This window comes from Nonomuraea sp. NPDC048892 (assembly GCF_040649735.1).
GTDB classification, from domain to species: Bacteria; Actinomycetota; Actinomycetes; order Streptosporangiales; family Streptosporangiaceae; genus Nonomuraea; species Nonomuraea maheshkhaliensis.
The window spans coordinates 1-55,979 of record NZ_JBEZFZ010000037.1 but is presented as its reverse complement, the minus strand read 5'-3'; the positions used below and the strand labels follow the sequence as shown (position 1 = coordinate 55,979).

The following is a 55,979-nucleotide window of genomic DNA, read 5'->3' as shown; positions in this document are numbered from 1 at the left end:
CGGCGGCGATCTCCTGGGTGGCCTTCCTCTTCCTCAACCTTTTCGGCGAGGTGCTGGGGCCGATCCTCGACATTGACTACTGGATCGCCAAGTACGCCGTGCCCTATCCGAACCTGCCCATGGTCATCTCCGGTGAGCCCTTCACCGCCACCACCGTCCTGATCATGATCGGCATCGCCGCCGTCCTCGTCACGGCCGGCCTCGCCGCTATCAGGCGCTGGGCGCTCACCTAAGCCTCAGCGGCGGATGGCCGCCGATTCGAAAGGACAGGACGTCATGACCAGGGGAACCAAGCTCTTCGCCGGGTCGTTCAGATGGGCGAGTGCTCGATTCCTGCAAGGCGGGAGATCGCTGTGGCCTTTGTGCGGCTGTCCGATGCCGGTGGGGCGAGCGCGCCCTCCGTCAGCACGATCCTCGCCACACCGCGAACGCAGCCCGGTGGTGTGCTGTCCGGCGAAGTGCGTCTGAGGGGCGGTGACGCCGGCGTCACGATCGACCGGATCTGCCTCGGCCTGGTCACCTCGCCATACGCGGCGCACGAAGCCGGCAGTCACCACACAATCGAGGAATTCTCGCAGGCTCAGGTCTCGGGCCATGCCGTTCTCCGGCCAGGTGAGGAAAAGGTGATCGCCTTTCAGGCCGCGATCCCATGGTGGACTCCCCTCAGCGAGATCGGCGGCCGGCATCTGCCGGGCATGGCGCTGGGCGTAAGAACCGAAGTCGCGATCGCCACGATCGTGGGCAGCAGCGATCTCGACCTGGTCACCGTCAAGCCGGCGCCTTCGCAGTCACGGGTACTGCAGGCATTCGCGCGACTCGGCTTTCCCTTCAAGTCCGCTGTCCTGCAGTCGAGCTCAGGAAAGGACCCACTACACGGACCACAGCTCCTCCAGAAGATCAAATTTCATCCCCCGAGCCATCACGCCGGAGTGGTGCACGAGGTCGGCGTGACGTTCGTGCCAAGTTCGTGCGACTTGGTGGTGGAGTTGCAGGGGGAGCACTCCAGATGCCAACGCCCTCATACCGAACGTTTCCAGATGACTCATGAGGAAGCGCTGCATACCGACTGGCCCAGTGAGATCGACCGCTGGCTCGTGACTCGCCCGGGGCGGGGCGGCCGGTAGACGCATCGCTTGGCGCCATGGCGCGTCACGGCTGTGGCGTCTGCCGGCGGACGTCGAGCCGGCCGTGCCGCATCCGGCCTGTCAGACGGATGTGCAACCTCTCCGCCATTCCCCCGTCGGTGTCCCCGCTGATCGCCAATGTGCTGTGCCGTACCGAAAGCTCGTTGGCGTCCACCACCATGCCGGGCGCGAGCACCAGTTCTACGTTGCCGCCGCTCACCCGCAGCTCGATGACCAGCTCGGGCGCGCTGTGCGCGGCGCTGGTCAGGTCCAGCAGCACCTCGCACCACGCGGTGCGCAGCGCCAGCCGGTGCGGCAGCGTCCAGCGGCCGGCGCGGCGCACCGTACCGTGCCGCTCCTTGATGGTGAGCAGTTCGGCAGGTGGCTCGGCAGACGGCAGCATGAGTGCGCCACCGTTCCCCGGCACCGGGATCAAGTCGGTGACGAGCGGCGCCAGGGCGTCGAGGGTGCGGGCGGTCAGCGCCGCGTCCAACCGCTCGTCGAACTCGACCGGGTCGAGCCGGCCGTCGGCGACGGCGGCGCGCAGCAGCTCGGTGACCCGGTCGCGGTCCGCGTCGGACGCGCGCAGCGCCCGCGGGGAAGTCTTCTCCAGACCCCACACGGGGAACTCTTGCGTCATCAGGTTCTCCTTCCGCCGGCCCGGAGCGACACCTCGGGCCAGCCATGCCCGATCTCGACCGGGTGCCGGGCCGCCGTCAGCCGAGGCAGGCGCGGACGGCCGTGGCCAGGTTTGCCGCGCGCGGGTCGTCGGGCCGGTAGTTCCAGAGGTTCGTGACGTAGGCGAAGCCGACTCCGGCGTCGGGGTCGGCGAAGCCGATCGAGCCGCCGGAGCCCGGGTGCCCGAACGACGCAGGCCCGGTCATCGGCATCGGCTGGCAGGCCCGCCAGAAGCCGAGCGACATCCAGAAGGAGCGGTCGGCCGGGACGTTCAGGCCGGGCGGCAGCCCGTGCATCGGTGTCGTGTCGGTCTGCACGTCCGTCATCCGCTCGACGGTCGATGGGTTGAGCAGTCGTACCCCGTCGACGTCGCTGACGGTGGCGGCGTACATGCGCGCCACCGACCGGGCGTCGGCGAGCATGTTCGCGGCCGGGAACTCGGCGGCGCGCCAGGCACGCGTGAGGTGATAGTCGGGAGTGGTCAGGGCGCCGCCGAGCTCGCCGGCGCGGGCCTGGACCGAGCCCGGCGCCCACACGGCGTTCACCCAGGCGGTGACCGTGTCCGCGTCGAGGCCGGTGGTCGCGATCAGCCCGGCCAGCAACTCCTCGTAGCTGAACGGGGCTGCCTCGTGCAGCCGGGCCACCCGCTTCTCCTGCTTCTCCGGCAGCCCGATCCAGGCGCTCAGCCCGAGCGGGGCGGCCACCTCCTCGGCGAAGAAGGTGCCAAGCGACTTGCCGGTGATCCGGCGAACGACCTCGCCGACCAGGAACCCGTAGGTGACGCTGTGGTAGACGTGCTCGGCGCCCGGCTGCCACAGCGGCTCCTGCGCCTCGAGCGCGCGGATGACCGGGTGCCAGGCGCACGCCTGCTCGAACGTCAGCGGCCCGTCCACGATCGGCAGGCCGGCCTGGTGCGACAGTAACCAGCGCACCGGGATCTGCTGCTTGCCGGCGGCGGCGAACTCCGGCCAGTAGCGCGCCACCGGGGCGTCCAGGTCCAGCAGGCCGCGCTGGACCAGCAGGTGGGCGCAGATGGCGGTGGCGCCCTTCGTGGTGGAGGCGACCTGGACGACGGTGTTCTTGCGCCATGGCCGCCGCGCCTCGCGATCGGCCAGGCCGCCCCACAGGTTGACGACGGGGCGGCCGCCGACGTAGACGCTGCACGCCGCGCCGACCTCGCCAGGATTCTGGAAGTTCTTGCGGAACGCGTCGGCGACCTTTCCCCAGCCGTGCTCGACGCCGCGCTCGCCGTCGTCCACGGAGGCGCCGGCGGGGCCGGTGAGGGCAGCGTGCGTGCCGACGAGCGCGCCGGCGCCCAGCACGCCCTTCAGCACGGTCCGGCGCCCGATGTTCCCCTGCTCGGGTGTTCCGTTAGGCATGATGTCATTCCTCTCGATTGGTCCGAGATTTCGGGATCACCTGGTGTGACGGTGCAAGCGCCGGCTTCGCGGCTCTGGTGACTGAGCCGTCCACGTCCGGTTCGTGGTTACGCGTCCCAGGTGACCGGCAGGCTCTTGACGCCGTAGATGTCGGCGATCTCCGGGCGCAGGGCGACCTGTTCGGCCGGTACGGCCAGGCGGAGGGTCGGGAAGCGGTTGAGCAGGGCCGGGAAGGCCACGCGCATCTCGACGCGGGCGAGCTGCTGGCCCAGGCACTGGTGGATGCCGTGGCTGAAGGCCAGGTGGCCGCCGTCCTGCCGGTGGATGTCGAGGGTGTGGGGGTCGGTGAAGCGGGCGGGGTCGCGGTTGGCGGCGTTCAGGGCCAGGACGACCGTCGAGCCGGCGGTGATGGTGTGGCCGCCCAGCTCGACATCCTCCAGCGCGACCCGGAAGAACTGCTTGGCGACCGTCAGGTAACGCAGCAGTTCTTCCACCGCCTGGTCGGTGAGCGACGGGTCGGCGCGCAGCGCGGCCGGCTGGTCGGGGTTCTGCAGCAGGGCGAAGGTGCCCAGAGCGAGCATGTTGGCGGTGGTGTCGAAGCCGGCCGACAGCAGGATCAGGGCCATGCCCTGCAGCTCCTCGTCGGTGAGGTCGCTGTCGAGCAGGTCGCTGAGCACGTCGTCGGTGGGGTTGGCGCGCTTGGCGGCGACCAGCTCGGCGAGGTACTGCTGGACTGCGACGTAGGCGGTGCCCACCTCCTCGTCGCTGGCCTCGCCGCCGAGGAACTTGTCGATGTTGTCCTGGAAGAAACCCCGGTCCTCGTACGGCACGCCGAGCAGCTCGCAGATCACGATGGCCGGGATCGGCTTGGCGAACGCCGTCACCAGGTCCACGGTCGGCCCGGCCTTCTCCATGGCGTCCAGGTGCTCGGCGGTGATCTGCTCGACCCGCTCGGTGAGCAGCCGCATCCGGCGGACGGTGAACTTGCCGACCAGCGGCTTGCGATAGCGGCCGTGTTGTGGCTCGTCCATCAGCAGGAACTCACCGGGCGGCGCCGGGGGCACCTCGATGTCGCTGTAGTCGATGACCGGGTGGTGGCGCATCAGCTCCCGGCGGGAGCTGAAGCGGGGGTCGGCCAGGATCGAGCGGGTCAGGTCGTAGCCGGTGACCACCCAGCCCTGGTGGCCGTCGGGGAAGGTGAAACGGCTGATCGGGCTCTGCTCCCGGGCGTCGACCAGCTCCTTGGGCGGGTCGAAGGGGCAGCCGGAGGAGCGGCTGGTGGGCATCGAGGGGAGGGTGTGGGTCATGGCCTGTCCCTTTCAAGAGATCTTGCGGCGGTAGGTGTTCATGGCGAAGGCGTAGGCGACGACGAGGATGCCGACGCACCAGGCCAGCGCGACCCAGATGTCGTTGCCGACAGGCTGCTCGGCGAACAGGGCGCGGATGGCGTTGACGATGGAGGTCACCGGCTGGTTGTCGGCGAAGACGCGCAGCGGAGTGGGCATGGTGTCGGTGGGCACGAAGGCGGAGCTGAGGAAGGGCAGGAAGATGAGCGGGTAGGAGAACGCGCTCGCCCCCTCCATGGTCTTGGCCGACAGGCCGGGGATGACGGCGATCCAGGTCAGCGCCAGGGTGAACAGGACCAGGATGCCGGCCACCGACAGCCACCCCAGCACTCCGGCCCCTGAGCGGAAGCCCATGAGCAGAGCCACCAGCATGACGACCACGAGCGAGACCAGGTTGGCGACCAGCGAGGTCAGCACATGCGCCCACAACACCGACGAGCGCGCGGTCGGCATCGACTGGAAACGCTCGAAGATGCCGCCCTGCATGTCCATGAACAGGCGGTAGGCGGTGTAGGCGATGCCGGAGGCGACCGTGATGAGCAGGATGCCGGGCAGCATGTAGTTCACGTACGACGTGCCTGAGCCGGTGCTGATCGCGCCGCCGAACACGTAGACGAACATCAGCATCATGGCGATCGGCATGATCGCGGTCGTGATGATGGTGTCGGGGCTGCGCGTGATGTGGCGCAGGGACCGTCCCAGCAGGACGGCGGTGTCACCGAAGAAATGCTTGCTCATTGTCGTGTCCTCTTAGGATTTCGTGCCGACGAGGGAGAGGAAGACGTCCTCAAGGGTGGGCTGCTTCTCGACGTACTCGACCTTGGCGGGCGGGAGCAGCTGCTTGAGCTCGTCCAGCGTGCCGTTGACGAGGATCCGGCCCTCGTGCAGGATCGCGATCCGGTCGGCGAGCTGTTCGGCCTCGTCCAGGTACTGGGTGGTGAGCAGCACGGTGGTGCCGCCCGCGGCCAGCTCCCTGACGGCCTGCCAGACCTCGATGCGGGCCTGGGGGTCGAGCCCGGTGGTGGGCTCGTCGAGGAAGATGACGGGCGGGTCGCCGATCAGGCTCATCGCGATGTCGAGGCGGCGGCGCATGCCGCCGGAGTAGGTGGCCACCTTGCGGGCGCCGGCGTCGGTGAGCGAGAAGCGGGCGAGCAGGTCGTCGGCGACCTGGCCGGGGTTCCTGAGGTGGCGCAGGCGGGCGACCAGCACGAGGTTCTCGCGCCCGCTGAGGATCTCGTCCACGGCGGCGAACTGGCCGGTGAGGCTGATGGACTCGCGGACGTCGGCCGCCTGCCTGGCCACGTCGAAGCCGTTGACGCGGGCGGTGCCGGCGTCGGGCTTGAGCAGCGTGCAAAGGATCTTCACTGCCGTGGTCTTGCCGGCTCCGTTGGAGCCGAGCAGGGCGAAGATGCTGCCGCTCGCGACCTCGAAGTTCACGCCGCGCAGCACGTGCAGGTCCTTGTAGGACTTCTCCAGGCCGTGCACCTGGATCGCCGGAGCTTGCCGGATCGTCATCACTGTTTCCTGTCTTCCTGTGCGGCGCGCTCGATGGCGCTGGTGAAGCGGTTGCGCTCGCGGGTCCGGTACTGTCCGAGGGGGTAGTTGGCCATGAACGCCTCGACGAACTCCACGGGGTCGTTGCCGAAGATGTCGCGGATCGGGGTGCCGTCCGCCGCGCTCCGCTCGAACAGTTCGATGAGGTCTTCGTACATCGTCATCGCGCCGGCGCCGTCGGCCGGCCCGAAGTGCATCAGGTACCGCTCCAGCGCTTCGACCGCCGTGCGGTAGTTGTCGGGGAGCCCCTTGACGCGGGCCTTGTACTGCCGCCAGCGCTTCTTCTCCTCCAGGGGCCCGGTGACGAGCTCCAGGTACTGCAGGTACCGGCTCTTGGATTCGTCAGCCATGTCTACTTGTCTCCTTTGCGAAGTCGTTGGAGCCGTTCGGCCAGGAAGACCCAGGTCTTCCAGAACTCGTCGAGGTCCTTGCGTCCCTGGGCACTGAGGGAGTACACCTTGCGCGGCGGCCCCTTCTCCGACGGCACCTTCCGCACGTCGACCAGGCCACGCCGCTCGATGCGGACCAGGAGGGCGTAGACGGTGCCCTCGGCGATGTCGGCGAAGCCCTGCGCCCGCAGCCACGCCGTGATCTCGTAGCCGTGGGCGGGCCGGCCGGACAGGATCGCGAGAACGACGCCCTCCAGCGTTCCCTTGAGCATCTCCGTCAGCTGCCTGCTCATCGCCGTCCTCCTTCTGCCGCTATCCGGTGTCGCTGAGTACCGGTACAAAGTAACACCTACTACTGGTACCTAGCAACACCGAATAGTTTCACCGCCCTCTCGCCCGTGACGCGGTCCCGTGCGCCGCAGGCTGCCCCTTCAAGAGCGTCAAGATCCCGACGGGGTGTCGCCTGGTTCGCGTAGGGGTTGTGGCTCTTCGCCCCCGACTCGGACGGGACTGGCGCAGGTCGCGGGTGCCAAGGCGGCCTATGACGTCAGCACCGGCAACCAGGCGATCACCGGCCGTTTCGTGCCCGAGCAGGACGCTGGCGGCTCATACTCGTTCCCCTGGGAGTAGTTCATGAACGATTTCGAGCAGGCGCTCGGCATCGACCCGAACGCCTCGCGGCCGACGCCGACCGCTTCTTCACGCGGCTCACCGGCCTGCCCGACACCACCGTGACCGTACACGCCGAGTCCAAGGACGGCTGGGTGAGCGTGGAGTACGACTCAGTCGCAGGCGTACGCGACCTGCGGCTGAAGCCGTGGGCCATGCGCATGGACGCGGATCGGCTCGCCGAGACCATTCTCACGCTGATCCGTCAGGCGAAGGAGCAGGCCGAAGCCGACGAACGTAGAAGGGTTGACGAGCAGCTGGACGCCGGCAACCTGCTCGTCGGCGACCGGCAGTTCATCGGTGATCGCCTCCGCCAGCCCACCGGCCCGCTCCAGGAGAATCTGGAGCGGGCGAACACGACGATCGACCGGCTGCGCGCCCTGCTGCGTCCCTGACACAACGGACTGGACCGCCGCGTGTTCGCGCTGATCGTATGAGCGGCGCCGCGTCACCCGCCGACGTGGATGCCCGGGCGACGGGCCGGATCGGACTCGCATCGATGGATGATCTTCCGCACCACGGGCGGGGTGTCGCCCCGGCCCAGCAGCAGGTAATGCAGCAGGTGAGTCAGCGGGCTGCCTTCCGACCACTCGAAGTAGCAGTGCGGCCGCACGCCGGTCGCGTCGCGCAGCGCCAGCAGAATGGCGGCGATGGCATTGGGCGCGGCGGGGCCCTCGGCTCGCAGCACCCGATGGCCGTCCACCTCGATCCCCCGTACGCGCAGCACATCGCTGAAGTCGGACGGGTCGATCACGTCGATCTCCAGGAACAGCACTTCGGCCGGGCCCGGTACGGGAGTCATGCCGCGCTGCTCGGCCTCCTTGGCCGCGTATTCGGCGGCGTCGCCACCTTGGCGGCAGTTGGCGATGAGGTAGAGCGCGCCGTCGTATTCCAGGGAGTCGGTGACGAACCGGCGGGCCGCGGGGGCGAACTCGATGTGATCGGTCCGCCGTTCGGTGGTCCGCGATACGCGGGAAACCAGGGAGATGGCGATGATCCCGACGATGAAGAACGCCGAGATGGTGATGCCGTCAGGCTTCTCCCTGATGTTCTCGACCAGCGCGTACAGCAGCACAAGAGTGAGCACGGTGAAGCCCACCGCAGCGCGGCGCTGCCTCTTCCGGATCGCGGAGACGGTGACGGCGGTCGCGCCGGAGACCATCATGGCGAGGATTCCGGTGGCGTACGCGCCGGCCTGGGCGTCGACGTCGGCGTTGAAGACGATGGCCAGGACCACGCAGACCAACGTGTAGACCAGCACCACCGGCCGCACGGCGTGCCCTCACTCCGGCGCCATGCCGTAGCCGGGCAGGTAGCGCGGCACGATGTTGATCAGCCCGGCCATGGCGGAGGCCGCTGGACCGGGACGGCCGGCTCGCCTCTGACCGGCCCCACGACGATCACCAGCAGGATCGCGCCCACGTAGATCACGGTCGGGACGATGAACGCGCGGGCGCTGTGCGCGATCCCGCGCAGGTTCACCACGGTCACCAGGCCAGCACCATCAGGCACAGCCACACCGTGTACGGCAGCAGCCCGGGAAGGCCGACGTCAGCGCGGCCACCCGGCGGCGACCGAGACGACCACGTTCAGCACGTAGTCGATCACCAGGGATGCCCCGCCACCAGGCCGGCCCGCCGTCCGAGGTGGGTCCTGGCCTCCCCGTACGCGCCGCCGCCGTCGGGGAAGGCGGCGATGACCTGCCGATAGGAGAAGGTGAGCACGGCCAGCAGGGGCCGCGATCGTGAACGTGACCGGGATGGTGAACCCGAGCCCCGCGCCACCCGCCAGGGCGAGCACCAGCACGATCGCCTCGGGCCGGTACGCGACTGATGCCATCGCGTCCAGCGCCAGTGCGGCCAGCCCGTCTACGACGAAAATGTACGTCGGTTCAGCCGACCGAGTGGCCGTGGGCGGCGGCGAGTTCGCGTACGACCTGGGCGACGGCGGGAGAGTCGTTGCGAAGGATCTTACTGTGGTTGCTCGCGACCTTCGCGCTCACCTTGATGTTCGGGTTATGGGCGAGCACCGGATCGAGCACCTTCCGCCCCTGTTCCATCTCCCCTTCCTGGCTCCCGAGGCTGCCACCCGTGGCCAGGACGAACCGCACCGGGCAGATCAGCCGTTCGAGGACCGGCACGCTGGCGGCGGCGATCTCGTTGAGTTCGAGGTTGACCTCAGCGTGCTCGTCGGCGCTCATCCGCGCGGCCAGGCCCACCCTGGCGGCGATTGGGATGAACAACCGCATGCGCCGGAACAGCTTGCGGTTTAGCTCCGCGCCGACCCCGCCGGTCGGACCGACCGGGAAGGCGTCGACCTTGACCAGGCCGGCGAGGCGGTCCGGGTTCCGGTCCGCCCAGTGCCATCCCAGGACCCCGCCGTAGGACCAGGCCACCACGATGGGCCGGTCCACGCCCCTCGCCTTGAGGACCGCGTCGAGGTCACGGAGGCAGGCCTCGAACGAGTAGTCCGCCGGTAGCCGTCAGTGCCGAGATCAGCGATGACGCGCCGCCAGTGTGACTGGTCGGCGTAAGCGCCGTTGAGCTAGACGACCGGGGTGCCGGAGCCGCCGGTGTCGGTCACGGCCAGCGCCATGTCATCGACGGGCATCATACCGGTCCACTTCGCAGGGTCATGGGTCCTCATCTGTGTCTTCGTGTCTTGTGAGTTCGTCTTGTGGTGCGACATGCGTACGCTCGACAGCGAACTCGCCGATTCGGGGTATGCGCCCAAGTTCATCGATGCCCTCGCGAGCGCTCGCCGCGCGGACGGGAGACTGGCCACTGCCGGCGAAGACGTCCACCGGGACGCGGCGGTGACGGGGCTGAAATGGAGGGTTCATGAGGCCCCAGAACGGGCTGGAGGCGCCGATCGCGACGGCCGGGACCTCGTCGGCTCCGCGGTGCATCAGTCGGCTACCGCACGGACCGATTCAAATCATCGAGGCGCCGGTGTTCTGGTCGGCCAACATGTGCAGTCGCCGATCAAGAAGGAGAGAGTGTCACTTCTCGGCAGTGCCGGGCTCCCCGCTGATGGACTCCTGGTAGACCTCAGCGAAGGTGCGCGAGTCCTTGATCAGCTCGTCGGCGAAGGCAGCGACGTCATCGCCGATGAGCTCCAGGACTCCCGTGCCGGCTGCGACACCCTCCTCAAAGAACTCGAGGAGGCCCGTGAGCAGGGACCCGTCGGCCAGGCCGATCGGGCCGACCTTGAAGTAGTACCTCTGGATCTCCTTGTAGACGATCTCGTAGTCGGGCGGAAGCGCCTTGACCCGGGCCATGTGCGCCCGCCACTGCTTCTTGCCTTCGATGATGTCTTGGATGCCCATGTCAGCCTCCCAGCCGGCCCAGTTTCCTCGCGACGTTCCTGTTCAACTGCCGGCGCCACCGATCACGGAAGGTGCGGGCGCCTTCCGCGCCGGCCAGCGCCGCGCAGAACCCCGCGATGTCGTCACCCAGCACGTCCTCGATGCTCTGCCCGTCGGCCGCCGTCTCCTCCAGCAGCCCCAGAGCGCCGTCGAGGATCGGCATCAGGTTGCGGCCCGTGAAGTCCCCGTAGAGGAATAGGTGGCCGACAATCTGCCCCCACGCCGCCCGGTAGTCGTCCGGCAGCGTCGCCGCCCGGGCCTCGAACGCCTTCCATTCCCTGTTGAGATCGTTGCCAGTCACGGTGTCCCAGAACTTCATCTCCCTCCCTCCCTGAGCTTGTCGAGCCGTGACGTGATGTAGTTCCACTTCGCCCAGAACGTCGCGAGCTCCGCGCGCCCCGCGTCATTGAGCGCGTAGAACTTGCGCGGCGGACCCTGCTCGGACGGTCGTCTCGTCACCTGGACGAGGCTCTTCTTCTCCAGGCGCAGCAAGATGGTGTAGACCGTCCCCTCGACGACGTCGGCGAAGCCGAGCTCGTTCAGCCGGCGCGTGATGGCGTACCCGTAGGTCTCCTCGCTGCCAATGATTTCGAGCACGCAGCCTTCGAGCGTGCCCTTCAGCATCTCCGTCAGGTCGTCCATCACAGGTCCTTCTCGGTCCACCCGGTACTCTGTACCCCCGAGTTCCACTACACAGTATCACAGAATAGCGAAGCGCGTCCCACATCAATGATCTGGATCTGGGCGTCTGGGGCGGTTGAATCGCTGCTCGCCCGGCGCTACCACTTCACCCACCAGGAAGGTTGGCGGGCGAACACCGCGCCAGGCAAGGCGTCGGGCGGTTCCCACACGAGGGCGTCATGCGAAATAGCCGCTGACGGCAGGCAGGGCCAACGCGACGATGACCAGAAGCGAGCCAACCGTCGCCAGGACGAGGCGCGCGGCGATCACCCCCCGGAACCAGGAAGGGTACGCCCCCGCAGCGGCATCGACGAATGCTTCGACGTCCAGGCCGCGCAGGCCGGGGTCATCCGACTTGTGGAAGGCCGCCTTGATGTATCGCGTCGTGAACACCTCACCGGGCATGATCACGCACCCGAGTACGAAGATGACCGCCTGGAAGATCCAGGACAAGATCCGGCCGGTGCCACTTCCGCTCAGGTTGAGCAAGGCGAGCGCCGCCAGGCACACCCCGATGGACATCGCGAGGACGACGCTGGCCCGGCTCGCTCCGAAGTCGATCCGGTGCCGGGCCAATAGGGCGGCCGGTAGCCCCTGTCTGGCAATGTCCGCCTCGGCCGCCCTTTGTGCGTCAGGACCGAGGCGGCGACCGACGACGGGGATGACGAAGAAGGTGCCCGCGAGCAGGAGCTGCAGGATGGCCGCGGACAGGACGGCGATCGGCATCACGGTGATCTCCTCACAACTTGCACACTGTTCAAGTGGGAGCGTACGACCGCACTTGAACAGTGTGCAAGTCCTCGGCTCGAACACCGTGCAAGAGCGCCCTATCCTGGGCAGGTGCCCCGCGAGACGTTGACCCAGGACCAGATCGTCCGAACGGCCGTCGAGCTGCTGGACAACGAGGGCATCGAGGGCCTGAGCATGCGGCAGCTCGGCGCCCGCCTGAACTCGGCGGCGACGGCCGTCTACTGGCACGTCAAGAGCAAGGACAATCTCCTGGTGCTCGCCGCCGACGCGGTCTGGGCGGAGATCGAGCTACCGGACCTGGAGGAGGTCACCTGGCAGGCGGCGGCCACGGCCATGGCCAAGGGACTGTTCGCGATGATTCTCCGGCACCCGTGGCTCGTCCCCGCCATGAGCACCCACCTCCTGTACGGCCCCGGCAAAGCCCGCCACGACGACCACCTGCTCGCGGTCTACCAGGCGGCCGGCTTCACCGGACGGGACGCCGAGCAGGCCATGAAGACCGTCTTCACCTTCGTCCTGGGTAACGCCCTCGGCGTGGCCTCCGAAGCGGCATGGAGAGCGCGCCTGCGCCGCACCGGCGGCGACGAGCAGGAACAGATCCGCACCATGGTGGCGCAGGCGACCGAGATCGCGATGCGGTTCCCGCGACTCCGCGCCCACAGCGCGGCGCAGGAGGACGACGCCCCCTCACCGGCCTCCGACCAGGAGCTCGAGTTCGGTCTACGCACGATCCTGACCGGCCTCCAGGCCGAGCTCGGCGCTCGGCCGTCGTGAACCGGGCGAACAGTCCCTGCCACGTCACCCGACGATGACCCGCTCCTCGGCTACCTGGTAGCGGCGAGTGCGGTCCTTCAACGCCAGGGCCGAGCCCAAGGTGAGCGGTCCCGTCCTGCCGATGAACATGAGCAGCACCAGCAGGATCTGGCCGGCCGGTGTGGTGTCGGCGGTGATGCCGGTCGAGAGGCCGACCGTGCCGTCGGACCAGACGACGAAGGCCGGCATGCCGGGCGTGGTGACCTTGATGCCGCCCGCCGTGCCGCGGCTGCCGCCGCCGATGAACATCAGCAGGTCGGTGGCCAACCAACTCGTGGAATACGTGCCGGCGACGTCGATGCTGTTGAAGCCCGCCGTCCGCGGCATGACGGCGGGGAAGAACGCGGCCAGCAGCTTGCCCGGGTCGTCAAGCCGGCCGAGTGTCTTCGGGTTGTGCCATTCGGTGATCAGAAAGACCATGATGCCGATGACCAGCAGGGCCGCGGTGACTGCGACGGTGATTCTGGTCAGCACCGACCAGCGGCTGGGCCGGCGCCAGGTACGCAGCAGCTCCAACACGACGGGGAAACCGAGCCCGCCCGCGATCACCGCGGCGGCGATGGTCAGGCAGATCCACGGGTCGGTGACGAAGCGCATCAGGTTGTCGGGCCACAGCGCGAAACCCGCGTTGTTGAAGGCCGAGATCGCATGGAACACGCCCAGATACAAGGCGCGGCCGGACGGCTCGTCGTAGCCGAGCAGGAAACGGCCGGTCATGATCACCGCCGCGATCGACTCACAGGTCAGGTTGAAGACGACCGGTGCGACTCGGTGTCCACGGCCGCCAGGCCGGTGACGCACACGGCGGACGTCGCGGTGAACAACGCCGTGAGCCAGCCCGCCGCTCCCCCGGCTCGGTGGAGATCGGCAGGGCGAGCAGAGCGGTGCCGAGCAGGACGGCCGCTCCGAAACCGGTGACGATGACGTTGCGCATCAATGGCTCCTACGGGGGATTTCTTCTCATCCGCACCCCGACGACGGGCTCTCCCCCGCCATCCCCAGGGAAGCCAGACGCAAATTTCCCGCATCACTACACGGAACATATGGTCCCGCCTCCGCACCGGGGCAGACCTGCGTCAAGGCACGGCAAGCCAGCATGCGGGGCCGAGCGTAGAGGGGGCATCAATATCCGGGCATCGGCCGTATGAATACCGTCAAAAACAACCAAAACCCCTCAATCTCACGGTTCGCTGATTTCCTGGCCGTCCAGTAGGTACGGCAGAACACCCTGTCCAGATTGAGCAGTGGGGATGACCGACGTCATCTTCGTCGCCCTGACGATCACGGTCTTCGTGGTGCTGGGGTCGGTCGTGAAGGCGGTGGAGCGGCTTTGAGCGCCGTCAACGCCGTGGGTCTCGTCGTGGTCGTCGGCCTGGTGATCTTCGTGGTCGCGGCCCTGTTGTTCCCGGAGCGTTTCTGATGTCATCAACCATGGCGGGGATCCTGTTCATCGGGTCTCTCCTTCTCGCCCTGGCCCTCTGCTACAAGCCGCTGGGCGACTACATGTTCCGCGTCTACACCGGAACCAGGCACAACGCCGTGGAGCGGCTCACCTACCGGCTGCTCGGCGTCAACGCCGACAGCGAGCAGCGGTGGGGCTTCTACGCGCGCGGCGTGCTGGCGTTCTCAGTGCTGTCGATCCTGTTCCTGTACGGGTTGCAGCGGCTGCAGGACCACCTGTTCCTGTCCCTCGGGATGGAGGCGGTGGAGCCGTCGCTGGCCTGGAACACCGCGGTCAGCTTCGTCACCAACACCAACTGGCAGGCCTACTCCGGCGAGGCCACGATGGGCCACGTGGTGCAGACCGCGGGCCTGGCGGTGCAGAACTTCGTCTCCGCCGCGGTCGGCATGGCGGTGGCCATCGCCCTGGTGCGCGGCTTCGCCCGCAGCAAGACCGACACGCTCGGCAACTTCTGGGTGGACCTGGTCCGCGGCACGATCCGCATCCTGCTGCCGATCGCGTTCGTGGCCGCGCTGCTGCTGGTGGCCGGCGGCGCGATCCAGACGTTCGCCGACCACAGCACGTGGACGACGCTGACCGGCGGCGAGCAGACCTTCACCCCGGCCGCGGCGGCCTCCCAGGAGGCGATCAAGGACCTGGGCACGAACGGCGGCGGCATCTTCAACGTCAACTCGGCCCACCCTTTCGAGAACCCCACGTCGTGGACGAACTGGCTGACGATCTTTCTGCTGACGGTGATCGCGTCCTGCCTGCCGCGCACGTTCGGCCGGATGGTCGGTGACAACCGGCAGGGCTACGCGATCGTCAGCGTGATGGCGATCATCAGCTTCGGCGTCACCCGGTGGGCCGAGCTGAGCGCGAGCGGCACCGTGCCGCAGGCGATCGGCCAGGCTCTCGAAGGGCGCGAGACCCGCTTCGGCGTCTCGAACTCCGGCATGTTCGCCACCGCCACCACGCTCACCAGCACGGGCTCGGTGAACTCCTTCCATGACTCCTACACGGCTGTCGGCGGCGGCATGCTGATCTTCAACATGCTGCTCGGCGAGGTCGCTCCCGGCGGCGTCGGCGCGGGCCTGTACGGCATGCTCATCCTGGCCGTCATCACGGTGTTCGTCGCCGGCCTGATGGTCGGCCGCACCCCCGAATACCTCGGCAAGAAGATCGGCCCGCTGACCAGCGAGGTGCTCCGAGCCCGAGGGTGACGAACCGTGGGCCGGGCTCGTCCTGGCAGTCTGAACCAAGTATGGCTCGTCAGCGGCTGGGCGGTCGGTGGTGTGGTGCGGGACCTCACGGACGGGACGTGGCATCGCGACCCTAGCTCCAGTGCTCTGATCGCCGCGATCGCCTCCGACGTGGAGTTCCTGCTGCTGGACGAACCGACATCCGGACTCCGCCCTCATCGTCGTGCTGACCGCCAACGCCGTCCTGGCCGTGCTCATCACCGTCGTCTGCGCCGCGCCGCTTTCATCAGCGTGGGCGATCGGGCTGGGCGGGCACAGCGCCATCGCTGCAGCGGCATTCGGGTTGTTGCGGCGGGCCGGAACGGTCGTGGCATGGATCGCCCTGGCGCTGGCCATCGCCGTGGAAGTCGGCTGGGAGATCGGCCTGGTCGACGACACGTTCTTCTTGATCTCCCCGTTCGCGCACGTCCATTGCTCGCCCGATTTCAGGCGCAGCACCACGACGCCGGCTCTTACACCCCGCTGACGGTCATTCGGGTTCCACGCGCACGGTGCCCGCTGCGCCGTCGATCGTGATCAACTGCCCGGTCTTGATCTCATGTGTGGCGTCGCGGACGCAGATGACGGCGGGGATCCCGTACTCGCGGGCCACCGTAGGGCCGTGCGCCACCGGGGAACCGGTTTCGGTCACCAGGCCGGCCGCGGTCATGAACAGCGGGGTCCACCCAGGATCGGTGGTGGGTGCGACCAGGATCTCCCCCGGCTCGATGCGCGCGCCGGCCGGGTCACGGATCACCCGCGCCCTGCCGGTCGCCTGCCCGGCGGCTCCGGACATGCCGGTCAGCACGCCGTCCTGGGCCGGCTCGGCGGGGGCGAGTGCCTCCAGGTCGGTCCCGTCGGACAGAAGCGCGCCGGGTACGGTGCGCCGGCGCAGTTCCCGTCTATACTCGGCGCGCCGCATCGCGGCAAGTCCCCGGTGGTCCGCGTCGTGAGCGGCGGCTCGTGCCTCCTCCAGCGTCAGGAACATGATGTCGTCGGCGCGCTCCAGCCGGCCGCGGTCGGCCAGGTCCGCGCCGGCCAGGAGGAGTTGGCGTCGGCACGCCTGGATCACGGGCAGCCAGGCGAATTTCGCGATCTCCCGCAGGCCGGTGAGCTGTCGCGAGCGGCGCATGAAGAACGCCGCCAGCCGGCCGCGGATGGGGCGCCTGCGTCGCGCCCGCCGCGACAACGTCTCTACCATCCGCTCCGCCCGGGCCGCCGCCGCCTTGAACCGCACGTCGGGCGCCTGCTCGGGGTCTTCGACGCGCAGATAGTTGGCGATGGTGGCGAACAGCGGCGCGGGGTCGTCGGCCCAGCGGGGCACGCCGACGTCGATCTCGGCCGCCGCACGCATGCCGTACGCGGCCAGAAAGCCGCCCATCCCGATGTCGGGAAGCTCGCCGGCGAAGTACATGGCGGCGAGATCCTCCGGTGGGGTGCCGAGGAACAGGTCGCGGTGCTCGCGTGCCCGCACCGCCAGGCCCCACAGCTTGAGGTCCATCTGCGTGGTCACGTTGTACGGCATGCCGCCGAGGACCGTGTCGAGTTCCTCGTCCGTGGCGACGCCTTTGAGCAGCGCGGCCGGGAGCGTCCCGACGATCATGCCTGCCGTCAGCGGCCACACGATCCCGTGCATGTCGATGCTCATGACCGCCTTGTGGGAGTCCTCGACGACCCAGCGCAGCCGTTCGGCGGCCGTCGCGGACTCGTCGGGCGGGACGATCATCCGCTTGATCTCCGCGACGCCGCGGTGGGCGCGGGCTCGCGCGAGAGCCGGGTTGGACAGACTCGACACCACTCCGGCCAGCCCGGCGGGCACCATCCGCACCATGCCCTTGACCACGCTGCCGAGATGCAAGGGCAGGCCGGGCCGCGGCGCGAACCGCGGGTCGTCGAGCATGCGCAGCACAGCGCCCTGCACCCTCGGTCCGTAGACCTCCAGGGAGGTCCCGAGACGTTCGCGCATGGCTTTGCTGCGCAGGAAGTCGGTCACGTCGAAGTAGAGCCGGCCACCGATCGGCACCATTCGGGGCAGCGGGTCACGCCGATCGACCTTGGCGCCCGCGGCCTGGAACCACACGCTTCCGCCGGTCTTGAGCAGCGACACGCCCATCGGGGTGCACGGGCGAAGCATGCCTTGAATATGGCCGAACTCCAGGTAGAGCCGCGTGTCTCCGGTGTCGGGCGGCAGCGGGAAGAGCGTGGTGATCGGCCGCGACTGCAGCAGCCACAGCGTGCCTTCGGCGTCGATCGCCCACTCGATGTCCTGCGGCGAGCCGAGATGCTCCTGCAGCCGCTGCCCGGCCGCACGCAACCGGCCGAGTTGCTCCGCGTTCAAGCACCCGCCGTCATCCGGTACGGCCGGTATCCGCTGATCGAGCACGTAGTGGTCGGGCACGACGGTGCCCTCGACAATGGCGGTGCCCAGGCCAGGAGCCGCGTCGACGACCATCTCGGAGCGGCAGCCGGTGATCGGGTTGGCGGTGAACAGCACCCCGGCCGTGACCGGGTCGATCATCCGCTGCACCACCACGGCCATGGCCGTCTCGCCGATGCCCGCGGCGGCGCGGTAGGCGACGGCCCGCTCGGTGAACAACGAGTCCCAGCAGCGGCGTATCGCGTCGATCAGGTCGCTGGGGCCTTCGACGTTGAGAAAGGTGTCCTGCTGGCCGGCGAAGCTGGCCTCCGGCAGGTCCTCGGCGGTGGCGCTGGAGCGCACCGCCACCCGGCCCTCGCCGAGCCGCTCGTACGCCTCGACCAGCTCCTCCTCGGGCAGTTGGCCCGCCCGGTAGGCGTCGGCGGTCAGGCAGAAGCCGTCCGGGACGCGCTCCCCCGCTCTGATCATCTTCCCGAGCCCGGCGGCCTTACCGCCTACAAGGTCGAGCATGGAGCCATCTATGTCGGACAACCGGATCAGTTCCATCGCGCCTTCTCCCCCGCAGCTGACATCGTTCACGAACCATGCCGACCAGGCTTCCCGGCGCTCCATTGCGGACGCTAGCACCGCCGAGGTTCGCGCACCAGAGCAGCGCCGCCCTCCACGGCCACAGCCCGCGTTCAGGCGGCGATCCGTGACGGACGGCCCAACGGGTTCACGGTGTGACCCATGCCACACGGCGTTCCTGTCAGCAATCGTGGCGCTGTTCCGCTCAACTCACGAGCAAGTGACGCGAGAGGAGCAACACATGAAGCACCACATCGTGATCCTCGGTGCCGGTTACGCCGGGGTCTACGTGGCCGGGAACCTGGCCCGCCGGCTGTCCGCGGCGGACGTGCGGATCACCGTGGTCAACGCCGTGCCGGACTTCGTCGAGCGGCTGCGGCTGCACCAAGTGGCAGCCGGCCGGACAGTTGCGGCCCAGAGGCTCGACGACGTCTTCGCGGGCACGGGGATCCGGCTGCGCGTGGCCCGGGTGAGCGCCGTCGACCCCGAACGCCAGGTCGTCGCCGTGGCCGACGCCGAGGGCGGCGGCGAGGGCGGCGGCGAGGGCGGCGGCGAGCTCGGCTACGACACGCTGGTCTACGCGCTCGGCAGCCACGGTGACGTCGGGAGTGTCCCCGGCGTGGCCGAGTACGCCTTCGACGTGGCCGCCCGGCCCTCGGCGCTGCGGCTGCGCGAGCGCCTGGACAGCCTGGGCAGGCGGGGCGGCGGGAGCGTGGTGGTCGTCGGCGACGGGCTGACCGGCATCGAGTCCGCCACCGAGATCGCCGAAGGCCGACCCGGCCTGCCGGTGACGCTCATCGCCCGCGGCGAGCTGGGCGCCCGGCTCTCCGCGGGAGCCCGCGGCCACCTGCGCCGGGCCTGCGACCGGCTCGGCGTCACCGTCCTGGAGCACACCAGTGTCGAGGCCGTCGAGGCGACGCGCGTGCGGTGCGCCGAGGGCATCGCGCCGGCCTCCGACGCGACCGTGTGGACGGCCGGGTTCGCGGTCAGCCCCATCGCCGCCGCCGCTGGGCTGGAGGTCACCGAGCACGGCCGGATCGTCGTCGATCGCACCATGCGGTCGATCTCGCACCCGAACGTCTACGCCGCCGGCGACAGCGCCTACGCCATCGGCGACCACGGCCTGCCACTGCCGATGTCCTGCGCCTCGGCCGGCTTCACCGGCGGGCAGGCGATCCACGCCATCGTGGGACGGCTGACCGGCGGCAAGGTCGCGAAGACCAAGCTGGTCTACTCCTACAACCACGTCAGCCTGGGAAGGCGGGACGGGATCCTGCAAATGGTCGACGACGAAGGGCATGCGAAGCCGGCATACCTGGGCGGCCGGAAGGCCGCGCGGATCAAGGCGGGCATTCTCACGATGTCGCTGTGGGCCAACTCGCACCCGACCTTCGGCGTGCCGAAGCGCAGGCGCCGCCTGGCCGCTGTGCCGGATGTGCGCACCGGGAGCGTAATGGCGTAGCGGCCTAGGGTGGTCCGCGTGGACAGTACCGCCACTGATCGGTTCGACGCCGATCGGTTCGAGGCCGGCCGGGACCGGCTGGCCTCGCTGGCGTACCGGCTGCTGGGCTCCGCCGCCGACGCCGAGGACGTCGTGCAGGACGCCTTCCTGCACTGGCAGGCCGCCGACCGGCAGCGGATCAGGGTGCCGGAGGCCTGGCTGACCAAGGTGGTCACCAACCTGTGCCTCGACCTGCTCCGCTCGGCGCGGGCGCGCCGCGAACGCTCCGCCGGTGCCTGGCTGCCCGAACCGCTTCTCGACGGCGACCCGATGCTCGGCCCGGCCGACACTTTCGAGCAGCGCGAATCGGTCTCCCTGGCCGTGCTGACCCTCATGGAGCGCCTGTCACCCTTCGAGCGGGCCGTCTACCTCCTGCGGGAAGCGTTCGCCTACAGCCACGCCGAGATCGCCGAGATGCTCGGCATCACCGAATCCGCCAGCCAGCAGCACCTTCACCGGGCCAGGCGCCGCGTCACCGCGGCGCGCCGCCGGGGTGGCGAGGTCGACCCGGAATCCGCCCGCAGGATCGTCGAGGAGTTCCTCGCCGCCGCTTTCTCCGGCCACACCGAACGGCTGGTGGCGCTGCTCACCGACGGCGCCGGCCTGACCGGGACGCTGCTGCGGTACGACACTCCGGAGCGGATCGCCGCCGTCGCACGGGCCGGGTTCAAACCCACACCCGCCAAGCGGCGGTTGGCCGGCGGTACGTCCGCCGTCCACTACGCGCGCGTCAACGGCGCCCCAGCCCTCGTCTTCGTGGTCGGCGACCGCGTCGTCGGCGCCGCGACGTTCGACATCGCCGGCGGCCGGATCGCAACCGTGCGAGGCATCGCCGCGCCCGCCCGGCTGACCCGCCTCGCCGAGACCTGGCAGCAGCACGAACCAGAAGGATCACCGCTCATCGCCCGATGGTGAACCGGCGCCGACCGCGCCTCTGTAACGCTCAGGTAGCGGGAGACAGCCCTGACCTCACCTGAACCGCAGGTCGAGCAGATCCCCGCGTCCCATTTGAAAACAAATCTACTATCTGTTTTTATGGACACAACGGAAGGGGGTACGCGGACATGCGTGCCATCATCATCGGAGCGGGAATCGCCGGACTCGCCGCGGCGCTGCGCCTGCACCAGGCGGGCTGGGACAGCCTGGTGGTCGAGCGGGCCCCGGCGCGGCGCGGTGGCGGTTACGGGGTGACGTTCGGCGGCATCGGTCATGACGGGGCCGAGCGGATGGGCGTCCTGCCGGAGCTGAGGCGGCGCGCCTTCGTGACGCGCGAGCTGGTTTACCGCAAGCCCAGCGGCGAGCGCCGCTTCGCGCTCAGCGGCGAGACGATCGCGGCCACCATGGGCAAGAAGTCGTTCAACATCCTGCGCGGTGACATCGAGGCGGTGCTGTACGAGGCCGTCGCCGATCACGTGACCATCCGGTTCGGCACCACGATCACGGCCGTCGAGCAGGACGCGGACACGGTGCGAGTCTCGCTCAGCGATGGCGGCACCGAACGTGCCGACCTGCTCGTCGGCGCCGACGGGCTGCACTCGGCGACGCGGGCCCTGGTGTTCGGCCCGGAGGAGGACCACCGGCTCGACCTGGGGCACCGGGTGGCGGTCTACATGCTGAAGGAGCGACCCGAGGGTCTGCCTGCCGAGACGACCGGCTCGATCAGCGCGGGCGGCCGTACGTTCGCGAGGATGAGCGTCGGCGACGGCCGTACGGCCGCCTTCTTCGGCTACCGCACCGATGGCGGCCGGGCGGGAGCGTCGCTGGAGGAGCTGCGCACCATCTACGGCGACATGGGATGGCTCGTCCCCCAGGCGCTGGAAGGGCTTGAGACGGCCGAATCGGTCTACTTCGACAGCATCAGCCAGATGGTGGTGGATCGGTGGAGCAAGGGCAGGGTCGTGCTGCTCGGTGACGCGGCCTGGTGCGTGACACTGTTCGCCGGCTATGGCTCCTCGCTGGCTGTCGGCGGTGCCGACCGGCTGGGCGCGGCCCTGGCGCGGCACGGCGACGACGTCCTGTCCGCGCTGGCGGAGTGGGAGGCGGAGCTGAGGCCGGAGGCGGAGAAGAAGCAGCGGCTCGGCCGCCGGGTGAAGGGCATCTACGCCCCACGCAACCCGCTGGTGCTGGAGCTGACCCAGCTTCCGCTGCGGCTGTCGTCGTGGGGGCCGGTGCGCCGGCTGGTCGAGCGCAAGTTCCAGCTGGCGGGCTGAACGGAGATGGCGATGCGCGTACTGGTCATGGGCGGCACCCACCATGTGGGCCGCTCGCTGGTAGAGGTGGCGCTGCGGCGCGGCGACACCGTCACCACACTCAACCGCGGGCTGTCGCGCCCGCCGGCGCCGGGCGTCGAAGCGCTGGTCGCCGATCGCACCGCCCCCGATACGGTATGGCGGGCGCTCGGCGAGCGTTCCTGGGACGCGGTGATCGACACCTGGGCGTGGGCGCCGAACGCGGTCCGGGACAGCGCCCGGCTGCTGGCCGACCGTGCACGACACTACGGTTACGTCTCCAGCCGCGGCGGGTACGCCTGGCCCTGGCCGGCCGGAGCCGACGAGAGCGCACCGCTCGTGGCGGGCGATCCCGGCAGTCAGGACGGCAGCGACTACGCCGCGGCCAAGCGCGGTGGCGAGCTGGCCGTGCTGGAGGCGTTCGGCGAGCGTGCCCTGCTGGCCAGGGCGGGCATGATCCTCGGCCCGTACGAGGACGTCGGCCGCATCCCTGGTGGCTGCGGCGGCTCGAACGCGGCGGTCCCGTGCTCGCCCCCGGACCGGCCGGCGCGGCCCTGCAGTACATCGACGCCATCGACCTGGCGGCCTGGATGCTGGCGGCGGCAGAACGTGGCATCGGCGGGACGTTCAACGTCGCCGGGCCGGCCGGGCACACCACGATCGGCGACCTGCTCACCACGGCCTCGCAGGTGATCGGCTCTGACGCCGAGCTGGTGTGGGCGCCCGCGGAGCTGCTGGAACGGGAGGGCTTCCCGCTCGGCATGGAGTTCGGGCTGCGCTACCCCGGCAACCCCTGCCCGACGGGCATCCACGACGCCGACGTCTCCGCCGCCCTGGCGGCGGGGCTCATCCTCCGGCCGCTGCGCGAGACCCTGGCCGACACATGGGCCTGGCTGCGGCGCGAAGGCGATCCCGCCCCTCGCTCTGACGCTCCGTCCCCGGCCCAGTGGTTCGACCCGGCTCAGGAGCAGCACATCCTGGAGCTGGTCCGTCCTCGCCGCACATCGTGAAAACATCTGATCGACGTGTTTCCACCTTCGGAAGGTGAACCTCATGCCTCCCGCCTTCTCGGCCGCGGAAAAGGCGCACATCACGCGGCTGCTCCTGGACAACGGCCTGCGCCTGTTCACCACGCAAGGGCTGCGCAAGACTTCCCTGGAGGACCTGGTCGCCGGGACCGGCATCGCCAAAAGCACCTTCTACGTCTTCTTCGACTCCAAGGAGGCGCTCTATCTGGAGCTGATGCTCGCCCAGATGGCCGAGGTCAAGAGCAGGGTCATCGACGGAGCATTGCGCAAGGAGGCCGGCACTCGCGCCGGGCTGCGCGCCTTCCTGCACGCCACGCTGGCCGAGCTGGACGGCAACCCCCTCTACGGCAGACTGATGACCCACCCCGAGGAGATGGCGGCGGTGGCCAGGAAACTGGACCTCGAACGCGTCACCTCCGCCCCGGACAACCCGGTCACCGCCCTGGCGGCCTACCTGACCGAGCACAGCGACGACCTCGCCGGCGACGACCCGGAGGTGATCGTCGGCGTGTTGCAGGCCGTCCTCATGATGCCGCTGTACCGGGACCGGCTGGCCAGCCCCGAGCTGTACCCGAAGATCCTCGACCGGCTCGTCGACCTCGTCGCCACCGGCCTCACCCAGGCGAAGCAGTGACGAGGCCGTCGCCCACCTCTGACGGTGATGATGGAGGTGAGCGTCTCCCGGCAGGGTTTGACCCAGCCTCCGACTGACTTCGGGTCCTTGAAGGGGATCTGTCGGCTCTGTCAGGAGACGCTCATGCACGCGTCACGGGCGCGCCGCACAGGTGCCCGGCGACACGTACGCCATGCGGACTCTGCGCCCAGGGGTTCCCAAGGCACTCGAAACCGCCTCGTCGTACCCCTCCCGAACCACTGCCGGTGCCACGTGCCCGATCCCCGACGTACAGCTATCAGCCAAGCTGCTACGCAAGCGGGTGATCGATCCGTGCACGCGCTCGGCACGGGCCGGCTTGTTCCGCTCGTGCGCCGCACTGCGCTACGGTATGGCCCGGAGTGCCGGGAAGTCTGGTCGGCGACGTCTATGGCCGCGCGACCGAACGGAACCTCCGCAATGGATGACGGCGTTGTCAGCATGTCCGGCAAGCCGCAGCGCCGGGCGATCTCATGACGCGGCGCCGCCCGGCTGTGCCGGGGCGTGGCCGGCATCCGACCGTGGTCATCGCGGCCGGGTTCGGCTCGGCGGTGCTGCTCGGGACACTCCTGCTCGGCACCCCGCTGGCCACCGCGGAAGGGGACAGCTCCCACTGGCTCACCGCGTTGTTCACCGCCACCTCCGCCGTCTGCGTGACCGGCCTGGTCGTGGTCGACACCGGGACGCACTGGTCGGTGTTCGGTGAAGTAGTGATCGTCCTGCTCATCCAAGCCGGCGGGCTGGGCATCATGACGCTCGCCACGCTGATCATGGTCATCGTCGCCCACCGCATCGGCCTGCGGGCCAGGCTGTCCGCCCAGTTAGAGACCAAGTCGGTGGTCGCCGCCGATCTGCGGCACGTGCTGCGCAAGGTCGTGACGTTCAGCCTGATCTGCGAGGCGGCCATCGCCGTCGTTCTCGCCGTACGGTTCATCACCGGGTACGGCGAGCCGCTGGGCCGAGCCGTCTATCTCGGCATCTTCCATGGGGTATCGGCGTTCAACAATGCCGGCTTCGCGCTCTGGCCGGACAACCTGATGCGCTTCGTCACCGACCCGTGGATCTGCCTGACCATCGCCCTGGCGGTCATCGTCGGCGGCCTCGGCTATCCGGTCGTCTTCGAGCTGTTGCGCACCTGGCGACACCCGTGGCGCTGGTCTGTACTGACCCGCGTCACCGTCGGACTGAGCGCCCTGCTCCTCGGCGTCGGCACCCTCGCGTTCCTGATGACCGAGTGGCGCAATCCGGGCACGATGGGCCCGCTGGACGACTCCGGCAAACTGCTGGCCGCCTTCTTCGCCGCCGTCATGCCGCGCTCCGGCGGCTTCAACACCCTCGACATCAGCCAGATGTACCCCTCCTCCTGGCTGGTCACCGACGTGCTGATGTTCATCGGCGGGGGCAGCGCCGGAACCGCGGGCGGCATCAAGGTCACCACATTCGGCTTCCTGCTCTTCATCATCTGGTCCGAACTGCGCGGCGAGCATCAGGTCAACATCGGCCACCGGCGGCTGCCCTCCGCGACTCAACGCCAGGCACTGTCCATCGGCCTGCTGGGCGTCATCCTGGTCGCCCTCTCCACCTGGCTGCTGCTCATCATGACTCCACACGGCCTCGACCAGGTGCTGTTCGAGGTCATCTCCGCCTTCGCCACCAACGGCCTGTCCACCGGCATCACCGCTCACACCTCCCTGGCCGGGCACGTGCTGCTCAGTGTGCTGATGTACATCGGCCGCATCGGCCCGCTCACGCTGGGGTCGGCACTCGCGCTGAAACAGCGCACCCGCCGTTACGAACTGCCAGAGGAAAAGGTGATACTCGGCTGACAGCCGGGCAGCGACCGGCCGATCATCCTGCTGCCCGTGACCGGGGCCACAGAGGGAGGCCTGCAGACCGACAAACAGGGATATTCGCGTACATAAGTGAAAGGCGGGTAGATTAGGGGGTGGTGTGCCGGGAAGCCTGGTCGGCTGTTCTGTCGCCGACCCTTCCTGGAGTCCCCCTTGACCCAAGCACCGCCACGTGGCTTTCGCCTGTTCAGCCCCGGTTCCTGGAGAGAAGCCCGACGTGTCGTCGACATCCTGCGCACCGAAACCGTCGGGGGCGCGCTGCTGCTCGCGGGCGCGGTGCTCGGCATGCTCTGGGCGAACTCGCCTTGGGCCGAATCCTACGAAGGGCTGCGCGCCGTCAAGATCGGCCCCGCCGCCCTGCACCTGGATCTAAGCCTGGCCACCTGGGCCGCGGACGGGCTGCTGGCCGTCTTCTTCTTCGTGGCCGGCCTGGAGCTCAAGCGCGAGTTCGTCGCCGGAGACCTGCGCGATCCCCGGCGCGCCGCCATCCCGATCGCGGCCGCGGTCGCCGGAGTGCTCGTGCCTGCCGCCGTCTACCTGCTCATCACGAGCGGCGCCGGCGCGGAGGCCGCCAAGGGGTGGGCGGTGCCCACCGCCACCGACATCGCGTTCGCGCTGGCGGTGCTCGCGGTCATCGGCCGCCACCTGCCGGCCGCGTTGCGCACGTTCCTGCTCACTCTGGCCGTCGTCGACGACGTGCTCGCCATCGTGATCATCGCTCTCTTCTACACCGAGCATCTAGCGCCGCTCCCCCTGCTGGCCGCGTCGGCTCCGCTGGCCGTCTTCGCCTTCCTCGTACGGCGCGGGGTTCGTTCCTGGTGGCTCCTGCTGCCGCTGGCCGCGCTGGCATGGGGTCTGGTTCACGCGTCCGGCGTGCACGCCACCGTCGCCGGAGTCCTGCTCGCCTTCACCGTTCCCGTCGTGGGCAGGCGACCGGGTCCGGGCCTGGCCGAGCATTTCGAGCACCGGTTCCGGCCTCTGTCGGCGGGCGTGGCCGTGCCGGTGTTCGCGTTCCTGTCGGCGGGCGTGCCGCTCGGCGGGCTCGACGGCCTGGCCGAGGCGCTGACCGACCCCGTGGCCCTCGCCGTCGTGGCCGGCCTCGTCATCGGCAAGCCCGTGGGGGTCATGGCGGCCACCTGGCTGATGGCCCGCTTCACCCGGGCCGACCTCGACGAGAACCTGGCCTGGGTGGACGTGCTCGGGCTGTCGGTCCTGGCCGGCATCGGTTTCACCGTCTCCCTGCTGATCGGCGAGCTGGCCTTCGGCATCGGCAGCGAACGCGACGGCCTGACCAAGATCGCGGTGCTGACCGGCTCCCTCGCCGCGGCCCTCCTCGCCGCCGCGATCCTCCGCCTGCGCAACAACGCGTACCGCCGCATCGAGCAAGCCTCCTTCGCGGAAGAATGACCGGGACGGCCGGTGACGGACGACGCCTTCTCTTCTGGTGGAGAGCCGACGACGCCGTACGGACCGGCGAGGTGCACGGCTTCCTCGGCCCGAACGGCTCGGGCAAGACCACCACTCTGCGCATCCTCCTCGGTCTGCTGCGCGCCGACTCCGGTCACGCCGAACTGCTCGGCGGCCATCCGTGGCGGGACGCTGTCGAGTTGCGCCGGCGGCTGGCGTACGTGCCAGGCGACGTCGTCCTGTGGCCCGCGCTGTCCGGCGGGGAGGCCATCGACCTGCTCGGCCGGTTGCGCGGCGGGCTCGACCCACGGCGCAAGGCGGCGCTGCTGGACCGCTTCGACCTCGATCCCAGCGGGAAGGGCCGCGCCTGCTCGAAGGGCAGCCGGCAGAAGGTGCCCCTGATCGCCGCGCTCGCATCGGACGTCGAACTGCTGCTGCTCGACGAGCCCACCTCGGGCCTGGATCCGCTGATGGAGGCCGCGTTCCGTGAGGTCGTCGGCGAGGAACGCGCCCGCGGCCGCACCGTGCTGCTGTCCAGCCATGTCCTGTCGGAGGTGGAGGCGCTCTGCGACCAGGTCACGATCATCCGCGAGGGGCGGACGGTACAGACCGGCACCCTGGCCGAGCTGCGTCAGCTCACCCGTATCACCATCAGCGCCGAACTGGAGCGCACCCCCGACGGCCTGGCCGGCGTGCACGACCTGATCGCCGACGGCCCGCGCGTACGTTTTCAGGCGGATGGCGAGCACCTGCAGGCGGTGCTCGCCATGCTCACAGCCGCGGGCGTGCGCACGCCGACCTGCCAGCCGGCCACTTTGGAGGAGCTGTTCCTGCGGCACAACCAGGTCGCGGCCTGACCGGCACGCCGACGTTGTTGCGGCTGATGCTGCACCGCGACCGGGTCGCGCTGCCCGGCTGGATCGTCGTGATCGTCGGCGTCATCGTGGCCAGCGCCGCGGCCAGCGCCGAGTTGTATCCGCAGGAGGGTCAGCGCATCGCCCTAGGGGTCACGATCGGCGCGGCGCCCGCGCTGCAAGCGCTCACCGGGCCGGTCTTCGACGCGACCTCGGTAAGGCGGGCTGACCGCGTGGCGGGCCACCACCATGACAGCGGTCCTGGCCGCCTTGATGAGCATGCTGACGGTGATCCGGCACACGCGGGCCGAGGAGGAGGCCGGCCGGGCCGAACTGGTCGGCGCGTGCGCGGTCGGCCGCCATGCCGTCGCGGTCTCGGCGGTGCTCCTGGCCGCGGGCGCGAACCTGCTCATCGTCTTGCTGATCACCGGGGGCCTGGCCGGTCAGGGACTCCCCCTGGCGGGTGCGCTCGCCTTCGACCTGGCGGTGGGCGGCACGGTGATGGACCGGGCTCAGGCGCCGGCCACCACGTCGCGAGCCAACTTCGTCCACGCACGCGGCTCGGAGGTGCTCGACCGGCTGGATGCGCTCAGTGGCCTGCCCGAGGAATCAGTACGGGCCATGACCATCACCAACTACGCCGGCGACCGCCCGATGATGCGCATTCGCTTCGGCGATCCCGGCCTGCACACCGCCGCTCCCCCGATGGTGATCTCCCAGGCCCGCGTCGAGGCGCGGTTGCGCGACCGGCTGGCCGAGCTGAGCGGGCGGCCGGAATGGGGCTCCGCCCTGGTGGGCGCCGGCCAGGACGCCGACGGCGTCACCGCCGCGCTGGGCGACGGCCGCACCGTGCGAGCGCGCCGGCTGGTCGGCTGCGACGGGACCGGCAGCACCGTACGCAAGCTCGCCGGCATCGGCTTCCCCGGCGTCAAGGTCAGCGAGCGTTTCCTGATCGTGGACGCCCGCCTCGACACCACCCTCGACCGCTCCGGCACGAGCGGCTGGGTGCACCCGGAGGGCATGCTGGGCGCCATGCCGATGCCCGGCGGCCAGTGGCGGCTGCTCGCCTACGACCCCGCCTTCCGCCAGGACAAACCCACCGAGGAGCAGATCGTCGAGCGGATGCGCCACATCCTGCCCGAACGTACCCACGGCCTCGGCGGCCGGCTGCTGGACGCGTCCTGGGCGTCGTTGTTCAGCGTGCACCGCCGCCTGGCCGACACCTACCGTCAGGGCCGGATCCTCCTGGCCGGTGACTTCGCGCACGCGCACGCCCCCTTCGGCGGGCAAGGCATGCTGACCGGCATCGGCGGCCTGGCAGGCGAGCGGCTCCTGCACACCTACGAGGCCGAGCGCCGCCCGCTGGCCACCCAGATTCTGCGTGGCAGCACCGCCGCCACCAGGATGAACATCGCCGCAGGGCCCGTCGGCCGGTTCCTGCGCGACCGCGTCATGGTGCCGGCGTTCGACCTGCCCGTGCTGCAGCGCTGGACCACGTACACCACCTCACAGCTCTGGGTGAGCTACCGGCGCGGTCCACTCGGCGGGCGCGGCTCCCGGCCGCGCTCCGGCGACCGGATCGCCGATGTGGCCTGCGTGCGCGCCGACGGCATCCGTACCCGGCTGCACGCCGAACTGCGCGGACGCTGGGCCGTCCTCGGCGAAGCGTCCCTGTTCGAGGCGGCCCGGCGGCGGCTCGGCGAGCACGTCGTCCACCTCCGCCCGGTGGGTCCGCTGCCCGCTATGCTCGACGCCCGGACGCCCACTTGGCCTGCAAGGGCGACCCCACCCGTTGGCTGGACGGAGCACTCGCTCGACGGACCGCCGAGGACGCGGACGCCCCCGCGACCTCGAGACCGACATCGCCATCCTGCGCGCCGCCCTTGACCTGTTCATCGAACGCGGCGTCGAAGGCACCAGCATGGAGCAGATCGCCAAACGGGCCGACGTCGGCAAGCTCACCGTCTACCGCCGCTGGAGCATCAAGGAGGAGCTGATCGCTCAGGCGGTCGAGCAGACGGTCAGCGCCGACCTGGTCCCCTCCCCCGACGACATCCAGGCACTCGACCCGCAGCAGATCATCGAAGGCGTCATCCAGGCGGCGGCGGAGATGACCGCGAGCCCGGCAGTCGGGATCAAGGGGGTGGCCGACGGCGTGGCCGCGGCCGCGCTGCCGAGCGGGCATGTCGCAGTGTCGGCTCGTGGTCAGGCGAGGTGAGCCCGAACGGGGAATCTCGCGGGGCCGCCTGGCCCTCACCTCACCGATCGAGCCCGAAGGAACGCCTCATGCATCCCACCCTGAACACCATCGACATCGTGGTGTCCGACCTGGACGCCTCGATCGCCTTCTACGCCTGCCTGGGCGTGGAGTTCAAGCTCGACGAGCACTCGCCCGAGCACGCCGGCTGTGATCTGCCGAACGGGCTGCACGCCATGCTGGACACCGAGGGCTTCCGCACGCCGTTCCTGCCCGGCTGGAGCGCGCCGACCGGCGGGCCGCGTACCCTGCCGTGCTTCGAGTTCCACACCCCGTCCGGGGTGGACGCCACGTACGCCGAGCTCGTCGCGGCGGGCCACCGGGGGATCGCCGAGCCGTTCGACGCGTTCTTCGCCGACCAGGCCGACAAGATCACCCACCATACGCATCTGGCGCCGGTGCACACCGCCACCACAGTGCGCCTGGGCCACTGCCGCCCTCTTCGTCACCACGGGGATCCTGCTGGTCGCCGGGCTCGTCCTGATTCTGGTGGGAGTACGCCTCGCCACCGCGCCCGGTGACCATCCGAGACAACCCGAGCCGGTCCCGTGACCGTGCTCGACCCGGCGGCTCCAGCGGCCGAATACCACCTCGCCACGTGGGGAGGAGTCCCTTCGGTAGGTACGTCGGGACATTCGCCTCTGCCGTCCCGACGTACCGGGCGGTGCGATGAAAGCACGTGAACCATCGTGAAGGGGGAAATGATCATGGAAGCCAAGGAATGGACCGTACAGATCAACCTGGCCGAGGTCGGCGACGACACGCACGCCCGCGCGGTGCTGACCACCAGGGACGGGCAGGATCGCCTGACCGGCATCGGTCACGCCCGCCGCAACCCGACGGACCCGGCGGTGCCGGAGATCGGCGACGAGCTGGCGGCCTCACGCGCGCTGGCCGACCTCGCCGACAAGCTGGCGGTCGTCACACAACGCGACATCGCCGAGATCGCCGAGATCGCCGGCTCACCGGTCGCGAGCCGTTCGTGGTGAAACCGCGAGGCAGCTCAGGAACGATGGGCCCATCGGCACGCCTGCCAGGGCCGAAAGGCCCTGGGAGGCGACACCGGAACAGGCGATCATGACAGTACGACACCCGCTGCGGCGGGGACGGCGGGCGGCCCGGAGCTCTGCCTCCGGGAAAGGCCCCGAACCGGACAACAGGAATGCCCACGGAGTGGCTGCCAAGCCGCCGAGTCCCCATCCCGATGATGGCAGCGTCCTCATGGCGGCGGCCCTGTTGGACGGCGGGTCACCCGCGCCGGACTCCCCGCCAGGCGGGTGCCGCCATGTCCCGTCAGGCCATGGGCTGGGCGACGTGCGACTGCGGCCGCGCGTCGGCGCCCGCCCGGCCGAGTCATAGCCGGCACCTATCAGACGATAGAAACAAACGCTTTGACCTGCGCAAACTCGTCGGCGGAGAGTGTGATCACCACCCCGAGACGACGAGGAGCGGAAACCATGGCCAAGGTGCTGTGCGTGCTGTACGACGACCCGATCGAGGGATACCCCACCTCCTACGCCCGCGACGGCCTGCCCGAGCTGACCGGCTATCCGGGCGGCCAGACGCTGCCCAGCCCCAAGGGCATCGACTTCACCCCCGGCACCCTGCTCGGCAGCGTCTCGGGCGAGCTGGGGCTGCGCCGCTTCCTCGAAGAGCGCGGGCACACCCTGGTGGTCACCTCCGACAAGGACGGCGACGACTCGGCCTTCGACCGCGAACTGGCCGACGCCGACGTGGTGATCTCGCAGCCGTTCTGGCCCGCGTACCTTACCGCCGAGCGCATCGCCCGCGCCCCCAGGCTGAAGCTGGCCGTCACCGCCGGCATCGGCTCCGACCACGTGGACCTGGACGCCGCCATCGCCCGCGGCATCACGGTCGCCGAGGTCACCTACTGCAACAGCATCAGCGTCGCCGAGCACGTCGTGATGATGATCCTGTCCCTGGTCCGCAACTACCTGCCGTCCCATCGGACGGTGCTGGACGGCGGCTGGAACATCGCCGACTGCGTCGCCCGCTCCTACGACGTGGAGGGCATGCACATCGGCACCGTCGCGGCCGGCCGCATCGGCACGGCGGTGCTGCGCCGGCTCAAGCCGTTCGGCGTGCACCTGCACTACACCGACCGGCACCGGCTGCCGGCCGAGGTCGAGGAGGAGCTCGGGCTCACCTTCCACCCCGACGCCGGCGCCATGGTCCCGCACTGCGACGTGGTGACCGTCAACGCGCCGCTGCACCCGGAGACGGAGGGCCTGTTCGGCGACGAGCTGATCGCGTCGATGAGGCGCGGCGCGTACCTGATCAACACCGCCCGCGCGAAGATCGCCGATCGGGACGCGATCGTCCGCGCGCTGGAGAGCGGGCAGCTCGCCGGGTACGCCGGCGACGTCTGGTACCCGCAGCCCGCCCCCGCCGACCACCCGTGGCGGACGATGCCGCACCACGGCATGACCCCGCACATCTCCGGCTCCTCGCTGTCGGCGCAGGCCCGCTACGCCGCCGGCACCCGCGAGATCCTGGAGGCGTGGCTGGACGGCACGGCGATCCGCGAGGAGTACCTGATCGTCGAGGGCGGCGCACTGGCCGGCACCGGCGCCCACTCCTACTCCACGCGGACCTGACCCGTCCCGTCCCTTCGGCCCCGGCCCTCGCCTCCGGGACCGAAGGGATCGGTCGAGCACGTCCGGGTCGACTTGAGCACGTCCGCGAGCAGGGGCCGGCGAAGACGCGCTCCCTCTCGTGGATGCCATGCCATTACCCTCGATCAGGCTGCTAATACAACGGAAAACAGGCATTCAATCTTGCAAGTGCGCCAGGTAAGGTGAGGGCTTGTGGCCACGTTTCGGATCAGTGGGACCGCGGCGCTGCTCGGGGTCGGCGGCCACGAGCGCGTGGCCAGTTACCTGTAAGGAGCCCCTTTGGTGTTCAGGCGTATGTCCCGATGGGCGACCGCCCTGCCCGTCGCGCTGGCGCTCGCGGGCCTGTCCGGTTGCGGCTCCGGCGAACCGGCCGCGTCCACGACGTCCGGATCCGCCTCCGCCCCCGCTCCCGCGGCGGCGAAGGAGGTGACGGTGTTCGCGGCGGCCTCGCTGACCGGAACGTTCACCGAGCTCGGTATGGCGTACGAGGCCGCGCATCCGGGCACGACGGTGAAGTTCAACTTCGGCTCCAGCGCGACTCTGGCGCAGCAGATCGTCCAGGGCGCCCCGGCCGACGTGTTCGCCGCCGCCAGCCCGGCCACCATGAAGACCGTCACGGACGCGTCCCTGGCGAGCGCGCCGACCACGTTCGTGCAGAACAAGCTGCAGATCGCCGTGCCCGCCGACAACCCGGCCAAGGTGGACGAGCTGAAGGACCTCACCGACCCCAAGGTGAAGGTGGCGCTCTGCGCCGAGCAGGTGCCGTGCGGCGCGGCGGCCGTCAAGGCCCTCGACGCGGCCAAGCTGCAGGTCAAGCCGGTCACCCTGGAGCAGGACGTCAAGGCCACGCTGACCAAGGTGGAGCTGGGCGAGGTGGACGCGGCGCTGGTCTACAAGACCGACGTCATCGCCTCCGCCGGGAAGGTGCGGGGCATCGAGTTCCCCGAGGCCGGCCAGGCGATCAACGACTACCCGATCGCCATCCTGGCCAAGGCTCCGGCCGGTGACGCGGCCAAGCGGTTCGTGGACCTCGTGCTGTCGCAGCAGGGCAAGGACGTACTGACCAAGGCCGGCTTCGAAGCCCCCTGACGAGCTCACCCGAGAGCGAAAGGCGAACGGGAACCGAGGGGTGGGCGCGGGCGGCACGTGCCAGGCGGGAACCTGCACACCTCCGCCCGCGCTCACCCTGGCGCCGATGCCACCAGGCCCCAGCACGGCACTGTCACCGCCAGCGCACACCCGGCCCATCATCGCGAATCGTCACCGGAGTACTCGGCAGCCCGTCCATGGGTTCCACCGCCGGATTCCGTTCTAGGTCTGGGCGAACATCCGGGGGCGAGCGTGCAGGACCACGACGTTCGGGCCGGGTTCGTCCAGTGCGTCCGTGAGCTGCCCGGCCAGAGTGGCGGGGGTGGCGGTCCGGGCGGGGATGCCGAACGAGGCGGCCAGGGCGGTGAAGTCCGGCCTGACCAGTTCGGTGCCCGTAGGGGCGCCGAACGCGTCCGTCATGTACTCGCGCAGGATCCCGTAACCCCCGTCGTCGACGATCAGCCAGGTGACGTCCAGGTCGTGCTGGCGCATGGTGGCGAGTTCGGCCAGGCCGTACATCGCCCCGCCGTCGCCGGAGATCGCGAGCGCGCGCCGGCCCGAGGCGGCCGCGCCGAGTGCGGCGGGCAGCGCGTAGCCGAGGCCGCCCGCGCCCTGCGCCGACCACATGGGTCCGGGGAAGGCCGACCATGCCCAGTAGGTCAGTATCGTCATGTCCCAGAACGACAGCACGCCGGTGGGGATGGCCTCCAGGAGCGCGAACTCCTGCTCGTGGCCGCTGAGCCGATCACGCACCCGCCGCAGTACGCCGGCCACGGCCGCTTCCGCGCGCCCGTCGGCTTCCCTCGGCCGCACCGCCGAGGCGAGCGCGCCCAGCGTCACCTTGGCGTCGGCGTGCACGGCGAGCGAACCGCTCGTGTTGGCCTCCAGCTTTCCCACATCGGCCTCGATGTGGATGACGCGGCCCCTCGGGCGCATCGTGTGGTAGTTGCTGGACAGCTCCCCCAGCCCCGTGCCCGCGACCAGCAGCACGTCCGCCTGCTCCAGGAAGTCCGTGACGTACCGGTCCTCCAGCCACGACCGCAGCGACAGCGGGTGCTCGTGGGGGAAGACGCCCTTCGCGGCGAACGTGGTGGCCACCGGCGAGCGCAGCTTCTCGGCCAGGGCGAGGAGCTCCGGCCCCGCCCCGGACAGGGACGCCCCGCCGCCTGCCAGGATGACGGGGTTCGAGGCGGAGTCGAGCGCCTGCGCGGCCTGCCGTACCAGCTCGGCGCGGGGAAGGGGCGTGCGCGGACGCACGCTCAGGTCGGCCGGAGGCGGGACGTCCGTGGGCGCGAGCAGGACGTCCTGCGGGATCTCCACCCACGCGGGCCCCTGCGGCACACTGAGCGCCGCCTCCCATGCCTGGGCCAGGGCGGAGGGAATCTGCGCGGCCGCCCGCACGACCTGGACCGAGGTGGCCACGCCGCGGAAGGAGGCCGCCTGGTCGGGGAGCTCGTGGAGGTAGCCCTTCCTGCGGCCGCCCAGCCCGTCGGACGGGATCTGACTGGAGATCCCGACGACGGGCGCGCAGGCCAGGCGCGACTCCATCAGGGCGGGCAGGGTCGCCAGCGCGCCGGGTCCCGTGGAGACCATGAACGGGGTCACCGTCCCGGTGGCCCGCGCGTGTCCGTCGGCGGCGAAGGCGACGCCCAGTTCGGTACGGCAGCCGACATAGCGCAGCGGCGAGCGGCGCAACGCGTCGAACAGGGCGAGCGCGTGCTGGCCCGGCTCGCCGAACACCGTCCTGGCGCCGAGCGCGGCCAGCGTCTCGGCGACCAGGTCGCCCCCGGTCCTCACGCCCGCCTCCCCAACGCGACCCGGTCGCCCGCCGCCCTCATACCCGGCTCCGCAGCGCGAACAGGCTGATCAGGTCGTACGCGACGTGCGCGGCGGCGACGGCGGTGATCTCGGCGTGGTCGTAGGCGGGTGACACCTCCACCACGTCGGCGCCGACAAGGTTGCAGCCCGCCAGCCCGCGCAGGATCTCCAGCAGCTCGCGGCTGGTCAGGCCGCCCGCCTCCGGAGTGCCCGTGCCCGGGGCGTGGGCGGGGTCGAGCGCGTCGATGTCGACGGAGATGTAGAGCGGGCGCTCGCCGATCCGCTGCCGCAGGGCCTCGGCGATCTCGTCGGGGCCGCGGCGCATGACGTCGGCCGAGGTGACGATGCCGAAGCCGAGCCTGCGGTCCTCCTTCAGGTCGGCCTTGCCGTACAGAGGGCCCCTGATGCCGACGTGGCTGAGCGCCTCGGTGTCGAGGATGCCCTCCTCCACCGCGCGGCGGAAGGGCGTGCCATGGGTGTACTCGGCGCCGAAGTAGGTGTCCCAGGTGTCCAGGTGGGCGTCGAAGTGCAGCAGCGCCAGCGGCCCGTGCGCGCGGTGCGCCGCACGCAGCAGCGGCAGCGCGATGGTGTGGTCGCCCCCGATGGTGACGAGCCCGGCGTCGAACTCCCCGGCCGCCTGCTCGATCGTCTCGATGGCCGCGCCGATGTCGAACGGGTTGCAGACGATGTCCCCGGCGTCGGCGACCTGCAGATCGGCGAACGGCGAGACGTCCAGGGCCGGGTTGTAGGGCCGGATCAGCTTGCTGCCCTGACGCACCGCGGCCGGGCCGAAGCGGGCGCCGGGACGGTAGGAGACCCCGCTGTCGAACGGCACGCCCACGATCGCGACGTCGGCCCGCTCCACCTGATCGATACGGGGCAGTCTGGCGTAGGTGTCGGGCCCTGCGAAGCGTGGCACCTGCGAGGCGTCGACGGGTCCCTGAGACATGAATCTCCCTCGTAAACAGCATATTTCGGCGTAAAAGGCGCTATTGACACCCATGGCAACGCAGACCACTATGTCGGAAAACCTCGTTTACCGGAAGGCAACCGCGTTGTCCGATCAGCTCTGGGGTGGACGCTTCCGCTCGCCGGCCGACCCGTCCCTGCTCGCCCTCTCCCGGGCGCCCAACAGCTACTTCCGCATGTCCCCGTACGACCTGGCGGGCTCGCGCTCCCACGTCCGCGAGCTGCTCAGAGCCGAGATCCTCGACGAGGAAGAGGCGGAGCGGCTGCTGGCGGCGATCGACACGCTGGACGAGGACGTCCGCGCCGGGCGCGTCGGCCCGAACGACTCCGACGAGGACGTGCACACGTTCCTGGAACGGGTGCTGGTCGAGCGGCTGGGCGAGATCGGCGGCAAGCTGCGCGCCGGCCGCTCGCGCAACGACCAGACGGCCAACGACCTGCGGCTCTACCTGCGCGATCACGCCAGGAAGCTGGTGCTGGCCCTGGCCGAGCTGCAGGACGCGCTGGTGACACAGGCCCGCGCGCACGTCCGTACGGCGGCACCCGGCTTCACCCATCTGCAGCCCGCCCAGCCGATCGTGTTCGGGCACCAGTTGCTGGCCCACGCGCAGGCGTTCGCCCGCGACGCCGACCGGCTGCGGGACTGGGACCGGCGCACCGCCCTGTCCCCGCTGGGCTCGGCCGCGCTGGCGGGGTCGGCGATAGCCGTCCATCCGGAGTTGTCGGCGGCGGAGCTGGGCTATGACGGGCCGTGCGAGAACTCCATCGACGCCGTCGCCGCGCGCGACCACGTGGCCGAGTTCCTCTTCGCCGCCTCGATGCTCGCCGTGAACCTGTCGCGGCTGGCCGAGGAGGTCTGCCTGTGGGCGGCCCGCCAGTTCGGCTGGGTGGAGCTGCACGACTCCTTCGCCACCGGCAGCTCCATCATGCCGCAGAAGAAGAACCCCGACATCGCCGAGCTGACCAGGGGCAAGGCGGGCCGCCTGCTCGGCAACCTCAACGGCCTGATGGCGACGCTGAAGGCGATGCCGCTGGCCTACAACCGGGACCTGGCCGAAGACAAGGCCGCCGTCTTCGACACGGTGGACACGCTGGCGATCGTGCTGCCGGCCATGGCCGGGCTGGTGCGCACGCTGTCGGTGAACGTCGATGAGCTGCGCAGGCAGGCCACCGTGGGCTTCACGCTGGCCACCGAGGTGGCGGACTGGCTCTCGCGGCGCGGCGTGCCGTTCAGCCAGGCCCACGAGATCACCGGCGCGCTCGTGCGTACGTGCGAGGACAAGGGCCTGGACCTGCACGAGCTGTCGGACGCGGACCTGGCCGCGGTGGACGCGCGGCTGACACCGGAGGTGCGCCCGCACCTCACGGTCGAAGCGGCGCTCGCCGCGCGCGCCGGCCACGGCGCCACCGCGCCGGAACGGGTCCTTGAGCAGATCGACCGCCTCGCCGCGCTGCTGGAGCGGCAGCGCGCCTGGGCGCGCGACTACGCGGGCCCCACGACGTGATCTCGATTCCGGACTCCCCGGGCCTCGGCCCGCGGGCCCGCGAGCTGCGGCGCCGGCGCCGGCTCAGCCTGACCGAGGTGGCCGAACGGGCCGGGCTCACCAAGGGCTTCCTGTCCAGGTTCGAGCGCGGCCAGGTGTCCATCTCGGTCGCCTCCCTGCTGCGCCTGTGCTCGGCGCTCGACCTGGACGTGGCCGACTTGTTCGACGGATCGAGCGGGCGGCTGGTCAGGGCCGGGAACCGGGGCAGGCTCGAGTTCGGCGGCACCGGCATGACCGAGTACCAGCTCACGCCGAAAGACGAGAGCAGGCTGCTGGTCCTGCTCAGTGAGATCGAGCCGGGCGGCGGGTCGGGCCACGAGCCGTACGCGCTTCCCGTCGACATCGAGTTCGTGCACGTTCTCAAGGGGCTGTTCACGATCGACGCCTCGGGCGAGCGGGTCGAGATGCGCGAGGGCGACTCGTTCCTGTTCCCCGGCGACACCCCCCACACCTTCACCAACCCCGGCGATGAGGTCACCCGAGTCCTGTGGGTGCTGGCGCCCGCGCTGACCTCTCGCTCATGAGGAGATCCCCATGTCCCTAGATGTCGCCCACCTGCCCCGGGTGGCGCGCAAACACTACGGCCGGTACGTGGCCGCGATCGTCGTGGTGGCCGTTCTCGTGGCGATCGTCGTCTCCTTCGCCGGCGGGCAGATCGAGTGGAGCGTGGTCGGGCAGTATCTGACCGCGCAGGCCATCCTGACCGGCGTGGTCAACACCATCGTCATGGCCGTGCTCGCCATGATCGTCGGTTTGGCCCTGGGTGTGCTGTTCGCGGTGATGCGGATGTCGCAGAACCCGGTCACCCGCGGCGTCTCCTATCTCTACACCTGGATCTTCCGCGGCACGCCGCAACTGCTGCAGCTCTTCCTCTGGTTCAACCTGGCGCTCGTCTTCCCCTACTTCGTCATCCCCGGCATCGTCGAGGCGCGCACGGTCGACCTGATGACCCCGTTCGTCGCCGCGCTGCTCGGGCTGGGCATCTGCCAGGGCGCCTACACCTCGGAGGTGGTGCGCGGCGGCATCCTCTCGGTCGACCACGGGCAGACCGAGGCCGCGCAGGCGATCGGGATGACGCGCTTCCAGACGCTGCGCAGGATCGTGCTGCCGCAGGCGATGCGGGTCATCCTGCCGCCGATCGGCAACGAGTTCATCAGCATGGTGAAGCTCACGTCCCTGGCCAGCGCGATCCAGTACCAGGAGGTGCTGCACAGCGCCCAGAACATCTACTACGCCAACAACCGCGTCATGGAGCTGCTGTTCGTGGCGACGTTCTGGTACCTGATCGTGGTCAGCCTCCTCAGCCTGGGCCAGCTGGTCGTCGAGCGCCGTTTCTCCCGGGGAGTGAAGCGATGATCAAGGCGGTCGACGTTCACAAGCGCTTCGGCGCCAACCACGTGCTCAAGGGCATCTCGCTGGAGGTGGCCGCGGGCGAGGTGCTGTGCGTCATCGGGCCGTCCGGCTCGGGCAAGAGCACGTTCCTGCGCTGCATCAACCAGCTGGAGACGATCGACGAGGGCGCCGTCTGGATCGACGGCGAGCTGCTCGGGTACGTGGAGCGCGACGGGAAGCTGCACCAGCTCAGCGACGCCCAGATCGCCCGGCAGCGGCGCCCCATCGGGATGGTGTTCCAGCGCTTCAACCTGTTCCCGCACATGACCGCGCTGGAGAACGTGGTCGAGGGCCCGATCAGGGTGCTGCGCGAATCGCGCGACACCGCCCGCGACCGCGGCCTGGAGCTGCTGGAACGGGTGGGGCTGAAGCACAAGGGCGACGCCTACCCCTCGACCCTGTCGGGCGGCCAGCAGCAGCGGGTGGCGATCGCCCGCGCCTTGGCGATGCGGCCGCGGCTGATGTTGTTCGACGAGCCCACCTCGGCACTCGACCCCGAGCTGGTCGGCGAGGTGCTGGCGGTCATGCGCGACCTGGCCGGCTCCGGCATGACCATGATCGTCGTCACCCACGAGCTGGGGTTCGCCAAGGAGGTCGCGAACCAGGTCGTGTTCATGGACGACGGCCGCGTCGTCGAGACGGGCACGCCCGACCAGGTCCTGGTCAACCCCGCCCACGAGCGTACGAAGACCTTCCTCTCAGCAGTCCTCTAGGAGTCACCTTGTCTCGTCCCGTCCTGCTGCTCGCCTGCCTCGCCCTGGCCGCGACCGCCTGCACCGCCAAAGCGCCCGAAAACCTCAAGGCCACCTCGGACGGCGGCCTGCCGCCGAAGATCGCCGAATCCCGGACCCTGGTGGTCGGGAACGTGCCCAACTACCCGCCGCTGGAGTTCAAGGACCCCAAGACCAACCAGCTCACCGGCTTCGACATCGACCTCGGCGACGCCGTCGGCAAGCAGCTCGGCGTCACGGTCAAGTGGCAGGAGACCTCCTTCGAGCAGCTGCAGAGCGCGGTCACCACCGGGCGGATCGACATGATCCTCTCCGGGATGAGCGACCTGCCCGAGCGCCGCGAGACGCTCGACCTCGTCGGCTACATGAGCTCGGGCGCGCAGTTCTTCTCCACCTCCAAGATCGCCGCTCCGAAGGACCTGTGCGGCAGGACCGTGGGCGCCAGCCGCCGTACCTCCTTCCCCGGCGAGATCAAGAAGTGGAGCGAGCAGAACTGCTCCGCCAAGCCGATCAAGGTCGTCGGCACGGAGGGCTCCGCGGACGCGCGCACCCAGCTCACCCAGGGCAGACTCGACGCGGCGGTCCAGGGCAGCGAGACCCTTCCGTACATCTCCAAGCAGGACCCCGGCAAGTTCAACGTCATCGGCGAGCCGTTCACCCAGGTCAACCAGGCCATGGGCTTCGGCAAGCAGGACCCGCGCCTGCGCGACGCGGTCATCAAGGCGCTGCGCGCCCTGCAGCAGGACGGCACCTACGCGCGCCTGCTCGACAAGTGGGGCCTGCAGGGCAACGCCATCAAGCAGGTCACCCTCAACGGGGCGGCCGCGTGAGAGCCCGCTCGTGAGCCGCTGGCCGCACGGGAAGAGGTCGTGCGTGTCGCTGGCCTTCGACCTCGACGGGCCGACGGGCGGCGCGATGCTGGACGGCAGCATCTGGGCCAAGCCCGAGTACTTCACGCTCGGTTCGTACGGGCCGTGGCGGGCGCTGCCCAGGATCCTCGACCTGCTGGACGCCTTCGAGCTGCCCGCCACGTTCTACACCCCCGCCTGGATCGTGGAGACGTGGCCGCAGCGGTGCCGGGCGATCGTGGAGCGCGGGCACGAGGTGGCCCACCACGGCTACCGGCACGAGCCGTACTTCGGCAAGTCTGAAGCCGAGCAGCGCGACATCCTCACGCGCAGCCAGGCGATCTTCAGGGACGTGCTCGGCGTCGAGGCGACCGGCTTCCGCACGCCCTCGGGTGACTGGTCGCCGGTGACGGCGCGGATCCTGGCCGAGGAGGGGTTCCTCTACTCCAGCTCGATGCGCGGCGACGACCGCCCCTACCTGCATCCCGGCGGGCTGGTGGAGATCCCGGTCCGCTGGGACATGGACGACTACGCCTACCTCGCCTACACCCGCCGCCCCGACTACCCCGCCGGGCTGGACCGCATCGCGGGGTACGGCTCGACACTCGACAACTTCAAGCGGGAGTTCGACGGCTACCACGCCGAGGGGTTGTGCCTGAGCACGTTGTGGCATCCCAAGGTGTCCGGCAAGCCGGGCCGGATCCTGCTGCTGGAGCGGCTGTTCGAGCACATGCGCGGGCACGACGACGTCTGGTTCGCCACGGGTCACGACGTGGCCGCCTGGTGGAAGGAGCGACATGGCCCTCTGGCCGGATGAGGCGCGCTGCGCCGTACTGATCACCGTCGACCTCGACGCCGACCTGGCGATCCTGGCCGCCGACCCGAGCACCCGCGACCGCGTCAAAACCCTCTCCGTCGGCCGGTACGGCGCCACCCGCGGCGTCGAACGGCTGCTCGGGGCGCTGGACGGGGTGCCGTCGACCTGGTTCACGCCCGGCATGAACGCGGGCCTCATCCGCGAGGCGCACCAGGCCGGCCACGAGATCGCCAACCACGGCCACGCGCACGAGGACTTCGACCCGCTCGACCTCGCCGGACAGCTCGACGCGGTCAGGCGCGGCCAGGACGCGCTGGCCGAGGCGACCGGCTCGCTCCCGCGCGGCTTCCGCACCCCGGCCGGCGAATGGAAGCCGGGGCTCGCGGCCGGGCTGCCCGCGCTGGGCATCGACTGGTCCTCCTCGTGGCGGGGCGACGACCTGCCCTACTTCCATCCATCGGGCCTGGTGGAGATCCCCCTCCACCACGAGCTGGAGGACCACCCCGCCTTCATGTTCAACCTCGACCCGCCCTTCCCCGCCGGGCAGTCACGCATCGCCCCCTATGCCGCAGTGCTGGAGAACTGGATCCAGGAGTTCGACGCCTACCACCGCTTCGGCCTCTGCTACGTGCTGCGCCTGCAGCCCGAGGTGATCGGGACGCCGGGGCGCATCGGGCTCCTGCGGTCGTTGCTGGGGGTCATGCGCGAACGGCCGGGCGTGTGGTTCGCGACCGGCAGCCAGGTGGCGGATCACTGGCGCGCCACCCGCACGGGCAACGAACCCGGCCATCCCGCCGACGTCTTCGCGGAGCTGACCTCTTGACATCCTCCCCCTTCTGAAGGAAGGGGATTCCCACGGTCGCCCATGGGCCTTCCTGCTTCACCGCCGGTCGCCCGCCCGAGAGGAGTCTCGTTGAGGTCTTACACCGGCTCCACAGGCGTTTCAGCTCTCCGCCAGCCCGGCGGCGAGCACGTTCTGGGCCGCGTTGACGTCCCGGTCATGGACCGCGCCGCAGGCGCATTCCCATTCCCGGATGTTCAGCGGCATCTTCTCATGCACGGAGCCGCACACGGAGCACCGTTTGCTGGAGGGGAACCAGCGGTCCACCGCCACCAGCGTGCGCCCGTACCAGCGTGCTTTGTACTCCAGCATCGAGCGCAACTCTCGCCAAGCCGCATCCGAGATGGCGCGGGCCAGACGGCGGTTCTTCACCAGGTTGCGGACGGACAGGTCCTCCACGGCGATCGCTTGATTCTCGCGGACAAGCCGTGTCGTGACCTTGTGCAGATGATCCCTTCTCCGATCGGCGATCCGGGCGTACACCCGGGCCACCTTCAGGCGAGCCTTGGCCCGGTTGGCGCTGCCTTTCTCCTTGCGGGCCAGTGCCCGCTGGGCTTTGGCGAGCTTGCGCCGGTCGCGGCGTTCATGCCGGGGATTGTCGATCTTCTCGCCGGTGGACAGGGTGGCCAGCACGGTGATGCCTGCATCCACGCCCACCGCCTGCTCTGCCGGAGCGAGCGGGGCGATCGTCTCCTCCACCAGGATCGACACGAACCAGCGCCCGGCCGTGTCCCGGCTCACGGTCACCGTGGACGGCTGCGCACCCTCGGGAAGCGGACGCGACCACACGATCGCCAGCGGGGCGTCCATCTTCGCCAGCGTCAACTCCCCGTCCCGCCAGCGGAACGCCGAGCGGGTGTACTCCGCCGACGCCCGCGACTTCTTGCGGGACTTGAACGCCGGGTATTTAGCGCGCTTGGCGAAGAAGTTCGCGAACCCCGCCTGCAGATGGCGCAACGTCTGCTGCAAGGGCACACACGATACCTCGCACAGGAAGGCGAACTCGCCGCTGCTCTTCCACTCGGTGAGCATCGCCGACGACTCGCCATAGGAGACCCGTTTGCCTTCCTGGGTGTAGGCGCGGGTGCGCTCTTCGAGCGCTTTGTTGTAGACGAGGCGGACGCAGCCGAACGTCCGGGCAAGCTCTTCGGCCTGCTCGGGGGTCGGGTAGAAGCGGTACTTGTAGGCCCGCTTCACGATCTGCGCCACGCCTGGCATCCTACCGAACGATCAAGGAAAATTAGCGTGCTTGTTCGATACGGTGGTTCGGCTGTCGGTGATTCGCCTGTTCCTGCCCTGCTGCGCAGGGGGCCGATTCCTCCCCCGCCTGAAGGCGGGGGGTTTCCTTGGAGGTTTCTGATGACACGCCATCACTCGCCCGAAACCCCCGACACCCCCGGCGAACTCGGCACCCCCGACGCTCCCGGCACCCTCGACGTCGCCCGCGAGCTGGCCGGTCTTGTCGCCGCGCCCGCGCCGTTCCCGGCTGAGGTGATCGAACGGGCCAAGCGGCACCTGCTCGACACCCTGGGCGCCGCCCTGGCCGGGACCACCACTCCGGCTCCCGGCCTGGCCGCGCCCGGGAACGCACCCATCTGGGGCACCGGGCTCACCGCAGCCCCCCGGGACGGGGCGCTGCTCAACGGCATCGCGGCACACGCGCTCGAGCTGGACGACACCGGCGGCTGCGATCATTCGGGAGCCGTCGTGGTGCCCGCCGCACTCGCCTGCCTCAGCCTCGCCGACCGCCCGATCCCCGGCACCGAACTGCTGGCGGCGATCGTCCTGGGCTACGAGGTGGCCCGCCGCGTGCTGGAGGCGTGCGGCGGCTACGCCGCGCACAACGAGGCCGGATGGCACTCGACGGGCACCTGCGGCACGTTCGGCGCGGCAGCGGCGAGCGCGCGGCTGCTCGGGCTGGACGGCGCGCGGACCGCCGACGCGCTAGGCCTGGCGGCGGGATTCTCCGGCGGCCTGTGGGCCTTCGTACACGACGGCGCACCGAGCAAACGACTGCACGCGGGCCGCGCCGCCGAGGGCGGCCTGACCGCCGCGCTGCTGGCCGCCTCCGGCACGAACGGCCCCCGCCGCGTCTTCGACGACGTATGGGGCGGCTTCCTGCGCACCTACGCGGGCCCCGACGCCGACCCCGGCGCGCTGACCCGCGAGCTCGGCAAGGAGTGGCGGATCTCCCGCTGCTCGATCAAGCCGTACGCGTCCTGCCGCAGCACCCACTCCTCCATCGACGCCATCGGCAGCCTCGACCTGCACTCCGGCGAGATCGCCCGCATCCACGTACGCCTGAGCCCCCTCGTGGCCGGCATGTGCGGCGGACGCGACGTCTCCACCCTCCCCCACGCCCAGCTCAGCCTCCCGTACGCCATCGCCGCCAGAGTCCTGTACGGCGACGCCGACCTGGCCGCCTACTCCCCCCAACGACGCGCCGACCCCCGGGCCGCCGAACTCATGAACCTCATCGACCTGGAAGCGGACCCGGAGATGGGCGGCATCGACGAGCCGACCCTGACCGTCACCACGACCTCGGGCGCCGTCCGGCGCGCCAGGGTGAAGCACCCACTCGGCTCCCCCGCCAACCCCCTCTCCGACGAACGACTCCTGACCAAGTTCCACGGCCTCGCACCGAGCCGGGAGCGCCTGGCGGAGCACGTCATGACCCTCGACACCCGCTCCGACGCACGAGACCTGCTCCCCCTTCTGTCCGGCGCGCGCCAGGACGTACGGGCTTGATCCGGTTCGGCGGACGGTCTGCGTGCCGGCGCCTCAGCGTGCCTCAAGGCGCCGCTGCTTACGGCGTTCCCAGGAGTTGGGATGCCGGATGACCACTCCTCCGGCGCCGCCGGTGCCGGAGAGGCGGACCAGCGGCGTCCTGGGGAGCCGCTGCGACGTCGTCTTGTCCCTGAACCCCCCGAGGCCCTCGGTCATCCGGGAGGTCTCCGCGGCCCAGCCGTCGGGGATGACGATCGTGACGCCGCCCATCTGACCTTCCGCCTCGATCTGAATCTCGGGCAGCCGGCATTCGGCCTGGGTGAAGTCGAGCTTGACGGCGCCCATCCCGCCGTACACGACAATGCGCCCGGACACCTCCCACGGCCCGGAACGGGTCAGGCCGTTCATGCCGCCCCTGAGGACCAGCGGCTCCTGGTCCACCGGGACGTCCGGCGGCAGATCGGCGGTGAGGGGCGCCAGGTCGGCGTACGTCTTGGCGTTCAGCGCCAGGCCAAGCCGCGTGTCCAGCTCGCCGAGGTCGATCCGGCCCTCGGCGGCCGCCCGGTTCAGCTGTTCCACCACCGCTTCGCGCTCGTCATGCGAGACGCGCCACTCGTCACGCCCGGCGGGTTCCTGAGGGCCAGCAGTCATGTCCCAATGATACGGACAGGTCGCTTCCCGTGGCGCGGTCGAAAAGCCTTTCACCGAGCGTCGCACCCGGGCGGCCACCGTCCCTCTCCTGACCGTCCGGCCCACCGGCGTCCGGTCAGCCTTGCCCGCGCAGGTCCAGCATGAGGACCTCGACACCCGCCTCCCGGGCGTCGGCGTGCAGGGCGGCGGTCAGCGCCCGGCCGACACCACGACCATGGGCGGCGGCGTCCACCGCGAGCTTCTCCACTCCGCAGCGTCGAGTATGGCGGGCTCAGTGGTCATTCCGCTGGTCAGGGCAGGATCCATGACGGGCAGCCTAACCGGCCGAGCCCGCCATCGAGACCGGCCCCGTCCGCTGCTCAGAACGCCCTGCTGATCACGCCCGGCGGGTGCTGGGCAGCGGGAACCAGCGCAGGCGTTCGAAGCCGGCCGGCAGGTCCGGCGGGGGCGGGCCGAGCTCGTCGCGGCGGGACGCCAGGATGGCGCGCGCCTGCTCCAGATACCCGGGCAGAGCGTCCTCGCCGGCCCGCGCCCTCGCCGCCGGCGGGACGGGGATGTCGAAGGGCAGGTCGTCGAGGTGGATCGGCGGCTCGGCGGCGGCGTCGTGATGGCGCCACAGGCCGGTCGCCGGGTCGAAGCGGTAGTCGGGCAGCAGCCGGTGCCCGTGGCGGGCGATCAGGTCCACGGCGTCGATGAGGTAGTCGCAGACCGTGTCGGAGATGAAGTAGTTGAAGTTGACCCGCACCCAGCCGGGCTTGATGCCCTCGCCGCTCGCCTCGATCTCCCGTCCGAAGGCGTGCGAGTGCGCGGCGTCGATGCCGAGCAGGCGGTGCCCGTACGGTCCCGCACAGGAGCAGCCGCCGCGCGCCTGGATGCCGAACAGGTCGTTCAGCAGCGCCACCACGTAGTTGTGGTGCAGGTACAGCCCGCCGGACGCGCGGATCCTGATCGAGACGATGGGCAGGCGGCGGGCACGCAGGTCGCCGAGGATCTCGATGCCCGGGTTGCGCCCCCAGCGCCGCAGGGCGCGCTGCCAGAAGCCTTCCTCGCGCGCCTGGATGAGGCCGGTGCCGACCGCCTGCTTCAGCCGGAACACCAGCCCGGCGCGGATCGACTCGACGATCGCCGGCGTGCCGCCCTCCTCCCTGGCGACCGGGTCGTCGAGGTAGCGGTGCCCGTCCGGACCCACGAACAGCACCGTGCCGCCACCCGGGGCGGTGGGCACCCGGTTGCGGATCAGGTCCCGGCGCACCACCAGGACGCCGGGCGTCTGCGGGCCGCCGATGAACTTGTGCGGCGACAGGAAGAGCGCGTCCTTGCCACCGTCCGCCATGCGGATCGGCACGTACGGGGCGGCCGCGGCGTAGTCCCAGAACGACAGCGCGCCGTGCTCGTGCAGCAGCCCCGTGACGCGGTCGGTGTCGGTCAGGATGCCGGTGACGTTGGAGGCGGCCGAGAAGCTGCCGATGAGCAGCGGCCGGCCGGCGTACTGGACGAGCCGGCGGCGCAGGTCCGCCAGGTCGATGTGTCCGGAGGAGTCCGCGCCGATCGCGACGGTCTCGGCGATCGACTCGCGCCAGGGCAGCTCGTTCGAGTGATGCTCGTACGGGCCGACAAACACCACCGGGCGCCCCTCGTAGCGGCCGGGTGTGCGCAGCTCCAGGATCCCGATCAGCTTGTTGACCGCTGCGGTTGCTCCCGAACCGCAGAAGATCACCATGTCGTCGGGCCCGGCGCCGACGCCCTCGCGCACGGCCTCGCGGGCCTCCTCGCGTAAGCGGCTGGTCTGCAGGCCGGTGCCGGAACTCTCGGTGTGGGTGTTGGCGTACCGGGGCAGGACCTGGTCGCGGATGAAGTCCTCGACGAAGGTCAGCGACCTGCCCGAGGCGGTGTGGTCGGCGTAGACGAGGCGGCGTGGGCCGTACGGGCCGTTCAGCACCTCGTCGTCGCCGATGACGGCGGCCCGGATGCGCTCCAGCAGCGGCGACGTCGGCGCCGCGGGTTGTCTCATCACCGTTCCAGTCTCGCCGCGAGACGGAGCCGGTGTGCGGTGACCGTCTGAACAGGCATAATTACGCACTTCCGGTCACCGTACGACCGGCCCCTGTCACGGGCCCGGCAGGCCCGCTGCGATCAGTCGGCGGCCAGCCAAAGGTCAGGGCCGAAGACCTCGTAGTGGATGTCGCGGGCCGCCACACCGGCCTTCAGCAACTGACCGCGGACGCGGCGCATGAACGGCACCGGGCCACACAGGTAAGCGATCGCGCCCACCGGGATCTCGACGCCTTCCAGGTCCATCAGGCCGTCGCGGTCCGGCGCGGTCGCGCCGCTCTCGTACCAGAAGACCCGCTCGGCGGCCGGCCTGAGCATGTCCTCCCGCAACGCGTGCTCGGCTGGGGAGCGGTCGGCGTGCAGCAGCAGGACGCGGCGGTGCGAGCCGGTGGCGGCCAGATGATCGAGCATCGCCATGATCGGCGTGCAGCCGATGCCCGCCGACACGAGCACCAGCGGCGCGTCCCCGTCCTCCAGCGTCACGTCGCCGAACGGCGCCGACAGGGTCAGCTCGTCGCCCGCCCGCACGGTGGCGTGCAGCAGCGTGGACACCTCCCCGGCGGGATCACCGTCGACCCGCTTGACCGTGATCCGGCGCGACCCGTCCTTGCCCGCGCCGGACAGCGTGTACTGGCGCAGCTGGTGGACCCCGTCCGGCATGCGAACCCGGACGCTGACGTACTGGCCGGGACGGGCCGGTAGCGCCGGGCCGTCGTCCGCCGGGCGGAGCAGGAAGGAGACCACGTGCGGCGTCTCTTCTTTCCGGTCGACCACCCGCCACTGCCGCCATGTGGCGCCGTTGCGCGCGCCGGCCTCGGCGTAGACTCGCGCCTCCTGGGCGATCAATGCCCCTGCCATCAGCCAGTACACCTCGTCCCAGGCTGCGGCGACCTCCGGGGTGACGGCCTCGCCCAGCACATGGGCGATCGCCCCGAACAGGTACTTGTGCACGATCACGTACTGGTCGTCGGTGACGCCGACGGCGGTGTGCTTGTGGACGATGCGGGCGAGCAGCTCGCCGGGGCGCTCGTCCGGACGCTCGAGGAGCCTCGTGGCGAACGCGGCGATGGATCCGGCCAATGCCCGGCGCTGCTCGCCGTTCGCCTGATTGCCGCGGTTGAACAGACCGTCGAGCAACTCGGGCCGCTCGGCGAACATCGTCTCGTAGAAACGCGCGGTGATGGCGTCGAGCGAGGCGCCGACGACCGGCAGCGTGGCACGGACGATCGCGGCTGAATCCGCGGACAGCATGGAGAACCCCCTGGACAGGCGATGGACATGAGGCCCACGGAACTAGGCGGGCCGCGCATCAGGCTAGAAGCAGGAGCATGCCCGTTCACCGGGCCGAACGTCAGTAACTGCAGGGCCGAAAGTCCCTTATCGGACGAAGCCCCTATCGGCGGCCAGGATCCGGCCGTAGCCGGACCCACGACGCCGCCCCGATGACGTGCGGGAACCGCACCACCGACCACCACGTCATGGCGCGCTCACCTGGAACAGACCGTGCGCGCCTGCCTCGGCCTGGCGCATCGTATGGTCCACGACCGGATACGTGCCCGGCTCCGGGAAGACCAGCTCAGCGAACCCGCCCTGCGCCGGAGTCAGGTCGAGCGCCTGCGCCCCGCCTGGTCATCGGCCCGCAGCAGGTATGCGCCTTCTTGTAGACGGTGTCGAACGGCGCCCCGACCACGTGCAGCGCAGTGCCCGAACTCGGGCCGGCGGCCACCGCCCAGATGCGGCCCCGCTCCCCCGGCTCGGCCCGCAGCGGGGCGTGGTCGTAGCCGCTAGCGATGCCGTTGAACATCCAGCCGTCCGGCTCGCCCTCCCGGATCTTGGCGACCTGGGCGTCGCCGCCGGGCTCGCCGAGGTACAGCTCACCCTGCACCAGAACGTATTCACGGTCCGCCGTTGGCAGCTTCGGCGGGTCGATGATGACCGCGCCGTACATGCCGTTGGCGATGTGCTGGGTCATCGGCGTTGAACGTCCACACGCGCTGCCGCATCCCGGGAGCGACCTCCTGGACGACGGTGTCGTCCGCGCGGATCTCGATGTGGTGTTCCGTGCCGCCGGGCGCGGGCTTCAGGGCCGCGTCGTACGGCTTCCAACCCGGTGACATGGGGGCGGCCGGATCCAGGCGGGTGGATTCGCCCGCTTGCGGGGCGGCGTTCGTGCCGTGGCCGTTGTGGCCGGTGCCCGGCCGGGGCCGGGACGCCGCGGCAAGGACGGTCGGGATGATGCGCATGCTCATGCCCGCCGCGCGGTGCCCGGCCACGGTGCACCAGCCGCTCACCGGCTCACCGAGCGGCTGCAGCTTCAGCGTGGCGCTCTGGCCGGTGACCAGCATCGGGGTACGCTCTCCGGTCGCCAGGCGCAAGTCGTGGCGCTGGGCGTCGGCGTTGGTGACGCGCAACGTCAGCACGGCGCCCACGGGCGCCTCGATCACCGAGGGGCGGATGCTCCCGCCGCGTACGCCGCCAGCCCGGCCAGGGCCACCCACTGCCGGTCCGCCAGCAGCCCGGCGACGGCCACCGCCAGCCCGGGCGCGGCCAGCCGGAGCCCCACGCGCGACGCCCGCCGGGTCTCGTCCGGCATGCGGGTGCGCAGGACCGTCGGCCAGAGCGTGAACAGGGTGCCGAGCACGGTCAGGCCGACCCAGCCGAACACGTTCACCTCGGCATGCGCGGCATGCAACCGCTCGTGCGCCGCCCCGTGCCCGACGTGCGCGGCCAGCAGCCCGCCCAGGACGCACCGGCGGCGAGTGCGCCGGCGGCGGAGACGTACCAGCCGATGACGTGCCCGAACCGGCCGGGCAGCGCCTGCCGCACCAGCAGGACCAGGACGGCGGCGTGCCACACCACCACCCCTGCCACCAGCGCCGCCCCGGCGGCGGCCACCTGCCACGGTCCCGCCGAAACCCCGGCCAGCACCGCCACCGTCGCCGCGTTGAGCACACCGAGCCTGGCCAGGCTGCCGCGCCGCGGCGGCGTGCGGACGCGCAGAAGCGCCACGGTGAAGTGCTCACTCCAGATCAGGATGGCTGTGCTGACCGCGCCCAGCAGGAACACGTGGATCAGCAACCAGCGCGACGCCGGCAGCACGTCACCCGCGAGAGCCACCACGACGGTCAGGGCGAGCCAGCCGACGACGATCGCGTTCGCCCGCAGGTGCCACGAAGCGCGGGAACGCTGCGCCAGCTGGACGGTCTCCGGTCGCTCGGTCATACCCTGGCTCCCAGCAGGATGTGGGCCACCACGTCGGCAGCCGAGTGGTCGTCCGGCAGGCCGTCGAGGAAGCCGGCGTCCTGGCCGAGCGTGAGCAGCGGCGGCTCGTCGTAGCCGCCGGCGCGATGCTGCCCGAGCCCGATCGCGGCGAGCAGGCCGTTGCACAGGCAGCGGCGGCCGGCCGCCTCCTCGGCCGAGCGTCCCTTGCGCACATAGGTGTCCACCGGCTCGGCCGGGCAGCGGTAGCCGATCGCGCCGTCCGGCTTCGCGTACGGGGTGCGCAGGTAGCCCAGGTCGCACAGCCGCGGGCGTGCCTCGTACACCTCCTGCTCCGACAGCGTCCCGGCCACGGCGGCGACCTTGAACGGGAACCCGGTGGGCGAGGCGCGCGGGTCGTTGCGCACCTGGAGGGCGCCGCTCACGGCTTGCTCGCGCAGGCGTCCGCGCAGGCCGGGTTCGAGCCCGGACTCCCGGCACAGCGCGAACGCCGACCCCACCTGAATCCCCTGCGCGCCCGCCGCCCAGGCCCGCTCCAGCCCGCCGGGCGTGCCGTACCCGCCCGCCAGCCAGAACGGCAGCCCCAACGCGGCCACCTTGCCCAGGTCGGCCTCGTCGCGGGGCCCGTACACCGGCTCGCCCGCCGCATCGAGCGTCATCCGGCCTCGGGGCGGCGCGCTGTGCCCGCCCGCCACCGGCGTCTCGATCACGAACCCGTCCGGCCGGGTCGCCGGCGAACGAGCCAGGTAGGCGGCCAGCACGTGGGCCGACACGATCGCCAGCAACCTGGGCCGGGCCTGCGGCGTCAGCCGGTGTCCGAGCAGCCCGGCCGGTTCGAACCCGATCGTGTGCCCGTCGCCGCCCGCCACGGCGACCGAGATCCGGGCGGGGCGGTGCTCGGACAGGTCGTCGAGCAGGCGCGGGATCTCCACCGGGATGCCGGCGCCGACCAACACGTAGTCGGCGCCGGCCAGCATCGCGCCGTACACGGCCGCCGGGGTGGCGAGCTGGATCTTCTCCAAGTAGTTCACCCCGACAGGGCCGTCATGACCCTCCTTGGCCAGGAAGACCTCGGCGAAGTTGGCCACCACGGCCAATTCGTCACGAGCCCGGTTCGGCCGCACTCCCAGCCGGGGCACCGGCCGATAGGGCACGTCCCTGCCGGTACCGCCGGGCACGAAGTAGCGGCCGAGCACGCGCTCGGCGACCTCGGGAACCGGGAAGCAGGCCAGTGCGCGGCGCAGGTGGCCGCCGGGGTCGCCGCGCTGTAGCCGGCGGGCGATGGTGACGTCCAGCGCCGTACCCGACACCACGCCGAGTTGTCCGGTTTCGGCGACCGCTCGGGCCAGCCGCCAGCCCGACACGCCGACGCCCATGCCGCCTTGGATCAGGAGGGGCTGGCTGAACATCGACGCCGCCACACCGTGCGCGGTCGCCGTGAGCAACACCCGCTGCAACGCCTGACCGGCGCGTAGCCAGTCCCGCGGCCCGTCACCCCTGGTGAAAAGGGTGGCGAGCTGCGGATCCGGTTCGAAGTCCGCCTGTTCCCGCACAGGCTCGCCTGCCGCGCCCGAGCGAAGGTCGCGGCCGGCGTACGGGTCGCCGAGGGTGAAGTCGCGCATGGGAAGCTCGCCGTGTCTCGGACGAGGACCGAAAGCGTGTTCGGGCACGCCGTCGCAGCGCGTCCGCGAGCCGGTCCAGCGGGCCAGTTCGGCGCGGTAGGTCTCCTCGGCGGCCAGCGTGTCCTCAGCCATGGCGACCAGGTCGAGCACGCGCCGCGCCGTGCGTCCTTTCACCAGGACCAGCGTGGCGCCCTCCTCGTGGGCGGCATGCACGAGGTCGGCGAAGACGTCCCTGGGCAACCGGCGGTCATCGAAGGGGAAGCGGTTGGTACGCCGGTGCGGGATCATGGCATGCAGCAGCCGCTCGTCCTGATCGGGCGGGCTGCCCGGGATGGCGCGCACGGTGGCCAGCAGATCGGGCCGCTCCTCGGAGTCGGGCAGCAGCAGTATCTGAGGGTCGTGCACGGTCATCCGGATCGCCAGCCGCAGGTTGAACAGCGCCGCCCCACAGCTGATGCCCAGACCGCGCCCCATGGGATCGGTGACGGCCAGCAACCGGTCGAGGTCGGCGTACAGGTCCATGGTGGTGTCATCGACGTGACGAAAGCGCCACGGCTGGGTGTTGTGCACCGATGGCGCCGCGACGGCGGCGCTGACCAGCCTGCGCACGCCGACGCGCGTGGCGAAAGGCTTCTCCGCGCAGGCGGGCTGGCCCTCGATGAACGTGCGGGTGCCAGAGGGATCGATGCCGGGGATTCCGGCCTCAGGGATCGCGCCGGTTCCCGTCATAGGGCCATTCCCGACGCAGAGCTAACAGCGTGCATGGACCTAAAATTTCGCGCCTTACCGTGTTCACGGCAGGGACCAAAGTCCCTCGCAGCGCGTCCGATGGACCGTTTCGCCAAGCCACTTCCACCACTTCGGCCACCCGCCGAACCAGACGTCGTCCAGCACCAGCAGCCGCCGCGACCGCACCGCTTGTCTCCCTCCGACGAGGTTCACCTCCCACGTGGGGTCATCGGCGTCATCGCCCGGCGTGTCGGCTACAGCCGCGTGGTGTGCACCTCCTCCACCTTTGTTTTCAGCCGTTCGGCGTGGGTCTGGTCGGCCGTCTCGACCTGGTTGGGGAGCCTCGTGGACGATGTGGAACAGGGCCTGGAGCTGGCGGCCGAGCTGCTGCAGCAGCTCGGCCAGCCGCGCCGCAGCTCTGGGGCCGGCGCGCTCGGCCGGCGTGCGATACAACCGGGCGTGCTCAGCCCGGCGCACCTCGCTGATCAGCCGGGTCAGTGTGGTGATCCCGAGGGCAGCAGGAGGTTCTCACGCAGCATCTGCACCACTGCGCGGTCGAATAACACCCGCGGACCTCAATCGGTGACCACACTCGCGCGGCCATTGGAGGCACCATGGCTGCTGGAAAGCCGCCCGCTGCACCCCCAACACATTGTGAGCTTGACCAGCTCGCCTTCTGCCGCAACGCCGCCAATCTACTGATCGCGGTACCGGACCGGGCCACGCCGGACGTCGCGCCGCGCATCGATCCGGACGCCTCGCCGTACACAACCGACCAAGGCGTCCTGGCCGTCCCGCTGTGGCCGTTTCGGGCGCTGTCGGCGATGCGCGCGGGCGCCGACCCGGCCACCGCCCTGTTGCTCCTGGCCGGCACTGCGGTGGCCGACTTCGCCGTGCACGAGGCGCTGGAGACCTACCAGAAAGTGTCGGGCCGCCCGGTCTGGGACCCGCACGACAGCCCGTACGAGCTGACGCCGTGTGTCGGCTCGCAGGCCGCGAGACGCCTGCCCCTGGCCCTGCGCGCCAGCTCGTCAGCACGCTGCTGCAGCGGCTAGACGCGACAGAGCCTGGAGCGCTGCAGACGCCACACGATCTGCCGGACGCGGCCGAGCTGTCTCAACCGCACTTTCGCCGATCGTGACTGGGAGAACGCCGAGGGGAGCGTCGACCTCGTTGACCCGCAGGCGTGGGAGCGGGACGAGGCCGAAACTCTCGTCGCGCAGGACTGGTGCCGGGTGCCGGAGGGACCGCAGCCTCTCCAGCTTCGGATCACCTGCGACGCCCTCGGCCCGGACGACAGCAGGGCGGACGTGCTGGCCGACGACGGCACAGAACCGCTTATCGCTATTGGCTGTTCAGATTGCCCCGAGGCCGGAGAGGGCGCGTACGGCCACGGCCTGCAAGGGCACATCGTGGCCCAGGACCCTGCGGATGGCGCGCTGGACGCCGGGTCCTGGATGTCGTGATGAGATCCGCAGGGAGGCCGCAGGCGTGTTCGAGGTCAACAGTGAGGTCGACAACAACGGCAGAGGCACGCTCGCCGGGCATGCTGGGCCCCGCTCGATGCTCTTCGCGACACCCGGGCTGGAAGTGCCTGCATGCCACCTCAAGCGGCCTGATCAATCACAGGGCTGAATGGATACGTCAGCACCATCATGGGTTGCCTTTTGACGCGGAACTCGGGGGCACATCATCACTGACGTGATCTCAGCGAATTGCTGGTAGGTAGTTGTGCTCGAAATGGGTGCGGACAAGTGCTGCTCGGGCGATGTCGCCGATTGTGCTGGGGCTGAGGGTGATGTGCTGGAGGATTCGCCAGCGGCCTTTGAGCAGGGCGAATCCGCGTTCGCCGAGGCAGCGCAGGGCGCGTAGGAGCCGGTTGTAGGTGCGGTTGTCCGGGCTGAGGATCTGGTTGCCGTCGGGCTGCTTGATCGGGGTGTGAATGCCGATTCCGGCGCCGTCGTAGCCGCTGTCGGCGAGGGTCGGCAGGCCTGCCGCGGCTGCGGCGTACAACGCGCCCAGCACGTGCGTGCGGGCAGCGGTCAAGTCATGGACCGAGCCTGGCTCGACGTCGGAGATCCACAGGGGCAGTCCGTCGGGTGCCGAGAGTGCTTGGAGGTTGCCGGCGTGGTGGTGGGCTT

Annotated in this window: 58 protein-coding genes and 2 pseudogenes (1 of these 60 running past the window's edge); 31 read left to right on the top strand and 29 right to left on the bottom strand. The window is 70.3% G+C overall.

The window, feature by feature from the left end; genetic code table 11:
• Window positions 1–233, top strand: the 3' portion of a protein-coding gene (locus AB0C28_RS51285; protein WP_358084053.1) for a hypothetical protein. Its footprint begins 130 nt before the window's first position; only the last 233 of its 363 coding nucleotides appear in the window; the start codon falls outside the window, past its left edge; it ends in the stop codon at window positions 231–233.
• Window positions 234–353: 120 nt separating this feature from the next.
• A complete protein-coding gene (locus tag AB0C28_RS51280; protein WP_357849039.1) occupies window positions 354–1,124 on the top strand; it encodes a sporulation protein in 771 nt (256 codons plus the stop codon).
• Between the two features lie 25 nt (window positions 1,125–1,149).
• On the opposite strand, the gene AB0C28_RS51275 is transcribed toward AB0C28_RS51280, so the two are convergent.
• The 7 genes from AB0C28_RS51275 to AB0C28_RS51245 form a co-directional block, all read right to left on the bottom strand.
• The gene (locus AB0C28_RS51275) at window positions 1,150–1,764 is read right to left on the bottom strand and encodes a DUF1707 domain-containing protein (protein ID WP_358084050.1); all 615 of its coding nucleotides are present in this window, start codon (window positions 1,762–1,764) and stop codon (window positions 1,150–1,152) included.
• A gap of 76 nt (window positions 1,765–1,840) precedes the next feature.
• Window positions 1,841–3,181, bottom strand: a complete 1,341-nt coding sequence (locus AB0C28_RS51270) for a serine hydrolase domain-containing protein (RefSeq protein WP_358084047.1) — start codon at window positions 3,179–3,181, stop codon at window positions 1,841–1,843.
• 107 nt (window positions 3,182–3,288) lie between these two features.
• A complete protein-coding gene (locus AB0C28_RS51265) occupies window positions 3,289–4,488 on the bottom strand; it encodes a cytochrome P450 (RefSeq protein ID WP_358084044.1) in 1,200 nt (399 codons plus the stop codon).
• A gap of 12 nt (window positions 4,489–4,500) precedes the next feature.
• Complete coding sequence (locus AB0C28_RS51260; RefSeq protein WP_357849051.1) at window positions 4,501–5,265, bottom strand: ABC transporter permease; 765 nt, start codon at window positions 5,263–5,265, stop codon at window positions 4,501–4,503.
• 12 nt (window positions 5,266–5,277) lie between these two features.
• Window positions 5,278–6,042, bottom strand: a complete 765-nt coding sequence (locus AB0C28_RS51255; protein WP_358084041.1) for an ATP-binding cassette domain-containing protein — start codon at window positions 6,040–6,042, stop codon at window positions 5,278–5,280.
• The gene (locus AB0C28_RS51250) at window positions 6,042–6,431 is read right to left on the bottom strand and encodes a DUF1048 domain-containing protein (RefSeq protein WP_357849057.1); all 390 of its coding nucleotides are present in this window, start codon (window positions 6,429–6,431) and stop codon (window positions 6,042–6,044) included. Before AB0C28_RS51250 ends, AB0C28_RS51255 begins: the two co-directional genes overlap by 1 nt.
• Window positions 6,432–6,433: 2 nt before the next feature.
• Window positions 6,434–6,763: a PadR family transcriptional regulator gene (locus tag AB0C28_RS51245; RefSeq protein WP_358084038.1), complete on the bottom strand. Its 330-nt coding sequence runs from the start codon at window positions 6,761–6,763 to the stop codon at window positions 6,434–6,436.
• Window positions 6,764–7,201: 438 nt separating this feature from the next.
• On the opposite strand from AB0C28_RS51245, the gene AB0C28_RS51240 reads away from it, so the two are divergent.
• The gene (locus AB0C28_RS51240) at window positions 7,202–7,534 is read left to right on the top strand and encodes a YbaB/EbfC family nucleoid-associated protein (RefSeq protein ID WP_357849063.1); all 333 of its coding nucleotides are present in this window, start codon (window positions 7,202–7,204) and stop codon (window positions 7,532–7,534) included.
• Between the two features lie 53 nt (window positions 7,535–7,587).
• Here the strand turns inward: AB0C28_RS51240 and AB0C28_RS51235 are convergent, their stop codons facing one another.
• The 7 genes and pseudogenes from AB0C28_RS51235 to AB0C28_RS51205 form a co-directional block, all read right to left on the bottom strand.
• On the bottom strand, window positions 7,588–8,412 hold the full coding sequence (locus AB0C28_RS51235) for a hypothetical protein (RefSeq protein WP_358084035.1): 825 nt from the start codon (window positions 8,410–8,412) through the stop codon (window positions 7,588–7,590).
• A 59-nt stretch (window positions 8,413–8,471) separates the two neighbouring features.
• A complete protein-coding gene (locus tag AB0C28_RS51230) occupies window positions 8,472–8,651 on the bottom strand; it encodes a hypothetical protein (RefSeq protein ID WP_357849069.1) in 180 nt (59 codons plus the stop codon).
• Window positions 8,652–9,030: 379 nt separating this feature from the next.
• Window positions 9,031–9,555 (bottom strand): annotated as a pseudogene (locus AB0C28_RS51225) (alpha/beta hydrolase); the annotation flags it as partial.
• 585 nt (window positions 9,556–10,140) lie between these two features.
• Window positions 10,141–10,467, bottom strand: a complete 327-nt coding sequence (locus AB0C28_RS51220) for a DUF1048 domain-containing protein (RefSeq protein WP_357849071.1) — start codon at window positions 10,465–10,467, stop codon at window positions 10,141–10,143.
• Window position 10,468: 1 nt separating this feature from the next.
• Window positions 10,469–10,825, bottom strand: a complete 357-nt coding sequence (locus tag AB0C28_RS51215) for a DUF1048 domain-containing protein (protein ID WP_357849074.1) — start codon at window positions 10,823–10,825, stop codon at window positions 10,469–10,471.
• On the bottom strand, window positions 10,822–11,148 hold the full coding sequence (locus AB0C28_RS51210) for a PadR family transcriptional regulator (protein WP_357849077.1): 327 nt from the start codon (window positions 11,146–11,148) through the stop codon (window positions 10,822–10,824). The genes AB0C28_RS51215 and AB0C28_RS51210 overlap by 4 nt, the downstream gene beginning before the upstream one ends.
• A gap of 216 nt (window positions 11,149–11,364) precedes the next feature.
• A complete protein-coding gene (locus AB0C28_RS51205; RefSeq protein ID WP_358084032.1) occupies window positions 11,365–11,916 on the bottom strand; it encodes a hypothetical protein in 552 nt (183 codons plus the stop codon).
• A gap of 111 nt (window positions 11,917–12,027) precedes the next feature.
• Between AB0C28_RS51205 and AB0C28_RS51200 the strand changes: the two genes are divergently transcribed.
• On the top strand, window positions 12,028–12,711 hold the full coding sequence (locus AB0C28_RS51200) for a TetR/AcrR family transcriptional regulator (RefSeq protein ID WP_358084029.1): 684 nt from the start codon (window positions 12,028–12,030) through the stop codon (window positions 12,709–12,711).
• 24 nt (window positions 12,712–12,735) lie between these two features.
• On the opposite strand, the gene AB0C28_RS51195 is transcribed toward AB0C28_RS51200, so the two are convergent.
• Window positions 12,736–13,467, bottom strand: coding sequence for a potassium transporter TrkG (locus AB0C28_RS51195; protein WP_358084026.1), 732 nt, complete (start codon window positions 13,465–13,467; stop codon window positions 12,736–12,738).
• Window positions 13,468–14,080: 613 nt separating this feature from the next.
• Here AB0C28_RS51195 and kdpF point away from each other — a divergent pair.
• The 3 genes from kdpF (at window position 14,081) to AB0C28_RS51180 (ending at window position 15,919) form a co-directional block, all read left to right on the top strand.
• Window positions 14,081–14,170 (top strand): K(+)-transporting ATPase subunit F, encoded by a 90-nt coding sequence (kdpF, locus tag AB0C28_RS51190; protein WP_148433700.1) that lies wholly within the window; start codon window positions 14,081–14,083, stop codon window positions 14,168–14,170.
• The gene (kdpA, locus tag AB0C28_RS51185) at window positions 14,170–15,414 is read left to right on the top strand and encodes a potassium-transporting ATPase subunit KdpA (RefSeq protein WP_358084023.1); all 1,245 of its coding nucleotides are present in this window, start codon (window positions 14,170–14,172) and stop codon (window positions 15,412–15,414) included. Before kdpF ends, kdpA begins: the two co-directional genes overlap by 1 nt.
• A gap of 202 nt (window positions 15,415–15,616) precedes the next feature.
• On the top strand, window positions 15,617–15,919 hold the full coding sequence (locus tag AB0C28_RS51180; protein WP_358084020.1) for a hypothetical protein: 303 nt from the start codon (window positions 15,617–15,619) through the stop codon (window positions 15,917–15,919).
• 3 nt (window positions 15,920–15,922) lie between these two features.
• Here the strand turns inward: AB0C28_RS51180 and AB0C28_RS51175 are convergent, their stop codons facing one another.
• Window positions 15,923–18,355 carry a PEP/pyruvate-binding domain-containing protein gene (locus tag AB0C28_RS51175; protein ID WP_358084017.1) on the bottom strand — a complete coding sequence of 811 codons (2,433 nt, stop codon included), beginning with the start codon at window positions 18,353–18,355 and terminating at the stop codon, window positions 15,923–15,925.
• A gap of 262 nt (window positions 18,356–18,617) precedes the next feature.
• On the opposite strand from AB0C28_RS51175, the gene AB0C28_RS51170 reads away from it, so the two are divergent.
• The 15 genes from AB0C28_RS51170 to modA all read left to right on the top strand — a co-directional run bounded on the left by AB0C28_RS51170 (window position 18,618) and on the right by modA (window position 33,878).
• Window positions 18,618–19,838 (top strand): FAD-dependent oxidoreductase, encoded by a 1,221-nt coding sequence (locus AB0C28_RS51170; protein ID WP_358084014.1) that lies wholly within the window; start codon window positions 18,618–18,620, stop codon window positions 19,836–19,838.
• Between the two features lie 18 nt (window positions 19,839–19,856).
• A complete protein-coding gene (locus AB0C28_RS51165) occupies window positions 19,857–20,792 on the top strand; it encodes a sigma-70 family RNA polymerase sigma factor (RefSeq protein ID WP_358084012.1) in 936 nt (311 codons plus the stop codon).
• Window positions 20,793–20,941: 149 nt separating this feature from the next.
• Window positions 20,942–22,087 (top strand): FAD-dependent oxidoreductase, encoded by a 1,146-nt coding sequence (locus tag AB0C28_RS51160; protein ID WP_358084009.1) that lies wholly within the window; start codon window positions 20,942–20,944, stop codon window positions 22,085–22,087.
• 12 nt (window positions 22,088–22,099) lie between these two features.
• Complete coding sequence (locus tag AB0C28_RS51155; protein ID WP_357849105.1) at window positions 22,100–22,798, top strand: hypothetical protein; 699 nt, start codon at window positions 22,100–22,102, stop codon at window positions 22,796–22,798.
• Window positions 22,795–23,115 (top strand): hypothetical protein, encoded by a 321-nt coding sequence (locus AB0C28_RS51150; RefSeq protein ID WP_358084006.1) that lies wholly within the window; start codon window positions 22,795–22,797, stop codon window positions 23,113–23,115. Before AB0C28_RS51155 ends, AB0C28_RS51150 begins: the two co-directional genes overlap by 4 nt.
• A gap of 43 nt (window positions 23,116–23,158) precedes the next feature.
• Window positions 23,159–23,767 carry a TetR/AcrR family transcriptional regulator gene (locus AB0C28_RS51145; protein ID WP_358084003.1) on the top strand — a complete coding sequence of 203 codons (609 nt, stop codon included), beginning with the start codon at window positions 23,159–23,161 and terminating at the stop codon, window positions 23,765–23,767.
• A 491-nt stretch (window positions 23,768–24,258) separates the two neighbouring features.
• On the top strand, window positions 24,259–25,611 hold the full coding sequence (locus AB0C28_RS51140) for a potassium transporter TrkG (RefSeq protein WP_357849114.1): 1,353 nt from the start codon (window positions 24,259–24,261) through the stop codon (window positions 25,609–25,611).
• Window positions 25,612–25,788: 177 nt separating this feature from the next.
• Window positions 25,789–27,042 (top strand): Na+/H+ antiporter NhaA, encoded by a 1,254-nt coding sequence (gene nhaA, locus AB0C28_RS51135; protein WP_358084000.1) that lies wholly within the window; start codon window positions 25,789–25,791, stop codon window positions 27,040–27,042.
• Window positions 27,039–27,899: an ABC transporter ATP-binding protein gene (locus AB0C28_RS51130; RefSeq protein ID WP_358083998.1), complete on the top strand. Its 861-nt coding sequence runs from the start codon at window positions 27,039–27,041 to the stop codon at window positions 27,897–27,899. Before nhaA ends, AB0C28_RS51130 begins: the two co-directional genes overlap by 4 nt.
• Window positions 27,900–28,145: 246 nt before the next feature.
• Window positions 28,146–29,783 carry an FAD-dependent monooxygenase gene (locus AB0C28_RS51125; RefSeq protein ID WP_358083995.1) on the top strand — a complete coding sequence of 546 codons (1,638 nt, stop codon included), beginning with the start codon at window positions 28,146–28,148 and terminating at the stop codon, window positions 29,781–29,783.
• A gap of 34 nt (window positions 29,784–29,817) precedes the next feature.
• Complete coding sequence (locus AB0C28_RS51120; RefSeq protein ID WP_357849120.1) at window positions 29,818–30,114, top strand: TetR family transcriptional regulator; 297 nt, start codon at window positions 29,818–29,820, stop codon at window positions 30,112–30,114.
• A 68-nt stretch (window positions 30,115–30,182) separates the two neighbouring features.
• A complete protein-coding gene (locus AB0C28_RS51115) occupies window positions 30,183–30,674 on the top strand; it encodes a VOC family protein (RefSeq protein WP_358083992.1) in 492 nt (163 codons plus the stop codon).
• A 186-nt stretch (window positions 30,675–30,860) separates the two neighbouring features.
• On the top strand, window positions 30,861–31,142 hold the full coding sequence (locus AB0C28_RS51110; protein WP_358083989.1) for a DUF1876 domain-containing protein: 282 nt from the start codon (window positions 30,861–30,863) through the stop codon (window positions 31,140–31,142).
• Between the two features lie 468 nt (window positions 31,143–31,610).
• On the top strand, window positions 31,611–32,771 hold the full coding sequence (locus AB0C28_RS51105; RefSeq protein WP_358083986.1) for an NAD-dependent formate dehydrogenase: 1,161 nt from the start codon (window positions 31,611–31,613) through the stop codon (window positions 32,769–32,771).
• Window positions 32,772–33,068: 297 nt separating this feature from the next.
• Complete coding sequence (modA, locus tag AB0C28_RS51100; protein ID WP_358083983.1) at window positions 33,069–33,878, top strand: molybdate ABC transporter substrate-binding protein; 810 nt, start codon at window positions 33,069–33,071, stop codon at window positions 33,876–33,878.
• 222 nt (window positions 33,879–34,100) lie between these two features.
• Here the strand turns inward: modA and AB0C28_RS51095 are convergent, their stop codons facing one another.
• Entirely contained in the window at window positions 34,101–35,675 is a 1,575-nt protein-coding gene (locus tag AB0C28_RS51095; protein WP_358083980.1) for a thiamine pyrophosphate-binding protein, read from the bottom strand.
• Window positions 35,676–35,712: 37 nt separating this feature from the next.
• Entirely contained in the window at window positions 35,713–36,645 is a 933-nt protein-coding gene (gene speB, locus AB0C28_RS51090) for an agmatinase (RefSeq protein WP_357849138.1), read from the bottom strand.
• 106 nt (window positions 36,646–36,751) lie between these two features.
• Here speB and argH point away from each other — a divergent pair, with 106 nt between their 5' ends.
• The 7 genes from argH to AB0C28_RS51055 are packed head-to-tail and all read left to right on the top strand — an operon-like array spanning window position 36,752 to window position 42,820.
• Complete coding sequence (argH, locus tag AB0C28_RS51085) at window positions 36,752–38,170, top strand: argininosuccinate lyase (RefSeq protein ID WP_358083978.1); 1,419 nt, start codon at window positions 36,752–36,754, stop codon at window positions 38,168–38,170.
• Window positions 38,167–38,733, top strand: a complete 567-nt coding sequence (locus AB0C28_RS51080; RefSeq protein WP_357849143.1) for an XRE family transcriptional regulator — start codon at window positions 38,167–38,169, stop codon at window positions 38,731–38,733. The genes argH and AB0C28_RS51080 overlap by 4 nt, the downstream gene beginning before the upstream one ends.
• Before the next feature lie 10 nt (window positions 38,734–38,743).
• Window positions 38,744–39,565: an amino acid ABC transporter permease gene (locus AB0C28_RS51075; protein ID WP_346112122.1), complete on the top strand. Its 822-nt coding sequence runs from the start codon at window positions 38,744–38,746 to the stop codon at window positions 39,563–39,565.
• Window positions 39,562–40,314: an amino acid ABC transporter ATP-binding protein gene (locus AB0C28_RS51070; protein ID WP_357849146.1), complete on the top strand. Its 753-nt coding sequence runs from the start codon at window positions 39,562–39,564 to the stop codon at window positions 40,312–40,314. The genes AB0C28_RS51075 and AB0C28_RS51070 overlap by 4 nt, the downstream gene beginning before the upstream one ends.
• Window positions 40,315–40,322: 8 nt before the next feature.
• The gene (locus AB0C28_RS51065) at window positions 40,323–41,162 is read left to right on the top strand and encodes an ABC transporter substrate-binding protein (protein ID WP_357849149.1); all 840 of its coding nucleotides are present in this window, start codon (window positions 40,323–40,325) and stop codon (window positions 41,160–41,162) included.
• A gap of 43 nt (window positions 41,163–41,205) precedes the next feature.
• Window positions 41,206–41,997, top strand: coding sequence for a polysaccharide deacetylase (locus AB0C28_RS51060; protein WP_358083975.1), 792 nt, complete (start codon window positions 41,206–41,208; stop codon window positions 41,995–41,997).
• Entirely contained in the window at window positions 41,978–42,820 is an 843-nt protein-coding gene (locus AB0C28_RS51055; RefSeq protein ID WP_357849155.1) for a polysaccharide deacetylase, read from the top strand. Before AB0C28_RS51060 ends, AB0C28_RS51055 begins: the two co-directional genes overlap by 20 nt.
• A gap of 120 nt (window positions 42,821–42,940) precedes the next feature.
• Here AB0C28_RS51055 and AB0C28_RS51050 read toward each other — a convergent pair whose 3' ends face one another.
• Complete coding sequence (locus AB0C28_RS51050; RefSeq protein WP_358083972.1) at window positions 42,941–44,047, bottom strand: RNA-guided endonuclease TnpB family protein; 1,107 nt, start codon at window positions 44,045–44,047, stop codon at window positions 42,941–42,943.
• A 150-nt stretch (window positions 44,048–44,197) separates the two neighbouring features.
• Between AB0C28_RS51050 and AB0C28_RS51045 the strand changes: the two genes are divergently transcribed.
• Complete coding sequence (locus AB0C28_RS51045; RefSeq protein WP_358083969.1) at window positions 44,198–45,586, top strand: MmgE/PrpD family protein; 1,389 nt, start codon at window positions 44,198–44,200, stop codon at window positions 45,584–45,586.
• A gap of 33 nt (window positions 45,587–45,619) precedes the next feature.
• Here the strand turns inward: AB0C28_RS51045 and AB0C28_RS51040 are convergent, their stop codons facing one another.
• The 9 genes and pseudogenes from AB0C28_RS51040 to AB0C28_RS51000 form a co-directional block, all read right to left on the bottom strand.
• Window positions 45,620–46,216, bottom strand: coding sequence for a DUF1707 domain-containing protein (locus AB0C28_RS51040; protein WP_358083967.1), 597 nt, complete (start codon window positions 46,214–46,216; stop codon window positions 45,620–45,622).
• A gap of 115 nt (window positions 46,217–46,331) precedes the next feature.
• Window positions 46,332–46,466, bottom strand: a pseudogene (locus AB0C28_RS51035) (GNAT family N-acetyltransferase); the annotation flags it as partial.
• 126 nt (window positions 46,467–46,592) lie between these two features.
• Complete coding sequence (locus tag AB0C28_RS51030; protein ID WP_358084118.1) at window positions 46,593–48,227, bottom strand: aminotransferase class V-fold PLP-dependent enzyme; 1,635 nt, start codon at window positions 48,225–48,227, stop codon at window positions 46,593–46,595.
• A 122-nt stretch (window positions 48,228–48,349) separates the two neighbouring features.
• Window positions 48,350–49,519 carry a globin domain-containing protein gene (locus AB0C28_RS51025; protein ID WP_358083964.1) on the bottom strand — a complete coding sequence of 390 codons (1,170 nt, stop codon included), beginning with the start codon at window positions 49,517–49,519 and terminating at the stop codon, window positions 48,350–48,352.
• 325 nt (window positions 49,520–49,844) lie between these two features.
• Window positions 49,845–50,153: a hypothetical protein gene (locus AB0C28_RS51020; protein ID WP_358083961.1), complete on the bottom strand. Its 309-nt coding sequence runs from the start codon at window positions 50,151–50,153 to the stop codon at window positions 49,845–49,847.
• Window positions 50,154–50,163: 10 nt separating this feature from the next.
• Window positions 50,164–50,697, bottom strand: coding sequence for a hypothetical protein (locus AB0C28_RS51015; protein ID WP_358083959.1), 534 nt, complete (start codon window positions 50,695–50,697; stop codon window positions 50,164–50,166).
• Between the two features lie 11 nt (window positions 50,698–50,708).
• A complete protein-coding gene (locus AB0C28_RS51010) occupies window positions 50,709–50,933 on the bottom strand; it encodes a hypothetical protein (protein WP_358083956.1) in 225 nt (74 codons plus the stop codon).
• Between the two features lie 2 nt (window positions 50,934–50,935).
• Complete coding sequence (locus AB0C28_RS51005) at window positions 50,936–51,490, bottom strand: hypothetical protein (RefSeq protein WP_358083953.1); 555 nt, start codon at window positions 51,488–51,490, stop codon at window positions 50,936–50,938.
• Window positions 51,487–53,838, bottom strand: coding sequence for a nitronate monooxygenase (locus tag AB0C28_RS51000; protein WP_358083950.1), 2,352 nt, complete (start codon window positions 53,836–53,838; stop codon window positions 51,487–51,489). Before AB0C28_RS51000 ends, AB0C28_RS51005 begins: the two co-directional genes overlap by 4 nt.
• A 614-nt stretch (window positions 53,839–54,452) precedes the next feature.
• On the opposite strand from AB0C28_RS51000, the gene AB0C28_RS50995 reads away from it, so the two are divergent.
• Window positions 54,453–54,893, top strand: coding sequence for a hypothetical protein (locus AB0C28_RS50995; protein ID WP_358083947.1), 441 nt, complete (start codon window positions 54,453–54,455; stop codon window positions 54,891–54,893).
• Window positions 54,894–55,545: 652 nt separating this feature from the next.
• Here the strand turns inward: AB0C28_RS50995 and AB0C28_RS50990 are convergent.
• Window positions 55,546–55,979 (bottom strand): transposase family protein (locus AB0C28_RS50990; protein WP_358083944.1); only part of this gene is annotated, 434 nt, incomplete at its 5' end.

Excerpts from the sequence above, each read along its gene's own strand:
- AB0C28_RS51275 (WP_358084050.1), bottom strand. The coding sequence starts at position 1,764 with ATGACGCAAGAGTTCCCCGTGTGGGGTCTGGAGAAGACTTCCCCGCGG.
- AB0C28_RS51270 (WP_358084047.1), bottom strand. The coding sequence starts at position 3,181 with ATGCCTAACGGAACACCCGAGCAGGGGAACATCGGGCGCCGGACCGTG.
- AB0C28_RS51265 (WP_358084044.1), bottom strand. The coding sequence starts at position 4,488 with ATGACCCACACCCTCCCCTCGATGCCCACCAGCCGCTCCTCCGGCTGC.
- AB0C28_RS51260 (WP_357849051.1), bottom strand. The coding sequence starts at position 5,265 with ATGAGCAAGCATTTCTTCGGTGACACCGCCGTCCTGCTGGGACGGTCC.
- AB0C28_RS51255 (WP_358084041.1), bottom strand. The coding sequence starts at position 6,042 with ATGACGATCCGGCAAGCTCCGGCGATCCAGGTGCACGGCCTGGAGAAG.
- AB0C28_RS51250 (WP_357849057.1), bottom strand. The coding sequence starts at position 6,431 with ATGGCTGACGAATCCAAGAGCCGGTACCTGCAGTACCTGGAGCTCGTC.
- AB0C28_RS51245 (WP_358084038.1), bottom strand. The coding sequence starts at position 6,763 with ATGAGCAGGCAGCTGACGGAGATGCTCAAGGGAACGCTGGAGGGCGTC.
- AB0C28_RS51220 (WP_357849071.1), bottom strand. The coding sequence starts at position 10,467 with ATGGGCATCCAAGACATCATCGAAGGCAAGAAGCAGTGGCGGGCGCAC.
- AB0C28_RS51215 (WP_357849074.1), bottom strand. The coding sequence starts at position 10,825 with ATGAAGTTCTGGGACACCGTGACTGGCAACGATCTCAACAGGGAATGG.
- AB0C28_RS51210 (WP_357849077.1), bottom strand. The coding sequence starts at position 11,148 with ATGGACGACCTGACGGAGATGCTGAAGGGCACGCTCGAAGGCTGCGTG.
- AB0C28_RS51195 (WP_358084026.1), bottom strand. The coding sequence starts at position 13,467 with ATGACCGGCCGTTTCCTGCTCGGCTACGACGAGCCGTCCGGCCGCGCC.
- kdpA (WP_358084023.1), top strand. The coding sequence starts at position 14,170 with ATGTCATCAACCATGGCGGGGATCCTGTTCATCGGGTCTCTCCTTCTC.
- AB0C28_RS51175 (WP_358084017.1), bottom strand. The coding sequence starts at position 18,355 with ATGGAACTGATCCGGTTGTCCGACATAGATGGCTCCATGCTCGACCTT.
- AB0C28_RS51170 (WP_358084014.1), top strand. The coding sequence starts at position 18,618 with ATGAAGCACCACATCGTGATCCTCGGTGCCGGTTACGCCGGGGTCTAC.
- AB0C28_RS51160 (WP_358084009.1), top strand. The coding sequence starts at position 20,942 with ATGCGTGCCATCATCATCGGAGCGGGAATCGCCGGACTCGCCGCGGCG.
- AB0C28_RS51155 (WP_357849105.1), top strand. The coding sequence starts at position 22,100 with ATGCGCGTACTGGTCATGGGCGGCACCCACCATGTGGGCCGCTCGCTG.
- AB0C28_RS51145 (WP_358084003.1), top strand. The coding sequence starts at position 23,159 with ATGCCTCCCGCCTTCTCGGCCGCGGAAAAGGCGCACATCACGCGGCTG.
- AB0C28_RS51140 (WP_357849114.1), top strand. The coding sequence starts at position 24,259 with ATGACGCGGCGCCGCCCGGCTGTGCCGGGGCGTGGCCGGCATCCGACC.
- AB0C28_RS51130 (WP_358083998.1), top strand. The coding sequence starts at position 27,039 with ATGACCGGGACGGCCGGTGACGGACGACGCCTTCTCTTCTGGTGGAGA.
- AB0C28_RS51125 (WP_358083995.1), top strand. The coding sequence starts at position 28,146 with ATGACAGCGGTCCTGGCCGCCTTGATGAGCATGCTGACGGTGATCCGG.
- AB0C28_RS51120 (WP_357849120.1), top strand. The coding sequence starts at position 29,818 with ATGGAGCAGATCGCCAAACGGGCCGACGTCGGCAAGCTCACCGTCTAC.
- AB0C28_RS51115 (WP_358083992.1), top strand. The coding sequence starts at position 30,183 with ATGCATCCCACCCTGAACACCATCGACATCGTGGTGTCCGACCTGGAC.
- AB0C28_RS51110 (WP_358083989.1), top strand. The coding sequence starts at position 30,861 with ATGGAAGCCAAGGAATGGACCGTACAGATCAACCTGGCCGAGGTCGGC.
- AB0C28_RS51105 (WP_358083986.1), top strand. The coding sequence starts at position 31,611 with ATGGCCAAGGTGCTGTGCGTGCTGTACGACGACCCGATCGAGGGATAC.
- speB (WP_357849138.1), bottom strand. The coding sequence starts at position 36,645 with ATGTCTCAGGGACCCGTCGACGCCTCGCAGGTGCCACGCTTCGCAGGG.
- AB0C28_RS51075 (WP_346112122.1), top strand. The coding sequence starts at position 38,744 with ATGTCCCTAGATGTCGCCCACCTGCCCCGGGTGGCGCGCAAACACTAC.
- AB0C28_RS51070 (WP_357849146.1), top strand. The coding sequence starts at position 39,562 with ATGATCAAGGCGGTCGACGTTCACAAGCGCTTCGGCGCCAACCACGTG.
- AB0C28_RS51055 (WP_357849155.1), top strand. The coding sequence starts at position 41,978 with ATGGCCCTCTGGCCGGATGAGGCGCGCTGCGCCGTACTGATCACCGTC.
- AB0C28_RS51045 (WP_358083969.1), top strand. The coding sequence starts at position 44,198 with ATGACACGCCATCACTCGCCCGAAACCCCCGACACCCCCGGCGAACTC.
- AB0C28_RS51040 (WP_358083967.1), bottom strand. The coding sequence starts at position 46,216 with ATGACTGCTGGCCCTCAGGAACCCGCCGGGCGTGACGAGTGGCGCGTC.
- AB0C28_RS51030 (WP_358084118.1), bottom strand. The coding sequence starts at position 48,227 with ATGAGACAACCCGCGGCGCCGACGTCGCCGCTGCTGGAGCGCATCCGG.
- AB0C28_RS51025 (WP_358083964.1), bottom strand. The coding sequence starts at position 49,519 with ATGCTGTCCGCGGATTCAGCCGCGATCGTCCGTGCCACGCTGCCGGTC.
- AB0C28_RS51005 (WP_358083953.1), bottom strand. The coding sequence starts at position 51,490 with ATGACCGAGCGACCGGAGACCGTCCAGCTGGCGCAGCGTTCCCGCGCT.
- AB0C28_RS51000 (WP_358083950.1), bottom strand. The coding sequence starts at position 53,838 with ATGACGGGAACCGGCGCGATCCCTGAGGCCGGAATCCCCGGCATCGAT.
- AB0C28_RS50995 (WP_358083947.1), top strand. The coding sequence starts at position 54,453 with ATGGCTGCTGGAAAGCCGCCCGCTGCACCCCCAACACATTGTGAGCTT.